Consider the following 55,558-nt stretch of genomic DNA (forward strand, 5'->3'; position numbering starts at 1 on the left):
CAGCGCCCACTCGTTGCTCAGGGCGATCTCACCCTGGAGCTGAAAGTCCATGATGCCGTCACCGACCTTGAAACCGCGCCAGATGTATTCCGAACGGTAACCGGTGACCGCCTCGATTCCGAGGGGGATTTCCCGCTCGACCTCGGCTCCGGCCGGGAGCAGGGCGGCGAAAAGAAAAAGGGGAACGGCGCGCATCATGGGCGGATGCTGCCGTTCCCCTTTGGAGAGGTCAATGCCCGGCTCGGTTAGTTCGCGGCGGGTTTCGCTTCCGTCACATCGTTGGTGCCGATGCCGTCGTCGCGCAGCTTGTTCGCGCGGTGGCGGCCCCACCAGAGGACGAACGGGGAGGCGACGAAGATCGAAGAGTAGGTGCCGATGATGATGCCGACCAGGATCACCAGCGAGAAGTCGCGCAGCGAGGCGCCGCCCAGGATCGCGAGCGACAGCACCGATACGAGCGTGGCCGTGGAGGTCAGGATCGTGCGGGACAGGGTCGAGTTGATCGCCTCATTCATGATTTCCTCCAGCGAGTGGCCGGTGAAGTTCACCGAGCGCATGTTCTCACGGATGCGGTCGAAGATGATGATGGTGTCGTTGATCGAGTAACCGGCGATGGTCAGGATCGCGCCCACGTGGATCAGCGAGAGCTCGCGGCCGAGAAGCACCACCGCGCCCGCGGATACGATGCAGTCATGGAGAATGGCGACGAACGCGCCGACGGCGAAGGAGAACTCGAAGCGGATGGCCACGTAGATGAAGATGCCGAGCAGCCCGAGTCCCAGCGCGAGGCCGGAGGTTTTCAGGAAGCCGCTGCCGACAAGGGCGGACACTTCCTCATGGCTGGCGTCGATCTTGTAGGTTTCCTTGCCGTCCTTCGTCACCTTTTCGGAAAGCACCGGGTAGTGCTCGCGGAGCTTGGCGATCACGACATCGGTATCCCGGCTGTCGCAGCGGACGGTGAGCAGGTGGCCGCTGGTCGGGTTCTGCTCGTCCTGGACGTAGGCGGTCTTGTGCAGATTCAGCGAGGCATCCGCGAGAACCTTCTCGGCGTCCAGGTTGGAGATCGCATCCGCTCCGGTCAGGAACTGGATGCGGGTGCCGCCGGTGAAGTCGATGCCGAAGGCACGCTCCTGCTTCCAGAAAAAGGCACCGATACTCACCAGGGTGAGAACGATCGAGACGGAGACGCATGCGACACGTTTGCCGAGGAAGTCGAAGTGCTTCGACTTGATCAGGTTGAGGAAGGACAGCTTCTTGAGGACGCCGAGATCCACACCCCAGCGGAAGAGGACGCGGGTGGCGAGGATGGCGGAGAACATCGAGCACAGGAGGCCGATGGTCAGCGTCACCGCGAAGCCCTTCACCGTGCTGCTGGCCAGCCAGAAGAGGATGATGGCGGTGATGAGCGAGGTGACGTTCGCGTCGAGAATGGCGCTGAAGGCCTTGTCATACGCGGCGGAGATGGCGGTCTTGAGGGACTTGCCGTGATCCAGTTCCTCGCGCAGGCGCTCGTTGATGAGCACGTTCGCGTCCACCGCCACACCGATGGTGAGCACCATGCCGGCGATGCCGGGCAGGGAGAAGGTGAAGCCGCATATCGCCATCACGCCGAAGAGCATGATCGTGTTCAGGATCAGGCCGAGGATCGCCACGATGCCGGCCACGCGGTAGTAGGCCAGCACGAAAAGGAACGTCAGCGTGAGGCCGAGCACACCGGACCAAACGCCCTGCTTCACGATGGCGGCACCGAGCAGCGGGGAGACGGAGCGCTCTTCCTCCACCTTGAGGCCGTTTTCCAGCGGGTTCATCAGGGCGTTGGCGAGCTCCTGGGCTTCACCCGGGCGGTCCACACCGCTGATGACGAAGTTCTTGCTGAGCGGCACATGCTGCACCACCGGAGCGCTGATCACCTCGTTGTCGAGCACGATGGCAATGCGGTCCACGTTGATCTGCATGTGCTCGGTCAGGGCGATCATTTTCTCGGCACCCTTGCCGTTGAGTTCGATGTCCACGGCACCCATCTGCTGGGTGGAGGGATTGGCGCGGGAAACGTCCGTGCCACTCAGGGCCACGCGGCGGCTCAGGAGGATCGGGGTGGTGATGGCATTGCCGTCCGCATCATGGTGCTTTTCGGTGAACACCTTGTAGCCTGGTGGCGAGAGTTCGGTGCCGGCCTGGATGGCGGCGGCGAGCTGCATGGTGTTCGGGTGGACCTGGCGGAGCTCGAGGTGGGCCACGCGCTCAAGCGTTTCACGGATCTTCTTCGCCTCTTCCGGACTCACGCCCGGCATCTGCACGAGGATCTTGTCATCACCCTGGGCGGCGATCAGCGGCTCGGAGGTGCCCCCGCTGTTCAGACGCTGCTCGATCACCTTGATCGCCTGATCCACCTCGCGCTTGGTGACGGCTTCCTTCTTGCCGGATTCATCCTCGCGCTGTTGGACGCGCAGGGTGAAGGCGGAGCCGCCGACGATGTCGATGCCACCCTTGAGGCGTTCCTTGAGCGGAAACACCGAGGCCAGACAGACCGTGGTGACACCGAGCAGCAGCGCGCTGCCGACGTTGCGCTTGCGGCGCTCGATCTCCGTGAAGAAGTACCAGACGAACAGAACCAGCAGAATCAGGCCGAGGATGAAGATGGTGTGGGCATCCTCGAAGAAGGCGGCGGCGAGCATGGATGGAAACATGGCGGATGGACGCGGAAGGAAAATCTTAGGGGGAAGGCTGACGCTTACTTCTTGTCAGTATCCTTCGGGAAAATGCGGGCGACGGCCTGCTTGTCGAACTCGACCATGGTGCCCTCGGCGACCTTGAGCACGACCGTCTGCTCCTTCACGGAGTGGACGATGGCGTAGATCCCGGCGGTGGTGACCACCTTGGCACCCGGCTGGAGCGAGGCGATCCGGGCTTGCTGCTCCTTGCGCTGCTGCTGCTGGGGGCGGATCAGCAGGAAATACATCATCACCAGGATGACGACAGGCATGATCCAAGCGCTACCGAGAGGATTCTGGCCGGAGGCTGGTGCGTCGGCGGCGAGGAACGAAACAAATGCGGTCAGAAGGGTCATGTCGGATCAGTCTGGGTGTAGCGGCGGATGAAAGAGTCTTTGAAAGCGAGGAAGTTCCCCGCCGCGATGGCTTGGCGGGCTCCCGCCACAAGGCGGAGGTAGAAATGCAGATTGTGGTAGGAAAGCAACCTCAAAGCCAGTATTTCCCCGGCCCGGAACAGGTGCCGGAGATAGGCCCGGGAGAAGGGGGCGACGTGGGGCGGGGAGGTTTCGCACAGCGGGCGCTCGTCCCGCTCATGGACCTTGTTCTTGATCTGGATCGGCCCGTCGAGGGTGAAGGCCATGCCGTGGCGGGCCACCCGGGTGGGCATCACGCAGTCGAACATGTCCACCCCGCGGGCGATCATTTCCAGAATCTGCGGGGGGGTGCCGAGTCCCATGGCGTAGCGCGGCTTGTCATGTGGCAGGAAGGGCACGGCGTTCTCGATCGCGCGGAACATTTCCTCCTCCGGCTCGCCGACCGAAACCCCGCCGACCGCGTAGCCATCGAAGCCGATGTCCACCAGCTCCCGGGCGGATTGCTCGCGCAGATCCGCGTAGATCGAGCCCTGGACGATGCCGAAGTGGCGCTGCACCCCGTCGCCGGAGCGCGGCTGGTGCTTTTCCGTCCACGCCTTGCAGCGGCGGGCCCAGCGGGTGGTCAGGGCCAGCGATTTGGCGGCGTAGTCCTTGTCGCAGGGGTAGGGCGGGCACTCGTCGAACAACATCGCGATGTCCGAGCCCAGCGAGGCTTGGATCTCCATGGATAGCTCGGGTGTGAGCAGCATTTTCGATCCATCCAGGTGATTGTTGAAGCGGACCCCTTCCTCGGTGATTTTCCGCAGCTTGGCCAGGGACCAGACTTGGAAGCCTCCGGAGTCCGTCAGGATCGGCTTGTCCCAGGTGGTGAATTTGTGGAGCCCGCCGAAATCCCGGACCAGTTCGTGGCCGGGACGCAGCCACAGGTGATAGGTGTTTCCCAGGATGATCTGGGCACCGAGCTCCTCCACCTCCCGCGGATGCAGCGTTTTCACGCTGCCCTGGGTGCCCACCGGCATGAAAATGGGGGTTTCCACCGTGCCGTGGGCGAGATCCATCCGGCCTAGACGGGCGGAGGATTGGGAATCGGTGGCGAGGACGGAAAACATGCGCGGGGGCGCTGATTACCATGGGATCGCGAACTTCCAAGCCCAACTTGCCCCGCCAAGTGGCGGAATTATTGCCCGCGGGGCGATGTTAGGGGTTGGCCGGAGGCACGGGAGATGCTCAGAATCCGGGCGATGGCGCACTGGCACTACGGTGAAAACGGACAGCATTTCGGTCCCGTCGATGAAAATGGGATCCGGCAGGCCATAGCCGCCGGGGCCGTCCAGCCGCATACGCTCGTCTGGCGCGAGGGCATGCCGGACTGGCTGCCGCTTTCCCAGGTGTCGGAATTGGTTGGGCCGGTGCCGGTGGCGGTTCCCTATCCGCAGGCTCCTTATGGTGCCGTGCCCTATGTGCCGTCATCTGGTCTGGCCATCGCCAGCATGGTCTGCGGAATCGTGAGCCTGTTTCTGTGCTACTTTGCGATCCTGGGAGCCATCCCGGCGGTAATCTGCGGCCATCTGGCACTCACCCGGATCAAGGAATCGCCCATTCCCATGGGCGGGCGCGGCATGGCCATCGCTGGCCTCGTGCTCGGCTACACCTGGATCGGCCTCACCATCGTTGCCGCCATCGCCATCTCTTTCGCAGTCTCAACTCATCCTTAGCATCCATCATCCCATGCAATGGTATTACTCGAAAAACGGTTCCCAGCTCGGTCCGATCAGCACCGAGGACATCAAGGCGAAGCTTGCCTCCAGTGAGATCGCGGCCACCGATCTGGTGTGGAAGGAAGGCATGGCCGACTGGGTCCCCGCCGGACAGGTCGGTGAATTGCGGTCTTCGGTCGCGACTCCCGCCGCCGCTCCTTCGTTGGAGACCCCCACGGCGTCCCCGGCTCCGGTGACTCCGGTCACGCCTTATTCCCCGCCTGCCGCCGCTCCGGGGCAAGCGATCCAGCCGTCCGCCGGTGGAGAGATTCCGAACTATCTCTGGCAGTCGATCGTGGTCACCATCCTGTGCTGCTGGCCCCTCGGCATCCCCGCCATCGTCTTCGCGGCGAAGGTGGACGGCTTGAAGGCCCGTGGGGACATCGCCGGAGCGCTGGCCGCCTCCAAGAATGCGAAAACCTGGACCTGGGTGTGCTTCGGCAGCGGCTTGGTGGTCATCGCCCTGTATGTGATCCTCGTGGTTGTCGGCGGAATCGCCGGTGCTGCCAATCAGTGAAGATCCGCTGGTTTCTTCTGATTGCGGTTGCCGTCACGCTGATGGCGGCAGCCGTTCTCTTGTACCGCACGGGACCCGCTGGTTGGCCGGGATGCCTGTTTCATCAATGGACGGGCTTCCATTGTCCGGGATGCGGGATGACCCGTGCCACCTTCGCCCTGTTGCACGGGGATATCCTGAAGGCTTTCCGCTACAATCCTCTCGGCGTGGTGCTTTTCCCGATCGCCCTCATCGGGGTGCTGCTTCAGGCGATCGGCTGGGCGAACAACCGGCCGCCGCCGATCCGCTGGAGTGCAGGATCACGCGGGGCCTTTTGGATTGCGGTGCTGGTCATCGCCTTCTGGATTCTCCGCAACCTCCCATGGTGGCCGTTCACGCTGTTGGCCCCGCCGGTATAGCGGGTGGTGGGTGCTATCTCTTCACCAGCCGCTCGACGTACTTGGCGAGCAGGTCCGCTTCCAGGTTCACGCGCTGTCCTGCTGCTGCGGTATGCAGGTGGGTATGGGCGTAGGTGTGCGGGGTGATCCAGAAGACCGCGCTGGTTTCCTTCAGCTCGGCGATGGTCAAGGAAATACCGTCGATACACGCGGAGCCCTTGTCGATGCACAGCCGGTGGATCTCCGGCGGCAGGGCCACCTCGAACCGGTGATCCTGCCCGTGCGGTTCCAGCGCCACGATGGTGCCGGTGGCATCCACATGGCCTTGCACGAAATGGCCGCCGAAGCGTGCGGTGGCGAGCATGGCCCGTTCCAGATTCACTTCGGATCCGGTGCCCAGATCGCCCAGCGAGGTGACTTTCAGCGTTTGCATCAGCACGTCGAACACCGTGCCTTCCGGAAGCAGTTCCGCCACGGTCAGGCAGCAGCCGTTGATCGCCACGGAATCCCCGAGGGCGAGTTCGGCTTGGAAAGGAATGGAGACGATCAGGCGGGCTTGGTCGCCGCGCGACTCAAGGGAGACGACAGTGCCGGTGGATTCAACGAGGCCGGTGAACATGGGGAGGTTTGTCAGTGGGAAGTATTCAGTGTTCGGGAAGAACCACCGCGGGCGGGTTCTCCGAAGCGTGCGCGCTTTTGTCAGGAATGAGCATGAAGCACATGGCGACGATGATGGTGGGAACCAGCGCGGCGGCGAGAAGCTTGAGCGGAGAGACGCCATCTCCGAAGTAGCGGGCGAGGAGAGCCTGGCCCGCCGGGTTCGGCGCATTGGCGATCACCGTGAGGCCGCCGCCGGTCACCGCTCCGGCGAGCACGGCGTATTTCAAGGCCGGCGTCAGTCCCTCCACCTGGCTGGCGAGGAAAGTGATCGCGGCATTGTCATTGAAGGAAGTCAGGATCGTGGAGCCCGCGAACAGCGGCCACTCGCCAAGGCTGGAGATGATCGGCTGCAACCACCACCCCTGCAGGCCGCCGTGGATCACCAACCCCCCGAGGAAGAAGCCGACGAGGATCGGGCCTTTCAGTGAAATGGGATTCTGGTGGTGCTGGGTGGCCTTGCTGAAGGCGATGAAGAACAGGAAGCCGCCGATGAACATGGGCGGATAGTGGGCAAAGACCACCGTCGCCAGCATGAACAACAGGTGGGTGATCGTGACGAACAGCGGCACCGGGGTGTTGCGCTGGGTCCAGTCGGAGATGCCATCGCCATCCGTGTCCGGCACCTGGGCGGCCATGGCTTTCAGATCATTCCGGAAAAAGGCGAAGTAGGCGGCCGTCGAGAGCAGGATCGCGACCACCGCCTTGTCACCGTAGTGCGTCAGCATGTGGGCCGTGGAGAGGTTCCATTTCTGTGCGACCATCAGCACTGGTGGCGCGGCGAAGTTCGTGAGCACGCCACCGACCGAAATATTCACGAACAGCAGCCCCAGCGTGCCGTAGGCGAACAGCGGACGAGGCTTCAACCGGTAGAACTTCCGGCCCAGCAGCATCGCGGCGATGGTCATCGCGCCGGGTTCGGTGATGAAGGAACCCAGGATCGGCGCGATGACCAGAATCGAGAGCCACCAGGCGGCGGGCGTTTCTTTTCCCAAGCGGGCGAACAACCGCAGGCAGCTCTCCGCAAAGCGCAGCACCGGCCGGGTGGAAGCCAGAGCCATGATGATCACCACGAAGAGCGGCTCGGTGAAATTCACCCCCATCATGTAGCCGGTCACGGCGGCGGCCCCTTTCATCCATGTCATCGCCGCCAGCAGGACCAGCACCCAGATACCGAAGATCGCCTCCACCTCGCCGAGGAAATGCAGCACGGTGCCCTTGAAGGAGACGCGCTTCAGATGATCGGGATCATCCTTCACCTTTTCATCGTGATCGTGCTGGACGCGGTGGGCGTATTTCGTGATCGGGACGGCGAGAAAGGTGTGCAGGATCGCCAGCACGAAAATGACGGTGGCCACCACCAGGAAGGGTTCCTCGTGGGCGCGAAAGGCGATCCGTTCGCCGATGCCCGTCAGACCCCGGGCGGCTTCTTGTGCCGGGAAAGCCTCCGCTTTCACCAGAAACGCGGGCTTTTCAGCCTCTGCGGCCAGAGCCGGAGCCGTGGACAGGGCGAGAGCGGGGATCAGTCGTGGCAGCAACCGCATGCCCGGATATAACCCCCTCCCGGATGGCCGGGCAAGGGCAACCGGCCCGTGACTCCGTGACGCGACTTGGAGCTTGGAAGACGCCACTTCCATTGCACACTTCCCCGCATGATCTCCTGGTTGCGGGTATCCCTCGTGCTGCTGCTGTTCCTTCCCTCCTGTGCCCGGCTCAATTCGGCGATCCGGTCGAGATCGAAGCCGAAGGAAAAGGAGGAGCATCCTTTCGGTCCGACGATGATCCCTCCGTCCATGCGGGGCGGCGGAACTCCGGTCGCGGCGGGCGGAAACGTCGCGCCACCGAGTCTCTCACAGATCACGCCCCAGTCTGAGATCCTCTGGACCGACCCGGACAATCCGGACAAGGGCATCCCGGAACTCAACGATCTGATGGCCGGCCCCAAGCATGGGCTGTGGGAGGAGGATGAGGGCATCGCTCGCCGCCAGGCCGTGCGCGAGGGCAAGCCGCTGCTCATCTGGTTTACGGATTCGGCACACAGCCCCGGCTGCAAGCAGCTCACCGCGCAGCTTTTTGACAAGAAGGAGTTCGAGAGCTGGGCGAAGGAGAAATTCGTGCGCCTGCGCGTGGACTTTTATCCGCGTGTGAAGGACCCCAACATGTCCATGGACGATGCGGCGGACAAGGAGGCGCGCAACCGCAACCGGGCCACGGAGATGAACAAGCGCTACAAGGTGCTCGGCTATCCGACCCTGCTGGTCCTCTCCAACAGTGGTGATGTGGTCGGCCGCTACAAGGGTTTCAAGAACGGCGATGGAGATTATACCTGGGGCCTGCTGAAACAAGGTGAAAGCCTCGCCGGGAAGTCCTCCCAGGAATGGCGTGCCGGGTTGATGAAGAAGGGCTACCGCGAGTGGCAGGATCGTAGCGGCAACAAGGTGTTTGCCAAGCTGGTGTCCTACAACAAGGGAACCCTCATTTTCGTGGAACCGGACGGCCGGCGCTCGAAAACCGTGGAAACCCGCCTGTCCGACGCGGACCGGGACTGGATCAAGCAGCAGAAGGCCCTGCGCGGCATCGAGTAGGCGCTCCCGCACTCGTCGCTTGCCAGCGGGGGCTTCCCGGTGGAATCTCCGCGGCTCCCGTCCCAAGCAGTTTTATGGAAAATGTCATTATCATCGGCACCGGATGCGCCGGCTACACCGCCGCCATCTACACCGCGCGTGCGAATCTGAATCCGCTCCTCCTCTCCGGCACCCAGCCTGGCGGCCAGCTCACCACCACCACCGAGGTGGAGAATTTCCCCGGCTTCCCGGAAGGCATCCAGGGCCCGGAGCTGATGATGAAAATGCAGCAGCAGGCCGAAAAATTCGGGGCGCGCATGGCCTGGGCCACGGTGGAATCCGTCGAGCGCCGTGCCGATGGAACCTTCCAACTGAACTGCGGTTCCGAGACTTTCGAAACGAAGACGATCATCGTCGCCACCGGCGCCGCGCCGCGCCACCTCGGCCTGCCGAATGAGAAGACTCTCATCGGCCACGGTCTGACCTCTTGCGCCACCTGCGACGGTGCCTTCTATCGTGACGTGCCGGTGGCCGTGATTGGCGGCGGTGACAGCGCGGCCGAGGAAGCCACCTTCCTCACCCGCTTCGCCAGCAAGGTCTATCTGATCCACCGCCGCGAAGAGCTGCGTGCTTCCAAGATCATGGTCGAGCGCGCCCTGGCCAATCCGAAGATCGAGCCGGTCTGGAATTCCACCGTCACCGAGTATCTCACCGATGAAGCGGGCGAGGTCCGCGCGGTGACGCTCAAGAACCTCGTCGATGGCGGAGAGAGCGAGCTGGAAGTGAAGTGCGTCTTCGTCGCCATCGGCCACGTGCCGAACAGCGCGTTCCTCGGCGATCTCGTGGACAAGGATGAGAACGGCTACATCCTCCAGGTGGGCGGCAAGACCGAGACCAAGACGCCGGGCCTCTTCGCCGCTGGTGACGTGGCGGACCACTACTACCGCCAGGCCATTACCGCCGCCGGCCAAGGTTGCGCCGCCGCTCTCGAAGCTGAGCGTTACTTGGCCGACCACGAAGGCTGAAACGTCTGCCAGTGATTTGCGAAAAACCCGCGCCGGATACCGGCGCGGGTTTTTGGTTTCAGGATGACAGCGAGGTGGTTGTCACGGGTTGAACTGGAAGGTCACAATGATCGACGCGTGGTCGCTTGGCCAGGTGTTGTCACGAGTGGCGGTGATGGAGTCACCATAGACATAGCCGCTGTGTTCGACCGGAGTGGTGAACATCTGCGCGGCCACCGGAGTCACACCCGTACCTTTGTGGAGGACGAAGTCGATGCGGTCCTGCGGTTCGTTCGGGCTGCTGTAGATGGGCGACCAGGTGATGAACGGATTGGTGACCGGATTCGGATAGAGCTGGCGCACCGAGTCGGTCATCCCCGCATTGGCAAGTGCCTTGGTGACCGGCCATTCCACGACCTTGCCATAGTGGGCGGAGGAGTTCGCGGTCGTCCAGTCGAGGTGCGAGGGACAGTTGAAGTCGCCGGTCAGGAAGACTGGCGTGGTATTCGCGGCGGAGAGATAGCTGGAGATGCCGGAGATGATGGCCGCGATCTGCTCGTCGCGCTGCGATCTCAGTTCTTCAGTCAGCACGCTGGCATTGGTGGAGCCTGCGAGCTTTGCCGCATAGGGGCCATAGTAGAGGTAGTCGAGGTGGGTGTTGACGAGCACGACTTCGCGCAGCGGGGAGGTGCAGATCCGGATGCGGACTCCCTTGGCCACGCCGACGGTGAAGGTGTTGACGATGGGATAGCGGCTGGCGATGCCGGAATCTCCGGCGCCGGTGGGGCTGTAGTACCAGCCGAGCTGGTTCGCGATGGTCTGGACCTGGTAGGCGTTTGAGCCGCTGGCATTGTCCACGGTTTCCTGGGTGCCGATGATGTCGGCTCCGGAGAGGATCACGGAATCGAGCCCCTTGTTCTGACCGTCATTCATTTGTCCCCAGCCGTGGAAGAGGTTGTAGGACATCACCTTGATCTGGGATACCTGCTCCTGGCCGGTTGCGAATACCGGAATAGTGAGAGTGGCATTGGTCGAATTCCCCAACATATCGACCGCTTTTACCACGAAGGTGTTCGTGCCGCTGTCGCTGGCGGACGGAGTGCCGGTGAGCTCGCCGGTGGAGGATACCGAAAGCCAGGCCGGACCGGAGACCTTGGCAAAGGTAAGAGCGTCACCCTGATCCGGATCATACGCGTAGGCCCCGATACGGCCGGTGTAAGCCTGGGCCTGCACCGCATGACGCAGGGAGAAAGGGGACACCAGCCACACCGGGGGAGTCGGGCCACCGACCGAAGTCACGCTGAAAGCCTTGGGACCGGCGAGAACGGTATAGCCGTTGTTCGCCAGGAACCATGCCTTGTAGTTGCCGGGTGGAAGACCGGCCGCGTTGGGGAAAGTGACCGATCCGTTTTTCAAGTTCCCACCCGGTGTCTGGGTGCCGTTGGTATAGAGCCACGCCAGATACGTGCCGGTGGACGGGGTCGTGACGGTGGATGGGAAGATGCCGATCCAATCGTTGTTGTTTCCAGGACCGCCGGAGAAGGTAGCGACGATCGGCGTATTGGCCGGGTAACTGGATTGGTTCAGGGTCAGGGTTTTCGGAGCCGCCCATGTGGCACCTGTTAGGGCAAGGATGCAGCCCGTGATGAATGTTAGGGTTTTTATCATGGCTCCTTAGCGGAACCCGGAACACGTGTGCAGGGCAATGGGCATAATCGTCCTTTCGGGGGCATAATCGTCATCAGAAAATGCTGTCTCACACCCGTAGGAAGATCTTCCGGCGGTAGAGGAAATACAGCACCGCCCACTCCAGCAACAGGGCGCCGCTGGCAATCACCACGAGCTTGCCATCGCCACACGCATTCGCCAGCCGTCCAAACAGGACGGTGGAGGGTTGGTCGAAATCGACGAGCCGCGTGAGCAGATAGATCGTGAGCGCGTTCATGCCGATCACCCGCAGTGGCAGCGTCCATTTCTGGAACTTCGCCACATCGATCACCGCGAAGAACAGCGCGAACACCATGAGCGCGATTCCGATGGCTAGCAGATCGAAGGTTGGCGTCCACAGCGCCTTGATCGGCGGGTAGCCGGAGTGCCAGCACAGCCATCCCGCTCCCGTCACCGCGGCACCCGCGGCGAACACGAAACCCGCCGTGCGCCAGGTGGTGACATCCGGTTTCCTCAGCACCGAACCCAGCACCGATCCTGCAAGCGTGAGCGTGGTGGCGGAGAAGATGCACAGCAGTCCTTCCGGATCGAAGGTCTTGCCGTGAAGGCGGCCGGGCACCAGCAGCCGGTCCAGCCACGCATTGATCGCACCGGTCTTGGTGAGCTCACTCGCTCCAATGCCGGGAACCGGAACGAGCAACTGCAGGACGGTGACGATGCCAAGGATCGCCGCGATGCACGCGAGCCTGCCCTTCATGCCGCGCACCAGCAGGTTCAGCGTGGCCGCGGCGCCCCACGCCAGACCGATCTGGCCGAGCACGCTGGGCAGCCGGGGCGGCCCGGGCTGATCGGAAAGCAGGCCGTTGTAGATCATGCCCAGCAACACCAGCACCAGCGAACGGATCACAATCTTTCCGGCGAGCCTTCGCTTCGAATCCCCGCGGACAAGACGGGACTCGAACGAGAACGGAATGGCCACACCGGATAGGAACATGAACAGCGGGAAGATCAGGTCGTAGGCGCGCAGGCCCTCCCATGACACGTGCGAGAGCTGCGTGGCCCATGCATGCAGCCACGGCGTCTTGTGCCACTTCGCCAACTGATGGACGATGGTTTCCGCCCCGATGATCCAGAGCATGTCGAAGCCGCGCAGGGCATCGAGCGAGAGCAGCCGCGGCGGCTTGGTGTCGGTGGGCACGTCGGTCATTCGAGGATGATCACTAGACGATAGAAGCAGAGCGGAGCTTGCGTGGGAAAGGGGATTTCCTTCCAGTTGCCATCCGCATCACCCTGCCATGCGGGAGTCCAGTGGGAAAGATCGGTGGAGGATTCCAGACGATATCGGCGATGCAGGGCGGCATAGCCCGTGCCGGTAGCGATGCGGGTGAGGAACTTCACCGTGCGAGCGGTGCCGTCCACCGCGAGGGCCGGTGGATTTGCAACGTCAGGGTCGGTGCCGGAAATGTATTCTATTAGGGAGTCGACCCCGTCTCGATCCATATCCGAGTCCGGCGGGATCGTCCCGGCCAGCGGAGCGTGCGATTCTTCCCAGTCGTCCGGCAGGCCGTTCTCATCGAGATCCAGGTTGAGGTTTTCGAGGAAGTCGCGTTTCGCCCAGCCGTTGTAGGTGATGCCATTCACGGTGAACGACGGGGCGATGGTGTCCGGACCGACCTTGCTGGCATACAGTCCCCACAACTCGGATGGGTGCGCATCCCAGCCACTCTGCACCTCACCGGTCAGGTAGGCGGTGGAGACATCCGGCTTGTTCTGGGTGACGTGGAAATCGAGGCCCAGGTTCGTGACCTGCCGTGGAGTCAGGCCTCCTAGAGCCGGGAATGCGGTTTCCCAGTGGTCGTGGAAAAGCCGGTTCTGCGACCACTCGTGGACATAGAGCTTTTTCACCTGCCATGGCGGCAGTCCCTCGAGATCCGTCGCGGCATCCGCTGCGAGCGTGTAAGCATCAATCACCGAGAGCGAGGTGGCGATGTGGTTCTGGTGGCCGTATTCACCGGTGGTGCCATGGGTCACGACGATCTCCGGCCGGTAGCGCCGGATGACGGTGGCCACGAAGCGCGCCGCTTTGACCCTTCCTTCGGCAACGCCAACGCCATCGACCACACCATCCGCCCACACGTCCCACGTGTCATTGAGCGTGGAAGTCGGCTTGTCACGGAAACGCCCGAAGATCGGTTGGAAGCGTTCGCCATAGGTCCACAGCGCGTTGCGGAGTTCCGCTTCGCGGACCGGCGGGGAGAGCGAGTTGTCACCGCTGGTCATGCTCAGTGCCACCACCGGCAGTTGCTTGACCTGGGTGTAGTAGGGATAGGTTCCTCCGAAGAAAATGCCCTCGTCATCCGGGTGGGCGTTCACCACCAGCATCGCGGCCTTTGACGGACGGGGTAGCCAGGCTTTTCCAGATTCGTTCGCGCGCGGGTTGCTGCCGAGCCGGTATTCCTCGCTGTTAGGTAGACCGTCATGATCGGGATCACCGTTCGGCCCGTTGTCCGGATTCAGCGATCCTTGGTCGGTGGCGTCCAGTCCGTAGGCTTCCTCCCATTGGTCGGGCAGACCGTCGTGATCCGCATCCACGGCTGGATTCACGGTGGGAGTTGCAGTGATGAGCGTGCCTTTGTCCGAGGTGCCGGTGATGGGGACGATGGTCACGCCGTTCTGAAAACCCAGGGTGCCGCCTGCTGCGGTGATCGTCGCACCGCTGGCGAAGCTGGAGAAGGTGGCGGCACTTTTGACCGTACCGCCACTGTCCTCGATCCAAAGCTGTCCGCGCGGAGAAAGCGTGACCGCAATGCCATTGAGCCGGCGTGTCGAAAGTCCGGACAGCACCTCCATCCGGCCGTTGATGATCTCGATGGAAGGAGACGGCCCTTCGCCATGGACATAGCCGCATTGGAGTTTCACGCCTCCATCGATCCGCAACGTTCCTCCGCTGTTGGTGGAGGCTTGGCCGATGCGGATGGAATCGCTGGTACTCAGCCGCGCGCACCAGGCACCGGGCATGTCCGGCGTGCCGGTGGTGAAGGTGAGCGTGGCGTGCTTGCCATCACCGGTGCCGATGAAAAAACGGTTGTAGGCTCCCGTGCTGGTCTGGGTGCCGATCAGGATGGCCGATTGGTCCAGGTTCCACACCGATGAGAGTCCGCCATTGAAGGCAAAGTCTCCGGGTGCCCGGGAAACGCCGTCCGGAAACAAATACGGTGTCGAGTTGGCCGGGACCGTTGCGGAGGTTTTCCACGCCGAAGGCCCGGTGAAGCCCAGATTCTCATACTGGGCCGCCATGGCGATGCCTCCGGCCGCGAGGGCGGCGCACAGGACAATGGCCGGACGGGGGGATACCATGATTCATACCAGTTCCACAAATCCGCCAAAGCTGACCGGATGTCAGGCGGATTTTCCCAATATTCAGCCCCGTTCACGAAAAAGGCCCGGGGGTGAACCCCGGGCCTTTCGAGAAAACAGCATGTCCGACCGCTCAGATCTCGGCAGCAGCCGGAGCCTTGTCCTTCGAACGCAGCTTGAGATTGAGCAGTTCGACCGCCAGCGAGAACGCCATCGAGAAGTAGATGTAGCCCTTTGGAATGTGGAAGTGCAGGCCTTCCGCGATCAGTGCGGTGCCGATCAGGATCAGGAAGGACAGTGCGAGCATTTTGACCGACGGGTGCTTCGAGACGAAATTGCTGACCGAGCTGGAGGCCAGCATCATCACGGCGATGGAGATTACCACGGCGGTCATCATCAGCGACACGCGGGTTGGGTCGTTCACCATGCCCACGGCGGTGATCACCGAGTCCAGCGAGAACACGATGTCGATGATCGCGATCTGCACCAGCATCGCCCCGAAGCTGGCCGCGGCCTTCTTGGTGACGCCGTGTTCTTCCTCACCGTCCAGCTTGTGATGGATCTCCTTCGTGGACTTGTAGATCAGGAAGCCGCCACCGACGAGCAGGATGAGATCCTTGAAGGAAATGCCGAGACGCCCGGAATGTTCCGCGGCAGCCGGCATCATGTCCCACAGGCTCGGGTGGACGTTGAAGTGGAAGAACGGCTCCTTCAGGCCCATGATCCAGGTGATCGAGAGCAGCAGGAGCAGCCGCGCGACCATGGCGAGACCGAGGCCGAGCAGGCGGCCTTTTTTCCGCTGATCTTCCGGCAGGCGGTCCACCAGGATCGAGATGAAAACGATGTTGTCGATGCCGAGGACGATCTCGAGCAAACTGAGGGTCAGCAAGGCTCCCCACGCCTGGGGATCGGAGAACCAGTGGAAATCGAGAAGGGAGGCGATCATCATGCTTGGGAGGCGAAGTTCAGGGCACGTTGTTTCATTTGGGTGGCCATCAGATTGAGCGCGTTCGCGCGGGTGGGCGCGAGGTGTTCCTTCAGGCCGGTCTGGTCCACGAACGAGAGGTCCGCGGTGAGAATTGCGTCGGGCGTCTCGTCATCGAGCACCCGCACGAACAGCGCGATCATGCCCTTGGTGATGACGGAGTCGGAATCGGCGAGGTAGCGCACCTTGCCGTTTTCGAATGTCGCATCGAGCCACACCTGTGATTGGCAGCCCTTGATCAGGTGCTCCGAATTGCGGGATTCCTCCGGCATCGGCGTCATCTTCCGGCCGAGGCCGATGACGTATTCGTAGCGCTCGGTCCAGTCCTGGAAGAGGCCGAGTTCGTCGAGGAGTTCCTGTTGCTTGGCGGCGATGCTCATTGCGCGCGGGCTTTTTCCCCCGCACGTCGGATTTCCGCAACCCCGCAGTTCCTCATGTGGCGGAGGCCACGGCCTGCAGGCGGCGGCCGGTCATGAAGGCCAGGGCGGGCAGAACCACCGTATTTACAAGGACCGGGTGGGCCCAGAGCGTGTTCCCGGCGGGCACGAGGGCCATGGCGATTGGAAACGCCGCGATCCATTCCACCAGTGGAATCCCGGCCAGAAAGCCGGAAACCGTGACCTGCACCGAGTGGCGGCGGACCAGCAGCGGGATGGTCCAGGCGAGAAACGGAACCGCTCCCGCCAGCGTGAAAATGGGATCACGCGGCAGCCAGAAACCGCCGATGAAAACCAGAGGCATGAAGATCAGGATGCGCGCGATCTGCCTCGGGAGCGCGGGTGGATTCGGAACACTCTCATAGCGGGCATTCAGGGAAAGCCCGACGATGTAGCAGAACAATCCGGCGGCATGCAGGGCGATGATGCCCACCGCGCGCAGTGTCAATGCGTGTGCGTCATGCATCACGAATGCGCGATCATCATGGGCGAGTAACTGCCGCGCCATTGCAAAGGTATCGAGATGGCCGTCCTTCATCACCACCGAGAGGAATCCCAACACTGGCAGCAGCGCGCGGCAAAGCCCCATCGGGATCACCGGCCACACTGCTTTCTTGTGCCAGCGGGTGTAGATCACGATCAGCACCGCGATCGCTCCGGCGGCCACCGCGCACGGCCAGCCCATGAGGAACGCGAAGATCACACCGAGACCGATGAAACGGATCGCCCGCAACTGGTACGAGAGCGGCGTGAAGAGGCCGCTGGGCAGGGCGCGTTCCGGGCGGTGCTTCGCATCCCACTCACGGTCATGCCAGTCATTGAAGAAATTCCCGCCGATGTAGAGCAGCACGCCGGAAAGGGCGAGGACCGCTCCCTTCAGCAACAGCCCCCGCGTATCCTGTGCGCCGCACACCCACGCGCCCAGCGCGATGCCGAGCCAGACATTGGAAATCACGCTCGGCACGTTCGCGATCCGCGCGGTGGCCAGCCAGCCATGGAGTTTCGGATTCATTTCTTCAAGTAACCTCTAACTTCCAACCTATAACCGACGGCTTCTAACACTCCCCCAGCACCCACCGGTATTCTGCGGCGATCTGTTCCACCACCGGGCGATGCAGGTTCTGGGGCAATACGCCCCAGGTGTAGGTCTCGATTTCGTAGTGCGTGCAGGCATCCGGATGATCGCGACGCCATGCGAGCACATCGCGGACCTGCTGGCGGGTCGAGCGCAGCGGTGGGGCGGGTTCTGCATCGAGCGGGATGTGGAAATGAACGCGCCATTCCTCGGCCGTGGCACCCTCCGTTTGCAACGCGGCGAGGCCGTCCGGCAGATCAACAAAGCGCCGGATGCCGCCATCCGGTTGACGGGCCAACACCTGGTGGAAATAGATCGGCTCATCGAAGGCGGCCAATGCCCGCACGGCTTCCGGATCGCGGGGATCCAGCGCGATGGCGGACGAGAGATGGATTTTGGAAATCCGCAGCCCGGCGGCGATCAGCGCATCCAGCGAAGTCCGGGCATCCTCGTATTGCAACGCGAAGTGGCAGGCATCATAGTTGATCCCGAGCCGCCTCAGCAGTCGCGTGGGGTCCGGCGAAACAGCCTTCATGCGCTCGAAGAACCGCAGCGTTTCCGCCGTGTTTTCGAAATGCCCCAATGGCTCCGGCTCCAGCCCGAGATGGAAATCGCGGCCGGTTTTCTCCGAAAGCTCGTCAAGAAACAGGGCCAGCTCCTCCAGGTGCGCGAAGATCGGAATTTCCTCCGCATGGAAGGTCTTGTGCGAGCCGGGCAGGGTGGACACGGAGCCATCCACACCCTCCGGCAGGATCGCCGCGAGGATGGTGAAGAGGTCCTTGGTGTAGTCGAGCCGCTCGCGCGTGGCCCAGTCCGGCTGGAACACCTTTTCCTTCACCCGAGTGGTGTGGAAGTCGCCGTAGGGGAAACCATTGATCGTGAACACATAGGCATTCTCCGATTCCAGCCAGCGCTTGAATTCCTCCAGCGTGGTGCCTTCCAGCAGTTCCTTCGCCGCGCGGGCGGCCAGACGCAGGCCGATGGCGTAGGGTTCGCTCCTCGAGCCGACCGAATCCCGCACCGCCATCGTATGCGTGGAGATCGCCGTGAACGTGTCCGCCCAGCTCTCCGCCGGATGGATGTTGGTGCAGTAGGCCAGATGCCCGGAGCCGAAACGCATGCCACAGGGTGGGGAAGGATTTCCCACCGGGCAAGCGCGGGAATGCCAGTGGATTTACCCGTCCTTGCGCTCGGACTGGGCTTCGGCGATGTCCGCCAGAATCCGGATCAGATACCGCACGCCGAGTGCGCCCAGGCAGCCGACACTTGCGGTGCCGAGAGCCGACCAGGCGACGGGCCAGAAGGGCACCAACGGCAGCGCCATGGCCGTGTAGAGCTGATATAGGGCGGTACCGAGGGTGACCAGAATCACGCAACGGGAGAGTCCGTCGATCCACATCCGCTCCGTGGCGTAGCGGGACGGCTTGGACGGCGCGATATCGATTTTGGGAAACAAGGCGATTAGCGGTACCCAGCCTGATTGGTGTCCGACGTTTTCCGGCCTCACTCCCCGGTCAGCCAATGCCAGATAGTTCTTGCGGTCGATTTCCCGCGGAAGCTGGCGCTCGATTTCCTCCCGGCTGAAGGGACCGCGGATGTCGCCGGACTCGGACTGGCGGATGTAGAATTTCATGGGGCGGGCTGATGGAGTCGATAAAGGAAAGGCCTGTCAATGGAACGGTCATGATAACGGTCCTGCCCGGCCATCCGCACTTGCCTCGGTGATTTCTTTGTGTAAGCGTGATACAGGGCAGAAAGCCCTTTACGGTCATGAAAGAGCTCCTGGATGCCTGGCGGTCGGTGGATCGCAACAAAATCGCGGTGCTTCTCAGCGTGATCCCCGGTCTGGGACACCTCTACAAGCATCACTACCTGGATGGTCTGGCGATTCTCGTCGCTGGCAATGCCATGATGGTTTTCGTCGCCCTCTGGCTGGCGATCGCCACGGTCGGTCTGTCGCTGATCCTTGTTCCGGCGATCTGGATGGCAGGGGTGGCCTACTCCGCCTACTACGCGGAGGACAAACACGGCACCCACCCCTACCTGCACGTCTGGGAGATGAAGCTCTCCCAGTTTTTCCATCGACGGTGAGGTGCGTCAGTCTCCGAAGATATTGCCGAGACCGCCGAGCACCGATCCCTCGCCCTTGCCTGACGCATACATTCCGGTGATGCGCTGGGCGAGGCGGGCGAAGGGCATGCTCTGGAGCCAGACCGTGCCATGACCCTGGAGGGTGGCGAGGAACAAGCCCTCGCCGCCGAACACCATCGACTTCAGGTTGCCGGCGCGCTGGATGTCATACTGGATGCCGCTGGTGAAGGCGACCAGGCAGCCGGTGTCCACGAACAGGCGCTCGCCCTTGAGTTCCTTTCGGATCACGGTGCCACCGGCATGGACGAAGGCCATGCCATCACCCTGCAAACGCTGGAGGATGAAGCCCTCGCCACCGAAGAGGCCCGCACCGAGCTTCTTGTTGAACGCGATGCCTACCTGCGTACCGAGTGCCGCGCAGAGAAAGGCGTCCTTTTCGCACAGCAGTTCACCCCCGACGCTGGAGAGATCCACCGGCACGACCGTTCCCGGATAGGGGGCGGCGAAAGTGACCTTCTTCTTGCCCGCGCCGCGGTTGGTGAAGTGGGTCATGAAGATGGATTCACCGGTGAGCGCGCGTTTGCCCACGGCCATCAGTTTGCCCATGAAGCCGCTGTCCGGCGTGGAGCCGTCGCCCATCTTGGTTTCGAAGGCGATGCCGTCCTCCATGTAGTTCATGGCCCCGGCTTCCGCGATGACCGTTTCACTCGGATCGAGTTCGATTTCCACCATCTGGATGGATTCACCGTGGATCTCGTAATCGATCTCATGGGAACGCTTGCCCCGGGCTGAGGTGGCTCCTGGTGGCAGCGGCGGGGGCGCGGCGGCGGTTTTGAAGAGATCGGGCAGGACCTTGGCTGCTGGTTCCCAACCCGCCATACCCTCCGTCCACACCACGGTGGAGGCGGTGATGGTGCCGGATTCGATCAGTTCGTTGAGATTTTCCTCCGAAGTGGAGGCGGTGCTGCCGGAGGCGGAGTGGTAGTGCCACGTTTTCATGATCGCGTCATGCTAGACGGATCACGCGGTCAGGCAATTAGGAGAATGCGGCGAAAATGGAATCGGCTTAAGAGCGCAAGGAGCAGGGACATTCTTGTCCCGTCTCTGAAACTGCCAGAAAATGAAAAACGGGACAGGAATGTCCCTGCTCCTTGATCATCCCAGCGGGAAATCCGTCACCTGCTCCAGCTTGATCCCGTAGAGCTGGGCGATCAGCGGGGCATCCGAGGCGTGGTAAACCTCGCGGTAGTAGATCTCCTTGATGCCGTAGGCGCAGAGGGTCTGCATGCAGGCGGTGCAGGGCATGGTGGTGGTGGCCACGATCTTCGCTTCGCCACGGCGGAACAGGCTGCACAGGTTGATTTCCGCGTGCAGCATGAACTTCTGCCGCGCCTCGCGGTCGTCCCAGAATCCGGGTGGAGCCTCGAATCCGGGAGCCAGACCATTGTAGGCGGTGCCGATCACCCGGTTGTCGAAATCGAGCGCGGCGGCCCCGACCTTCCGGTAGGGGTCTTCCGAGCGCAGGCTGGCCACATGGGCCAGCGCCATGGCGTATTGCGGGATCGACAGGCGGGACACGCCCCGAGGCATAGCGGCGCGCGCCGATTCCGGAAATGGAAATTTGCCAGATCGCCCGCCACCGCTTTTCCTCCCGGCGTGGACCGCACCCGCTCCGGAGTTTTCGCCGCGCTCATCGCGTTTTTCCTGTGGGGCGTGCTGCCGGTGTTCTGGAAGCATCTGGCGTTTCTGCCGCCGGTTTCTATCGTCGCCCAGCGGACATTGTGGTCGCTGGTGCTGTTGTTTCCTCTAGTCGCTTTTTCCAAGCAGCGCGGGGAGTTTTTCAACGGCCTGCGGCAACCCCGTGCCTATGGCTGGCATGCCCTGTCCGGACTGATGCTGTCATCGAACTGGCTGCTCTATGTGTGGGCGACCCTCCACAACCACGTCATCGAAGTGGCGCTCGGCTATTATTTGAATCCGTTCCTGAACATGCTGTTCGGCACTCTGTGGTTCGGCGAACGGCACAACCGCTGGCAGCTTTCCGCCATCGGACTGGCGCTGGTGGGGCTGTGTTTCCAGATCCCGGCGGTGAACGGCTTCCCGTGGATCACGCTGGTGATCGCGCTCACCTTCGCGCTCTACGCGGTGGTGCGGAAGGTCGCGCCGCTCGGTTCGCTCAGCGGGCTCACCTTGGAAACATTGCTGTTGGCTCCAGTCGCGCTTGGTTGGCTGTTGTGGCATTCGCCGTCGCTGCCGGAAGCGTTCGGTGGCACCTGGCCGAATGCCTGGCTGGTGATTTCCTCGGGTGCCGCCACCGCCACGCCGTTGTTTTTCTTCGGCTACGCCACGCGGACCATCCGGCTGACCACGCTGGGCGTACTCCAGTTCCTCGCGCCCACGCTTCAGTTTCTCATCGGCTGGCAGGTGTATCATGAGCCGATGTCGCCTCTGCGCCTGACCTCGTTCAGCTTCGTCTGGCTGGCCATCGCGGTGTATGCACTCGATGCGTGGCGGGGTGCTATGGCCCGGCCTGTGCAGGCAGCGCCTGAACCTTGAAGTTCCGGATCAGGAGATGGCTTTTCACCGTGCGGAAAGCAAACCATCCGCGTTTCAGCGGCTGCGGGTCCGTGAATGTGAAGATCCTCTTTCCATCCCGCCAGAATTCCGCGACCTGCTCCCGGGCGACCAAGCGCAGATGATAGGTGGCATTCGGTGAAAGCAGATACTGCGCATCCCGTAGATCGTGCTCCGGCAGCAACGGTCGCTCGGCGGAGCCATCGTAGCGGCGGAAGCGGGTGGTCGTGTTGTTGTTCCCACCCATGCCTACGTAGTAGGTGAGCAGGGAATTGTATTCCGGGAATTTCCCGCTGCGGCGGTGGCCTTCGGAAAACGGCGGCTCGTTCAAAGGCTCCCGTGAATCCCGGGCCATCCAGAAGACATTGATGTCAGAGACTCGGTCGGTGGGTCCGCCTTTGGACACCACGGTCACGTCGAAGGCGATGTCCACGGGAGATTCCAATGGTTGGCGAAACCAAACCGTACAGCCGCCTTCATCCACGATCTCCAAGGCATCTCCGTTGATGGAAACCTGGCCGCCGGGCATTTGTTCGACCGCCCACTGGGACAGGTTGATCACCTGAGGAGGGATCTTCGTTTCCTTGCCTTGGCATTGGAGGTGGGTCACCACCAAGGCAAGGATGATGCTAGGCCGGTTCATTTCGTCTCGGACGATTTTGGCGTGGCAACGATCAAGGTGTACTGCTGCGGCTTCAATGCAATGAGCAGCAGGAGAAACGCGAGAACGATGAGCACCACGAAGCCGGAAAGGCCGGTCCAGTAGTGATTCCAGAAGTCAGTATCCCTTTCGAGACGAGCCACAACCACTGCCCAAGCGGCTGGTATCACCAGCAGCGAGAGGCCCCAATGGCGAACAAACAGGGCGTTTGGGTTCCAGATGATCGGCTCGTCTGGATATCCGGCGGATTTGAGCATCACCGCCGTGAGTCCGATTCCCGCGAAGATCACGAAAATCTGCAGCAGAACGATGCGGGTGGAAGGACGAGCCGGATTCATACAAGAAGGGATCGATGTCTGCTACGCAGCTCCACCATCCAAGGTCTGCAATGGCTGAACGTGCCAAATCACCGGTTCCAGTGCTGTCCAGCCCAAGAACCAAGCGAGGCCGGCAATAGTCAGCACGCCCGTCGCGATGGTCCAGCGAGTGGTCCACGGGCCATGGCCTTTCGCTTCGAAGCGTGTGGTGCAGAGCGCCCAGGCGGCGGGGATTGCCAGCAGCAGCCACCCCGCCTTCCGGACAGCCACTGAACAGACATTCCAATCTTCCTGAGCGGAGGGATAGTTATGGATTCTGAGCGCGACGGTGGTCGAGCAGATCCCGATGCAGATCACCAGAATTTGGACCATGACGATCCGGGTGGTGGGCAGTGCTGCCGTCATGGGCAGGTCTATTAGCATCGAGCCCCGGGGGAGGCCATCTTGAAGTGGCGGAGAGGACTCGTATGATTCCTCCACGTTCGGTGCGGCAAGCATGCTCCGCATTCCATTTCAAGACGCTTCCGCACGCATCTGTTCCTGCACCTCGTCCATCGGCTTGGAAGCATCGATCACGCGCACGAACGGCTCGTCCTTGAGCGAGAGAAAAATGCCGCGGCAGCGTTCGAGATCCTCGCGCTTCTCAAACTCGTTCGTCTCATCGCCACGCCCGCCGATTCTGGCGAGCGCGGTATCGGTATCCAGATCGAGGATGAAGAGAATGTCCGGCACCGGTGCGAAGGCTTCGTTGCGGTCACGGATCTCCTGCGGGTCGAATCCGATCGCTCCCTGATACGCCATGTTGGAGAAATAGTAGCGGTCGAGGATCACCACTTTTCCCGCGGCCAACGAAGGCGCGATGACCTGCGCGACATGCTCCTCGCGGTCGGCGACAAACAACGCGAGCTCTTCCTCCGGTGCGAGGCGGCCGCCTGTGAAGCTCTCCCGCAGCTTCATGCCGTGCGGGCCGCGCGTCGGCTCGAAATCGAGCACGACTTCACGGCCTTGTTCGCGGAACCATTCCGCCAACAACCGGGCTTGGGTCGATTTTCCGGTGCCGTCGATGCCTTCGATGACGATGAACATGGCTTCAGATCGCGGAGGCGCAGTAACGGGCGAAGAGGTGGGACAGATGCGCGTCCGGCGATGGCGGCGCGCCGGTGGCTTTCTCGATCAGCACGGCGGGATCGTAGGTGCCGCCGTGGGCGTGGATGTTCGTGCGGAGCCAGGCAAGCAGCGGCTTGTATTCCGCCTTTGCCAGACCGGCAGCAACCGTCGGATCAGCCGAGGCGGTGGCGAAGAGCTGGGCGGCGTTGATGTTGCCGAGCGTGTAGGTGGAGAAGTAGCCGAGCCCGCCCATCGACCAATGGATGTCCTGCAGGCAACCATGGCGATCGTCCGGCGGCGTTATGCCGAAGGATTTCTCGAAGCTCTCGTTCCAAGCCGCGGGGATGTCTTTCACTGCCAGCTCGCCGTTCATCATGCGGCGTTCCAGATCGAAGCGCAGCAGGATATGCAGGTCGTAGGTGGCCTCGTCCGCCTCCACGCGGATGTAGGATTTTTCCGCGCGGCGGATCGCTGCGAGGAAATCGTCGATGGTGAGTGAGCCGAGTTGCGGGAAGCATTCGACCGCGAAGGGAAACCAGCGTTCCCAGAAGGCTTGCGAGCGGCCGACATGGTTCTCCCACAGCCGCGATTGCGACTCATGGATGCCCAGCGAGACGGCATCTCCGGACGGCAGTCCGAAGTCATCCTGCGGCAGGCCCTGTTCATAAAGCCCGTGACCAGCTTCATGCATCACGCCGAAGAGCGAGGAGGTAAAGTCCTCTGTGTCGTAGCGCGTGGTCAGACGGATATCGCGCGGGCCGAGCGTGGTGCAGAATGGGTGCGTGGTGGTATCGATTCGACCGGCGTTGAACTCGAAGCTGAGCGATTTGGCGACCACGGCATTGAAACGCTTCTGCGCTTCGATGGGATAAGGTCCGGCTGGCAGACGGGCATTGCGCGCCTCGGAATTCGCCACCGCGAGATTGCCGATGTTGATGAGCTGCGGGCGCAGCGTATCGAAGAGGGCGGAAATTTTCGCCGCGGTACTGCCGCGCTCGTAGGTGTCCAGCAGCGCGTCGTAGGGTTCCGACTCGTAGCCCCACAGCTCCGCTTTCTCACGGGCGATGGCGAGCAGCGTTTCCAAATGCGGCGCGAAGGCAGCGAAGTCGGAATTTTCACGGGCGGAGGCCCACGCATGTTTGCCGAGCGAGGTCGCTTCGGACTCGCGCGCGACAAGTTCAACCGGCAGTTTCGTCGAGCGGTCGAACTGGCGGCGCATCTCGCGCAGGTTCGCGGTCAGCGTCACATCGCCGCCTTTATCGGCGGCTTCCCCTTCCTCAAGAGCTGCCTTCCATTCGTCGGAGGTCGAGAGCAGGTGGGCTTTCGCCGTGAGCCAGGAAAGCTGGGCGGCGCGGTAGGGATGGGCGGCGTCCGGCAGGTGGGTCTCCTGATCCCAACCGAGCGTGGCCGCGGTGGAATGGATGAGCGCGCGTTCGCGGGCGAGATCGAAAAGTTTCACGCCGGAGCATTCACGCAAAGCAGCGGAGGCGCAAAGGAAGAAGTTAGAGAAAGCAGAGCCGGGAGGCTTTCGCGTTTTCACCCGACCCGCTCCTCCGGATCACTTCGCAGAAGCCTTCACGTAGATCTCTGCCGGGGCGGTTTCGAAATACTTGAATAGCGCCGGGCAGAGCCAGCCTTCGATTCCGCCCTCCGGCCATGCGTACCAGTTGCCTCCCATCTCCGGACGGTTCCAGACGAAGCGCGCCTCATAGCCCGGGAACGGTTGGGCGGAAAACACGAGTCGGAATCCTTCCGCTGCGTTCGGAATGGATTGCGTGAGCATATCGATGATCGTATCCGCACCGCTGACAAACGGCTCCTGACGCAATCCAACGGCAGGATCATCGAAGACCCACATGCCTTCGAATTTATAAGGAGCGATGACGAGGAGGGAGTTCATGCCTCCCAATGGATCTTGCGATGGGTGTCCAGCCAAGGACGAAAGCTTGTGCTCCTCCATCCTGCTCACCAGCCGTAGTGGTAGTATCCCACCAGCAACGGGGTCTTCTTTTCCAAGGCCTCCCGGATACGGCGGTCCTGTTCTTCGGTGACGGAGATTTCGAGGCGGAAGGTTTTTTCCTCCTCCTTGGTTTCCATCTTCTTCAGGGCGGCACCTTTCACGAGGGGAGTGAGTGCTTTCGGCGGCTTTTCGCCGGACACCGTGAGAACATCGAGAGTCATGGCCTCTTTGGTGGAGTTCCAGCGTCGTGTCGCCTCTTCGATGTCGTTGACGAAATGGAAGCTCTCTGCCGGGATGACGTAGGTTTTGAGAGTTTTCGGCGGCTCCTGCTTCGGCATTTCAGCGCGGGACGGCAGAATGCTGAGCCACAAGACCACGACGGAAAGGAGCAGGCATTTCATCCCGCCAACATAGACATTTTCGCCTGATTGTCCGTCAAATGTCGGTAAAAGATCCAGCCCTTGGGCGGAGATCGTTCAATCCAACAGATTCCCGTAGTACTTCCGCGCGAGCGACAACGACAGCCCGAGGATCTCGTAGCTGTGCGCCTTCTTCAGCGCCTCGTCCGACATCGCGGCGCACTCGGCATGGCTGAGGGAACGCACGGCCTGGCCGACGCGCGGGACCTGATGCGGGCCGACGGAAAGCTCCTCCACTCCGAGACCGATCAGGAGCGGGGTGAGGCGGATGTCACCGGCCATTTCACCGCAGACCCCGGTCCAGATGCCGTGGTCGTTGCCCGCGTCGATGGTCTTCTTGATGAGACGGATGACGGCGGGATGGGTGGGACGGTAGAGGTCCGCCACATGCGGATTCACGCGGTCCACCGCGACGGTGTACTGGATGAGGTCGTTGGTACCGATCGAGAAGAAGTCGACTTCCGGTGCGAGCAGGTCGGCGCAGACGGCGGCGCTGGGCACCTCGATCATCACGCCCACCGGCAGGTCGGGGTTGAAGGGGATGCTGGCCTTGTCGAACTCATCCATGCACTCGCGCAGGATGGTGCGGGCGCGTTTCACTTCGGAGAGGCCGGAGACGAGCGGGAACATCACGGCGATTTTGCCGTGGGCGCTGGCGCGCAGGATCGCGCGGAGCTGGTCCTTGAACATCGCGGGACGCGAGAGCGAGACGCGGATGCCGCGCCAGCCGAGGAACGGGTTCGGCTCCGGGTCGGTCAGTGGTTCCACCGGCAGCTTGTCGCCACCGGCGTCCAGCGTGCGGACGATCACGGTGTGCGGGGAGAGTTCCTTCGCCAGCTTGGTGTAAACGTCCGCCTGCTGGGTTTCATCCGGCATTTCCTCGCCGTTGAGCAGCAGGAATTCGGTGCGGTAGAGGCCGATGCCCTTCGCGCCGCTGCGTTTCACCAGCGGGAGTTCATCGATCAGTTCGACGTTGGCGGAGAGGGTGATCGCGCGGCCGTCGGTGGTGTCGGTGGCCGCACCCTTCATCGCTTCCAGCGCGCTGCGGACCTTGGCCTTTTCCGCGCTGAGTGCTTCGTAGCGGGCCAGCGTTTCGGCGGATGGATGCAGGATCAGCTTGCCGGCGTAACCATCGAGAATGCCGGGCGTGAGTGTCTGGAGATCGATGACCGTGCCGTCGAGACCAAGCACGGCAGGAATGCCAAGCGCGCGGGCGAGAATGGCGGTGTGCGAGTTCACGCTGCCCAGCTCCGCGGCAAAGCCGAGGATATGGCGGCGGTTCATCGCGGCCGTATCGGACGGCGTGAAATCGTAGGCGATCAGGATGTGCTGGCCATCCGAGGGCGCGACGTGGCGGACCTCGCTCTCCTCGGCCTTGAAGTTCCGCAGCACGCGCTGGCAGACATCCTCGATGTCCGCGGTCCTTTCGCGCAGATACGGGTCCGGGATGCGGCGCATGGCTTCCAGAAAGTTCTGCATCACCGCATAGAAGGCATACTCCGCATTCTGGCAGCGTTCCGCGATGGCATCGCTCACGCGGTCCACCACCGCACGATCCTCCAGGAGCATCTGGTGGGCTTCGAAGATGTCGCTCTCCTTGCCGCCGGAAAGGGATTCCAGCCGCTGCTGGAGTTCGGCGAGCTGGCGTTTGGTTACGTCCAGCGCTTCATGGAAACGCTCCTGCTCGCGCGGGATGTCGGACTCCAGGATCTCATAGACCTCCGGTGCGGAGAAACCGCGGGCCATGACATGCAGTGGACCGATGGCGATCCCCGGCGACGCGGGAATCCCCTGATAGATGACTTCCGGTTCAACTGCGATCTCTGCCATGTTTCGGACGGATCATGAGGCGGTCCGGGGAGGCGTGAAAGAAGAATTCGTAGGGCTGCCGATGTCTTTGGAGATCAGTCGAAGGCGGCATTTCCGGGCAATAGCGGGCATCTCTCCTCGGGAGAATGCCGCCGGTGGTGGAAACCGGTTGCCGGAGCGCTTTTCCGCTGGTTCGCTGGCGGCACGGATTCTGCCTCTCCTTTGTTCATGAATGCACCCGTTTCTTCCGCCCGACCTGTGGTTCTGATCGCTTCCTGCAAGGTCGAGCTCGACGGTTTTCCCACATACACCATTCGGGGCAATTACGTCGATGCCCTCACGCTTGTCGGCTGCCAGACCTTGATCGTGCCGGAGGCGGCGGGTGGCGATTTTTCGGCGCTGCTGGCGGTGGCGGACGGGATCCTTTTCAACGGTTCCCCCTCCAACGTCCATCCGTCCCACTACGGCGAGGAGGTCCACGATCCCTCGCTGCCGCAGGATACCGACCGGGATGCGTGGACGCTGCCGCTGATCCGGCTGGCGCTGGAGCGGGGGATTCCCGTTTTCGGCATCTGCCGCGGCTATCAGGAGATCAATGTCGCGCTCGGCGGCAGTCTGCATCAGGCGGTACATGAGGCGCCGGGCCTGTCTGATCATCGGCCGGACGACCGGGAGAATCTGGAGAAACGCTATGCACTTGCCCATCCCGTGGCGATCACGGCGGGTGGTGTGCTGGAGGGCATCTTCGGGGAGCCCGAGATCGAGGTGAATTCCGTACATGGCCAGGGAGTGAATCGCCTCGCGCCCTCGTTGCGTGCGGAGGCCCACGCACCGGATGGTCTGGTGGAGGCTTTCACCTGTCCCACGGCCAAGGGTTTCAATCTCGCCGTCCAGTGGCATCCGGAGTGGCGGCCACAGGATCGTCCGCATTCACTGAAGGTGCTCCAAGCCTTCGGAGATGCTTGCAAACGCTTCCAGCAGAACCGCGTCCGCACTGCGGTCCCGGATGCGGCCTCTCCGGCATGAACCCGGATTCCTCCCAATCCCGCCTGTGGCGTGGGCTTGGCCTTGGCATGCTGGCCGCGGCGTTTTTCTCCGTCAGCTTTGTGCTGAGCCGCCAGATGGCGGAGGCCAACGGGCACTGGGCGTGGACGGCATCGCTGCGGTTTCTGATGATGCTGCCGATGCTGCTGGGCATCCTGGTGGTCCGTGGCAGATGGTCCGATCTGTGGCAGGCATGGAAGGCCGCGCCGCTGGGCTGGATCGTGTGGGGAACGGTCGGCTGCGGTCTCTTCTATGTACCGCTGGTGGCGGCGTGTGCGATTTCCCCGGCATGGGTGGTGGCCGGATCGTGGCCGGTGGCGATCGTGATTGGCATCGTAATTGCGCCCTGGCTGTACGATGACCATCGGAGACATATTCCGCGCCGCGCGCTGGGATATAGCTCGTTGATTGTGATCGGCGTGATGTTGTTGCAAGTAGGACAGGCCCGGGAGGTCGCACTGGGTCCGGTGCTGGTGGGATTGATGCTCGTGTTGGTGAGCGCCACCGCCCATCCGATCGGGAACCGCATGAGCATGCAGCTCATGGAAAAACAACAGCTCCGGCCGGATGCCGTGATCCGCCTCACGGCTCTGACCATCGGCAGCCTGCCCGCATGGCTGGCCTTGTGTGCGTGGGGTTGGTTTCAGGCGGGATGGCCGCCTGCGGCGCAGTGGAGTGGCTCATTGATCGTGGCCGCGTGCGGCGTCATCGCCACGCCGATGTTTTATGCGGCCACCCAATCGGTCAGCCGCGAGCCCGAGGCTCTTGCGGCGGTAGAGGCGACCCAGGCAGCGGAAATCTTGTTCACTCTGCTGTTTGAAGCCATTCTCATCGGCATCCACCCACCAGATGTGTTCGGCATTGTGGGGCTGGCCGTCATCATCGGCGGCATCCTGATGCACGCGGCCCCACGTCGCTCTCTGCGTACGTAGTTCCTCCTTCAGGAGGGTGGTGAGGATTTTGGGATCACGATAACGGCTGCCAGACCGATGCAGCCACGATGAGACCCCGCAGGTATGGGAGCCTGCAAGATGGATACGAAGTTTCAGAGGCCCTCCTGAAGGAGAAGCTACGTGCGAAGGATCAATCCTCCTCGAACTTGCGCGTGATCAGATCGCCGATCGCATCAAGTGCTTCATCGGCATCCGGACCTTCGGCGGTCACGGCGATCACCGAGCCATGACCGGCGGCCAGCATCATCAGGCCCATGATGCTCTTGCCATCCACTTCCTCGCCATCCTTCTCCACGCGGATTTCCGATTGGAACCGGTTCGAGGTTTTCACGAATTGGGCCGCAGGCCGGGCGTGGATGCCCAGCTTGTTGATGATGGTGAAGTCTTTGCGAGCCATGGAGGGTGGGACGCCGGGAGCGGCGACGGGCGGAGTGTAGGGAGCGGTTTCGGGAGACTCCAAGGTAAAAATGAAGACCCGGGGCAGAGGAAATACGCAGCCGGGGAGGCGGGGCTCAGAACCCGCCTGCCATGTGGTTGAGCAGCTTCTGGTTGAACTCGTCCGCCATGTTGTAGCCCAGGCGGCGGAGCTGCTGGTCCAGGGCGGCGATGGTCACCATGCGGGCGGTGTCGCGGCCCGGAGCCACCGGGATTTCCACGTGTGGGATGTGCTGGCCGAGGATTTCGAAGGTCTTCGTCTGGAGTCCCAGACGGTCCACCTCGTTGAGATCGGCGTGGGGCTTGAGCGTTACGACCAGATCAAGGCGCTTGTCCGGGCGGATCGAGGCGAGGCCGTAGAGGTTGGCCGCATTGATGATGCCGATGCCGCGGATTTCCATGTAGCCGCGGGAAAGGTCCGGGGCCGTGGCGATCAGCTCGCCGCCTACCAGCTTCAGCCGCACCATGTCATCCGCCACCAGCGCGGCTCCGCGTTCCAGCAGGCCGACGGCGGTTTCGCTTTTGCCCGAGCCGCTCTTGCCCACGATCATCACGCCGATGCCACGCATGTCCACCATGCAGCCGTGCATGGTCACGCTGGGGCCGAAGTCGTGTTCCAGCCGGATCGTGGCGGCATTCAGGAACTTCATGGTCACCTGCGAGGTGCCGAAGACGGGAATGTGGTGCTCCTTCGCCACCGCCATCAGGTCGTCACCCAGCGTAGCGCCGCGGGCCACCACGATGCACGGGATGTCCCGGTCGCAGATCCGGCGGAAGCGGTCGGCACGCATCGGGTCCGGCAGCTTCTTCAAATAGGCCAGCTCGGAATTGCCGAAGACCTGGATCCGCTTCCGTGCGAAGTAGGAAAAGAACCCCGCCAGCGCCAAACCCGGGCGGTTGATCGCCGGCTCGCTGATCAGGCGGTCGAAGCCGTGGCTCTCGCCGTGCAGCGACAGGCCGAGCACCTCGGCATGGCGTTCGAAAAACTCGCCGACCGTGATCGACGCGATGGTTTTGACACGCGGGGTGGACATTGGAGGCATTCGGAGGCGGCGGCGCACGAGATGCAAGTTCCTAATTATCGAAGGCCGAAGGTCGGACTTTCGACTTTAAGACCTTGGACTTTCATACTCTTGTCCTCCCATGCGCCACTGGCTGATCAAGTCCGAGCCCGACGTGTTTTCCATCGACCACCTCGCCAAGGTGAAACGCGAGCCGTGGAGCGGCGTGCGGAACTATCAGGCGCGGAATTCGATGTGGAAGGACATGAAGCCCGGCGATCTCGCGCTCTTCTATCACTCCAATGCGGTGCCGCCAGGCGTGGCCGGTGTGGCCCGCGTGGTCGGGGACGCCTACCCGGACCCAACTCAGTTTGATGAGGCCAGCGAGTATTTCGATCCGAAGGCGACGAAGGAGAACCCACGCTGGTGGCTGCGGGATTTCGAGTTCGTGGAAAAGTTTCCGATGTACATTCCGCTCCAGGAAATGAAGGAAGACGATGCGCTCCAAGGCATGGTGATTCTCCAGAAAGGCACCCGCCTTTCCATCACCCCGGTTGAGGCCGCCCACTATAAAAGGGTCTGCAAACTTGGCGGCGGGAAGGGGAAGTAGTAGCGCAGGTTTTCAACGTGCGGGTGGGAAGAGCCCGGTGGCCCGGCATTCGAGGCGGCGATCTTTGCGAGCCGTTCCCGATCCGTTCACGCCATTGCCGGACTTACTTCGCCATGCCCGGCCGCAAGTTGGAAACTTGCTCTACATCGCCTCCATGATTTTTTCCAACTGCCGCCGGTGCAGCGCCTGGTGGAACGCGTTCAGTACGACCCACCGCCGCGAATCGAGCGGGCCGAACCAAGGGTGCGGAAATTTTGGTTCGTCCGGAAACGCCAGTCCGGCCACCTCCTCCGCGTAGCCGTCCAACAGCTTAGCGAAGTCATCCAGGATTTCCGGTCCGGAATCCCCCTTCGGTTTCACCGCCGCCGTACTGACCGCCCGCCTCGGAACGATTCCGGCGGAGAGCATCTTCGCCGCGCCGAGCATCCCCGGTCCGGTCATCAGCAGATGCTCCACCACCATCAGCGGCGACCACTCCCGCGAGCTGTCTTCCATCCCTCGCAGCCGCGCGATCCTCACCTGGCTCCGCTGTTGCTCCGGCTCCAGCCCGCGGATCCGTTCCACGATCCACCTCCCATCGGCGATGAATTTTTCCACCGCTTCCGCGGTTGTCGTCCGACGCGCGAACCTCGGAAAGATCACATGCCTCGCCAGCCATCCCTCGACGGGCGGCAGCCCGGCTCCCGGCGCGTCCAGCGGTCGGTTTTTTTCGCTCATTTTCGCGGATTCTTGATGTGAACAACCGGTTGATAATCGGTTAATAAATCTGTTGATAACATGCGGGCAACCGGTGGATGCCAAGGTGGATATCTGGTTAACAACCCGTGGATAATATCGTGAATACTTTCTGGAAAACCTGTGGGTGACTGGTGAGCAAGCGTGTGAAGAATCTGTGGGAAAGCGGTTAGTATCCTGTTAGGAATTCTGTTGAAAACCGGCGCGGAAGACCGCGGCAAGTTGTTGGTAACTTGGGAATGGCTGTGGATGACTCCCGGGGCCAAGCGCTTGAAATCTTCATTTCAAAGGAGCGCGCAAAGTCTCCAGATAACCTTCCAAGGCTTTCAGCATGAGGCGGAAGATGCCGATATCACGGGCGGTTTTACCTTGGGTAGCGGTCCCTGCCATGCTGGCGACGAAGAAAACGGCCTCGGCGGCCGGGGCGATCGAGGCATGCACGATTCCAGCGCGTTGACCACGCTCCAAAGCTTTTGAAATCGCCTCGCGCCATGCTGCATAAAGCGAGTCCAATTTTCCACGTAGGACGTCATCCAAAGGGGCCATTTCGGTGGCCAGATTGGCGATGGGGCAGCCATGAAAAAGGAAGCCGCCAGGACCTTCCTTTTCGATCCTGGCCACGTGTCCTCGGATCAGATCGCGGAGAGTGGTGACCGGATCGGAGGTCTCACGCAACGGCTGGAACCATCGCTCCTCTAGAGCCGGGAAAAATCGCTCGTCCACCAGGGCAACGGCCAGTGCGGCTTTGTCCGGGAAGTGATGGAAGAGGGCTCCCTTGGTCAGATCGGCACGTTCCACGATCTGGTTGAGGCTGCCGCCTTGGAAACCGTTGCGATAAAACTCGTCATAGGAGGCCTGCAAAACGGCACTGCGGGTGGCCGAGGGATCATGCGGGCGGCGGCTCATGAACAGAACATGCCGACCGGTTGGTATGTTTCAAGAAGGAAAAGTGGATGGACTGGGAAAAGGGGGAGCGGAGGGAGAAAATTCTTTTGAGTAACTCCGCCGGGAGCTTTTGGTACGCAGGTCCTCCTTCAGGCCAATGCCGTTGAGGTGTAGAAGGTAAGCGATTCACTCGCCATGCAATAGGATCCGGGTCTTCGTCCCCCTCGGGATCAAGAATTTCACGCACTATCCTCAAAGGCATTGGCCTGAAGGAGGGTACGTCAGACATCGCATTCATCGGGGGCATCCCGGTCCCCAAGGCTCTTCCCGGGCTGCATGCGTCCCGCAGCCGACACCGTAGGGTGCGTCCATCGTCTTCCCGAAACTACGTGGCAAGAGGGCTACGCTGCGGCGTAGCGGCTGGCGTGGCCATGAATCCGCCGGCCCAGCTTGGCCAGGGACGCGTCTTCATATTGCTCCTCCTCCATGGCGGCGCACAGCAGCTCGGCGGCGTCATCGTAGCCGAGCACGCGGGCACCGTTGATGGCCTTGGCGAGCCGTTCGATTTCCTGATGCACGCCACGGCGGACGGTGCGGAGGAGCTCGATGTCATCGGACGGCTTCCATTCCGCAACGAGGCGTCCCATGGCGGCGCAGGTCACATTGCCGGGAGTTTCATCGAGTTCGCCGAGGATCGTTTCCAACATGGTGGCGTGCGCCTTGGCGCGGACGCGGTGATGGAGCAGGAAGTTCCGGACCTCCTCGCGCTCGGCCGTGCGGGCCATGGCAGGAAGCGCCTTGGCAAGCTGGACCTCCAGGCTGTGGAGGTTCTTCAACTGCTCGATCCAGAGATCCGTGAGGCGTTCTGTCATGGCCATGGCGTGCGCTTGTTGGAGGTTGATCTTGTGAAAAGGGCAGCCCACTCGGCTGCCCGGATTTTCGTGAATCCATCGCATGCCGCGTGCCAAACCGGCGGATGCTTCCACATCCCCGGGAGAATCAACAGCACCTCCTTTGTAACCACATCGCAGGGCCGTTTTCCTGCCTGTGGAAAGCGAGGTGAAGGATTGCATCACGTGTGTGCGGCTTGCGTTTTGCCCACGTCGGAGTGCATTGCGGCACTAGGGAAAATGCATGGTCCAACAGCTCGTCGGATAGACACTTTGAAATGTTGGATGCAACGGAAGTGAGCCGTGCAAAAGTTCTCCCCCTCGCCACCTCTTGCTTCGGAATTCCGAAGCAAATTGCAATTTGCCAACAACGCACCCGGAGGAATCCGCGGATCTAACAGACGGACCTTCCGACGAACAAAAAAGAGCACCGGAAATCCGGTGCTCCAAGCTCTTGAAATCAGCCGTTCTGATCTTCGCAAGCGGCTTTATTTGAAAAGGATGGGGATGATGAGGATGGCCAGGATGTTGACCACCTTGATCATGGGGTTTACGGCCGGGCCGGCGGTGTCCTTGTAGGGGTCGCCCACGGTGTCTCCGGTGACGGCGGCCTTGTGGGTGTCGCTGCCTTTGCCGCCGTGATTGCCGTCCTCGACGTATTTCTTGGCGTTGTCCCAGGCACCGCCCGCGGAGGTCATGGAGATGCCCACGAACAGGCCGGTGACGATGGTGCCGACCAGCATGCCGCCGAGGGCTTCCTTGCCGAGGCTGGGAATGGCGGCGACGGCGACCACGAAGACGAGAGGCAGCAGCGCGGGAAGAACCATCTGGCGCAGGGCTGCTTTGGTCACGATGTCCACGCACTGGCCGTATTCCGGTGTCTCGGTGCCATTCAGGATACCCGGCTTGAGGCCGAGTTGGCGGCGGACCTCATGGACCACCGCACCGGCTGCACTGCCCACGGCATCCATGGCGAAGGCGGTGAAAAGGAACGGCAGCATGCCGCCGATGAAGAGGCCGATCATGATCTTCGGATTGGTGAGATCGAAATGGAAGACCTGGCCGGGAAGGTGGGCCTTCAATTCCTCCACGTAGGAGCCGAAGAGCACCATGGCGGCGAGACCGGCGGAGGCGATGGCGTAGCCCTTGGTGACGGCTTTCATGGTGTTGCCCACGGCGTCGAGTTCATCAGTCACCTTGCGAACCGCCGGGTCCAGTCCGCTCATCACGGCGATGCCGCCAGCGTTGTCGGTGATGGGGCCGAAAGCATCGAGCGAGATGACGATGCCGGAGAGGCTGAGCATCGAAACCACCGCGATGGCGATTCCGTAGAGCCCCGCCCATTCGTGGCTGCACCAGATGCTGCCGCAAATGAGTAGCACGGGGAGCACGGTGGCGTGATTGCCCACGGCGAGTCCGGCGATGACATTGGTGCCGTGGCCGGTTTCGGAGGCGGCGGCGATGCGGCGCACGGGACCGAATTCCGTGGAGGTGTAGTAGTTCGTGATCCACACCGAGGCGAAGGTGAGGACGATGCCGGTGAGGATGCAGCCGTAGAGGGCGTTCGCCGTGACGGTTGCCCCCGTGACAGTAAGGCCATCGGGGAACATCGCACGGGTGGCGGGATAGAGCAGCAGCGCGGAGAACAGACCGCTGATTCCCACGCCACCGAGCAGGGCGCGCGTCGCGCTTTGCTTGAAGAGATTCACGTAGAGCACTCCAAGCACCGCGCCGAGGATGGAGATCCCGCAAACGACGAAAGGATAGGACAGCGCCGCCATGCTTTCCGGGCTGACCAGATGGCCCACCAGCACGCCGCCGATGAGTGAGACGGCGTAGGTTTCGAACACGTCCGCGGCCATGCCCGCGCAGTCGCCGACATTGTCACCCACGTTGTCCGCCACCGTCGCCGGATTGCGCGGATCGTCTTCCTGAAGGTTCTGCTCCACCTTGCCGACGAGGTCGGCTCCTACGTCCGCAGCCTTCGTGTAGATACCGCCGCCGAGACGGGCGAAGACGCTGACGAGGGAACTGCCGAGCGCCAGACCGATGAGCGAATCGATGGCGGTCTTCGGATTGCCGGATACCTTCAGCACGGTGAGGTAGAAGCCGCCGACCGAGAGCAGGCCGAGCGCGACCACCAGCAGACCGGTGACGGCACCACCGCTGAAGGCGACCTTGAGGGCCGGGTGCGAACCTACCGAGGCGGCCTGTGCGGTGCGGACGTTCGCGCGTACGGCGATGGTCATGCCGATGTAGCCTGCGATGAGCGAACAGCCCGCGCCGACGACGAAGCCGCCCGCGGTGGTCCAATCACGCAGCAGACCGATGACGATGAACATCACCACGGCGATCATGCTGACGGCACCGAGCTGACGATTGAGATAGGCTTTCGCGCCCGCCTGGATCGCACCGGCGATCGAGCGCATGGCTTCATTGCCATCCGATGCCTTCAAAATCGAGCGGATCAGGACCACCGCCGCGCCCAGTCCGAGCGCTCCAAAAGCCAGTGAGAGAGGGATTCCATTACGGATGAGCAGATCGGACATGCGATGAAGTCAGGGTGGGAATTCGGTTATCCCCCTAACGTGGGCGATGGGGGTGTGGAGACAAGATCAAAGCGTTTCCCGCGCACGATCTTTCGCCGCGAAATCCATTGACTCCGGAACCCCTATTTCCCGGCGAGTTTCCCCAACAACCGGACCGCATCCAGCGTGCGATCATTGAATGCAAAGCCGCAGCTCAGACGGAAGCAGTTGCGCAATCCTCCGGAGGCTGAAAACACCGGCCCGGGCACCAGGCTGATCCGTTGCTCCATCGCCTTCACCGCGAAATGTTCGGCATCGAAGCCGACCGGCATTTCGATCCACAGCACGAAGCCACCCTGGGGTTGGTTCACTCGGCAGGTATCCGGAAAGGCTTCGATCACCGCCTGGCGCATGCGCGCGCATTGCACGGCATATAGCTGGCGGATGCGGCGCAGATGGCGGTCGTAGCCGCCTGCCTCGAGGAACTCCGCCACCATCAGTTCGGAGAGCGTGGCATTCCACGGGCATTGGATGTTCTTCAGGCGCTTGATCTCCGCGAAATGCGGACCCGGCACGACCCAGCCAACCCGCAGGCCCGGCGCGAGGGTCTTGGAGATGGCACCGATATGGATCACACGACCGCCGTAGAGAGAGATGGAGGAATTGCGCACACCTTCATGGCTGAGTTCACCATAGACGTCGTCCTCGATGATGGTGAAACCGTGCTGCCCGGAGAGCCGGGCGAGGCGTTCTTTTGCTGCCGGGGGCATCACTCCGCCGATGGGATTGTGGAAATCCGGCTGGACCACGCAGGCGGCGACGCGGTGTTTCCTCAAGGCGGACTCAAAGGCGTCCACCAGCAATCCCTCGCGCGGACTGACGGGGATCTCGATCGCCCGCAGGCCGAGATCGCGGAGCAGATGGAGGATGCCGAAATAGGTGGGCGTTTCCACGGCCACCAGATCGCCGCGCCTGGTGGTCGCGCGGAGTGCCAGCAGCAAGGCCTCGGTGGCGCCATGGGTGGTGATGATTTCATCGGGGGAGGCTTTGATGCCGGCACCGAGCAGGCGTTTGGAAACCGCCACGCGCAGTTCGCGGCGGCCGGGTGGCAGGGTGTAGCGCAGGGCCGCACCGCCATGCTTGCGGAAGATCGCATTCGAGATCGAGGCGAGCTTGGCCCTGGGGATCATCGAATCATCCGGAGCTGCGGCGGCGAAGGGAATGACGGCGGGGTCCGCCACGGTATCCATGAGGGCCTCGAACAGGGAGGCACCGCCGATGTGGACGGGCTTTTTGGCGTGTGTGGCGATGGTGGGGAGGCGGGCCGCAGGAAGGGAAGGAGCCTTCACATAGTAGCCGGACCGCGGGCGTGCCTCGATCAGGCCGGTGTCCTCAAGCCGCCGGTAGGCTTCGATGACGGTGGAAATGCTCACCCGGTGTTCGCGGCTGCTTTGGCGGACGGATGGCATTCGGTCGCCTGCGGTGAAGGTGCCGCCGCGGATCAACTCCGCCAGGCGATTGGCCAGGGTTTCGTAACGGGTGTGTTCCATTCGACCGGCACAACGATCGCTTGCTCGAACTGTACCGCAATACAATTTGTTTCGCTGTATCTGTAATGATCGCCAGGAAGAGGCCAGAATGACTCCGTCAACCGACACACGTCATGATTGTCCTGCTGAAAACCGCCATCGTGCTCTTCTTGTTCGCCTGGACCTTTCTCGGTGGCTGGCTGGTGGTCCGCTACAACGTCCTCTTCGGCCCGCACCGCGATGATCCGGCGGAAACGCCCGGGGCGCGTTCCTTCGGCGTGGCTCACATCGGAGCCGTTTGGATCGGCACCTTCTCATTGGCCATTTACTTCCTCTGCCGCTGAGCGAAGTTGATGGGAATGGGGGTGGAATCCGTCAATGCGGATCCACCGGGCACCCGGGACGCTCCGGGGGGAGATCATTCCCGGCTGCCACGTACCGCGGGATTCCGCTCCCACTCAACGCCTCAATTTGAGAAGCCGTTCGCCCGCCGCATGGAGGGTGTCTTCGTTCTTCGCGAAGTGGAAGCGGATGAGGTGGTTCACCGGCTCGCGGAAGAAGCTGGAACCCGCGACTCCGGCGACTCCGATTTCCTTGATCAGCCATTCCGAGGCTTCGCTGTCATGGGCGAAGCCGAGTGAGGAAATATCCACCAGCGTGAAGTACGCACCATGCGGTTCGGTGAAAGGCAGTCCGGTTTGCCGCAGGTAGCCGAGGAAGACATCCCGCTTCCGAGTGTAGAGATCGCGCAGGCCGGCATAGTAGCTGTCCGGCAGTTCGAGTCCGGCCACTGCGGCTTCCTGCAGCGGGGCGGCCGCACCCACGGTGAGGAAGTCATGCACCTTCCGTGCCTGGGCGATCACCTCCGGAGCCGCATGGACGTAGCCGAGCCGCCAGCCGGTAATGGAGTAGGTTTTCGAAAGAGAATTGCAGGTGAGCGTTCGTGATGCGGCACCGGGAAGCGCGGAGAAATAGACGTGCTCGTGTGGCGCGAAGACGATGTGTTCGTATGGCTCGTCCGTGATGACGAACGTATCATGCTCTTCAGCGAAGCGCAGGATGGTCACCAGTTCGTCGCGGGTGAAGACCTTGCCGGTGGGATTCGAGGGATTGCACACGACGATCGCCTTCGGCTTGAGCGCGAAGGCGCGTGCGAGTTCGTCTTCATCGAAATGAAAGTCCGGCAGGCGCAGTGGAACGTAGATGGGTTCCGCGCCGCAGAGGATCGCATCCGCTGCGTAGTTCTCGTAGAAGGGCGAGAAGACGATGACGCGGTCGCCCGGATTGCACGCGGTCATCATCGCGACCATCATCGCCTCGGTGCTGCCGCAGGTGACCACGAGGTGTTGGTCCGGATCGACCTGAAGACCGGTGAAACGTGAAATCTTGCGTGCGAGCGCGTCACGGAAGCGTGGCGCGCCCCAGGTCATCGCATACTGGTGATGAGGGCCGCGTGTGGCTTTTTCCAATCCGGCGAGCAGAGGCTCCGGCGGATCGAAATCCGGAAAGCCCTGCGACAGATTGATTGCCCCATGTTGGTTGGCCAGCCGGGTGGTGCCACGGATGACGGACTCGGTGAAGATGTTGAGGCGGTTCGCGGTGGCAGGCATCGGATTGGCCGAACCGTAGGGAACAAGCCCGGACCTTGTCCAGCGGGTGCGGAAAACGGAAGAGGCGCCCGGATCAGGCGCCTCTTCGGAATTCGTGCCTTGTAGGGGTGAGTTACGGCGAGCTCACCTTCGCGCGAATGAAGCCCTTCGGCGCGGAAGCCACGGTCGGGGTCAGGCGGAAGGTGTGATAGGTCCAGCCGCTGTCGAGCAGGGGCAGACCGAGGCTGGCTTGGATCGCCGTGGCATCCGGTCCGGTGACTTCGGTGACCGCGATGGCGAAGGTGCTCAGCGTGTCGCTGCCCTCGACCACATAGGTCACGGTGTCCGCGGTGGCGGTCATGGTCGTTCCGGATGGACTGAAGCTGGCGGTGGAACGTGCCGGCAGGGTGAGCGTCATCACCTGGTCGGCTCCGATGGTGGCGATCTTGGAGGCGATCTTGCCGCTGGAGACTCCGGACAGGGGATTGTCATTGAAGGCGAACTCGCCGAGGTTGTTCAGACCATCACCGTCCGGGTTGTCGGCTTTGCCATTGTTACCGCCGGTGAGGCCTGCGGTGGTCGCCCAGGAGGAATAGGCGTCCGAGGGGACAAGTTCGATCTGCTTGGCTCCGGCGTTGTAGTTCAGGGCGTATCCCGGGGGCAGGCCGGTGACCGTGCCAAAGGTGCCGGTGAGCGTGCCGGTGTAGCTGGCGATGACGAGTGTGCCGCTGGGGCTGGAGGAGGTGATGGCCAGCGTGCCGCCGGTGAGATCGAGATTGCCGGTGACGGCGATCTTGTCCGCTGTCGCGCCATTGACTTCGCAGGCATAGGTGCCGGTGAGGATGAGGGCTCCGGTATTGAGGGTGCCCACGCTGTTGCCCGGAGCGATGGTGCCGCCGCTGGCGATCGTCACCGCACCGCTGGCGGTGCCGGAGCCTCCCAGTTTCGCGGCGCTGTTCACGGTGACGGCACCGGTGCCGGTGGCGGAACCGCTGCTGTTGTTCGCGAGCAACGTTCCGGCACTCACGGTGGTGGTGCCGGTATAGGTGTTTCCCTGTGTGAGATCCATCGTGCCCGCACCGAGCTTGTTGATTCCGCCGACCGCGCCACCGGTGGAGCCGGGACCGGCGAGAGTCATGGTGACGGAGAGGTCGGTGGTGCTGCTGCCGGTTACATCCGCCACGTCGAAGTTCTGCACGCCTTGCAGGTGGAGGCCCGTGGTGGAGCTGCCGCTCATCACGGAGGGACTCATGTTGCCGCCGGTATTGGCCACCGTGACGGTGGCGGCTCCGGTGGTGGTGTTTGCCAGCAGGTAGTCGAATGAGGCGAGGGTCCGGTTGATCGTCCAGGTCGAACCATTCTTCAGGGTGACATTGCCCAGCCGCGACTCCCCGGAATCGCAGAGGAAATTGCCGCCATCGGCGGTGATCACGCGGGCGTTGTCCATTGCCGAGCCGTGGCCGGTCAGGAAGACATTGGTGGACGCCAGCCGGAAGGTGGCTCCCGTGCCGATATTGAAGGCGGAGGAGCTGCGTACGGAGCCGGTACCGGTGACGGAAAGCGTGCCACCATTCACCGTGGTGGTGCCGCTGTAGGTATTCGTTCCCGAAATGCTCATGCCTCCCGCATTGATCTTCACCAGCGAACCCACTCCGGACAGCACTCCGGAAATGGTGACGCTGCGGGCGGTGATTCCATCGACGGAATCGAGAGTGTTGAAGGTCGTCCCGGGTGTGGTGCTGGTCAGTGCCGCGGCGGCGGAGCCGGTCCAGTTGGCGAAGGCACCGATATTGGCCGCGCCGAAGCTGACGGTTTTCGTTCCGGTGCCGCCGCTGCCCATGCCGCCGAGGCCGAGGTTCAAGGTGCCGCCGGTGAGGCTGAGGGTGTTCGCTCCGTTGTGGTTGCCGTTGCTCTGGGTATTGCCCAGGCGCAGGCCGCGGAAGTTGGCGGTGCCGTTCGAGATGTTCAGCACGCCCGCGCCATCCCAGCCGAGCACCGCATCGACACCGGTCACATTCAGGATGCCGCCGGAAAGATTGTAGGTACTGGTCTCCGTGCCCCAGTGGCCGATGCGGATGGTGTCTGAAGTGGTGGTATTGATGTTCACCGTGCCGCCCGTCTGGTTGAAGAGACTGTTGCGGCCGGCCGCTGCCTCACCCATGTAGAAGGTCCCGGCCACATTGAGAATGCCCGTGCCGGAGACGGTGGTGGTGCCATTGAGACCCGCCGATCCCGCGCTGATGCTGCCGCCGCTGAGATTGAGCGCGGCGTCATTCCCGGAGGCACCGATGGCGATGCCGGTGCCGGTGGCGCTCAGGGTGATGTTGTTGGTGATGGTGGTAGAACCAGCGGACTGGGTGTAGGTGCCGCCGATGTTGGAGATGGTGGATCCCGCGGCGCTTTGCACCAGTGTCAGCGATGCTGCGGTCACGGTGCCGCCGTTGTTGATGAAGGTGCTGCCCTGCGAGGTGCTGGGGTTGTTGACGCTGCTGGAGCCGGTGACGGTGATGGCTCCGGTGATGGCAGTGGAGCTGCCGGTGTTCTGGGTATAGGCCCCGCCACGGGAGGCGGTGACAGCACTGGTTCCGGCACCGAGAGTCATGGAGGCGGCATTGATGGTGCCGGGTGTGGTGCCTGCGACGTTTCCATTCGTCACCGGAGTCTGTGTCGCGGTGCTGCCACCATTGAGGGTGAAGGCTCCGGGCGTGGTGATGGTGCCGAAGTTGGTCAGCGTGGAGTTGCCCCCGTTGGCCACGGTCACGGAACTGGTACCGATGATGCTGGCGCCGCTGTTGATTTGGAAAGCGGCGGCGGCCGTGCCGACGGTGGTGGTGCCGGTATAGGTGTTTGCGGCACCGAAGATGGAGGTTCCGGAGGAGGCGCTGGCCAGATTGCCCGCGCCACTGATGGGGCTGTTGAGCGTGAGGCTGAAATAGCCGGAGTCCAGCGAAAGGGTGGTGTTCGCTGCGACGCTGAAGGTGTTTGTCAGAGTCCGTGCGCCGCCGCCGTTGGCGGTGGCCAGGGTGGTGCTGCGATTGACGACGACGCCCGCGGTGCCAAGTGCGGAATTATTGGTCGACGCGCGCACGATTCCGCCGCTGAAGGTGAAGCCACCGGAGAAGGTGTTGGTGCCCGCGAGGATCAGTTCCCCGCCTCCCAATTTCTCCACGCTGATGGTCCCGCTGCCATTGTTGGTGATGGTCGAATTCACCGTGACGATGCCTGCCACGACGTTGAACTCCAGACTGCCTGCCGTGTCCGCCGCGCCGCCTGCGGTGAGCGTGCCGGAATTCGCCGCGGTGCCGAAGGTGATGCCACCGGAGCCGGTGCCGGACAGCACCGCGCCCTGCTGGGCGAGGCGCAGGGTATTGCCCGCCATCGAGATCGTGGCCAGACCGGCCTCAGTGCGGGTGATCGAATTGACATCCACGGTGCCCGCATCCGTTGTTACGTTGCCTGCCGTAGTGGTGGTGATGCGGACCTGGTTGGATCCGTTCGCGATGTTGCCGGTGACGGTGGGCACATCCGTATAGGTGACCGCGATGATCTCACCCAGGCCGTTGGTGGTGGCGAGCGCGGTGTTGTTCACCGTGAGCCAGGGGCCGAGGTTGCCACCGACGGGGCTGTTGGTGGTGGTGGCAATGGAGTCCGCGCTGAGATTCAAGGTGGAGCCCACGCCGCGGGTGATCGCGCCGAGGCCGAGCTTCACCCCGCCGGAAATGCGGGTGATGGTGGCTGCCGTTCCCGCGTTCAAGGAGGTGGCTCCCACGGAATCCGTGATCGTGCCGCCGGTGAGCGTGATGGTGGAGGTGCCCCGGAAATTCAGTGTGCCGGTGTCTCCCAGCTTGTTGGTGTCATTGGTGGCGAAATTCAGCGCGAGGGTGGCGGCAGAGATGCTGCCATTGACGATGGTGCCCCCGGAGTAGGAGTTGGTGCCGGAGAGTGTGAGACTGGTGGTCGAATTCGAACCGCCGACGTCGAGCGTGCGCGCGCCTCCGGTTTCCACGATGTTGCCGCTGATGGTGCCGGTGGAACCGTGGGTGGTGATGCGCGCGTCATTGGCGAGGGTGACGATGCCGCTGAGCGTGGTGGCGTTCTGGAGGCGGATGGCTCCGAAGTTTCCTCCCGGCTCGCCCCAGCCATTGCCCTGGATGGTCAGGTTGTTGGTGAAGGGGCCTGCCACCGTGAAATAGAGCTGGCCGAAGCCGGTATTCACCAGCGAGGCGGAGCCAACGTCATTGACGTTGTCCACGATCAACCGGGCGTTGTTGGCATTGAAGGTACCGCTGAAGCCGGTATTCACACCACCGAGGCTGTAGGAGGAAGCGGTGGTCGGAGAGCCATCGTTGATGCCGGTGAAGAGGGCGGTGCCGGAGCTCTTGAAGACGGCGGCGGCTCCCGGCGTGAGTGCATTGCCGGAAAACTCCAGCGTGCCGGAGCTGATGGTGGTGTCACCGGTGTAGGTATTGGTGCCGCTGAGGGTGAGCGTGCCGGCTCCCGCCTTGGTCAAACCGGCCGTGCCTGCGATGATCGCCGAGATGATGGCGGATTCACCGGAATTGGTCACGGTCACCGTGGGAGTGGTGCCAGCCAGGGTCAGGATGTTCGGTGATGTTCCCGCAATGGTGTAGCCGCTGACGTTGAAGGTGAGCCCGTTGGCGGTGATCGGAGCGCCGAGGGTCACGGTGCCAACAGAGCCGCCGAAAATGGCAGTGTCGTTGTTCGCGTTGACCCACGCGAGGTTGTTCGCCCCGGCGTCGAGGGTCCAGTTGCCGTTGGTGACATCCCAGGTGCCGGCACCTCCGGTGATGGCGGAATCACCGGGCCCGACAGTTCCCGGCGCGATGTCCCAGGTCACGTTCGCCGCGGATGCGGTGCCTGAGAAAAAGATGAGGGCGGAGGCCGTGGAGACAAAGAGGGTACGGCACACGAGCCGTGCGAATTTGGGTTTCATGGGTTTTTGGGGAGACGTTGCAACAGAAGCACCGGAGGTATTTCGCGTGAAAAGGACCCCGGGTTCTAAATTTATACCACGTTCACCCTTAGAGGGCTACTTCTGAGTTTCCACTTGGGTGCAATTGTTTTCGAACGGGCGACAAACCGGGGAACGAAGGGTTTTTTCCAAGTATCCATTGTGCCGTGTGTCGTGATGGAAGACCCTGTATCCGCCATGAAATTCCGTGTCCTGTTGCTGCTCCTGTTGGCCGTCCGTTCAGCTTCCGCCATGTTCATGCCTCCGAAGCTGGTTCCCATGGAGACCTTGGAGAAAAACGCCTCCGCCTACACCGCGGCTCATCCTGCCGAGGCGAACGGTTGGTATGTCTCCGCCCGCATCCACTATCTGGCGTTTGTCAGCAAGTCCGCGGCGCTCGCGACTGTGGGGAGCGGCCAGGACGAGAACGGCCTGCCGTTGCTCTATCGCGGTTACGGAACGAAGATCGATCGCACCATCGAGATGCAGCGGGAAGCGCAGCTGCGTGCTCTCAAGAAGATGGGATTGGATGAGGTGCCGATGGATGACCGGCACTCCACCTATCTGGAAGCTTACGATGCGGCGGTGGCGGAAATGCGGGCCGCGAATTGGACTCCTCCTGTTCCCGCGCCGGAGGAACTGCTGCGCCACGTGCGGCAGGCGCTCGCGGATTTTGACAAGGCATTGTCACTCGCACCGGACAACGCGCTGTATCAACTCGGCAAGGCATCGCTGCTCCAGCAATACGCGGATGAGCAGCCGGCGTTGGAGAAGGCCGGGCTCAAGGATCTGCCGGCGGTGGAACCAGTGGATGGCAGGGCGGCTGCGTTCTACAAGGCCTTCGTGCTGGCGAAGACCAAGGACGCTGCGTCGAAAAGCCTGCCGCTGCTTGGGATTTCCGATCTGGTCAGCCACGAGGCGGGCGAGGCTTATCTGAAGCTGTTGCCGGGTGGTGACAAGGTGGAGGAAGTGCGCGTCCACCTGGACAAGCTGAACGCGCTGCCGATGGGGCCGATCACGCCCATCGTGTTTTCGATGGATCGGGAGGTATCTTCAATCGGCGCGTTGCTTGAGCCGGGGCTGAAGGTGACCTTCGATCTGGCGGGCTTCGGTCGTGCGGATGCCTGGCCGTGGGTGAAGCCCGGCACCTCATTGCTGGTATGGGATCCCGCGGGTGAAGCAAACATCCGTGATGGCAAGCAGCTCTTCGGCACGTACACGTGGGGTATCTTCTGGGAGAATGGATTCCGCGCGCTGGCCATGCTGGATGACAATCATGATGGCGTGCTCAGCGGCCGGGAGCTCGAAGGACTTGCGGCGTGGAACGATACGGATGGCGACGGCGTGTCCTCAAAGAAGGAAGTCGTTCCGCTTTCCAATCTTCATATCCGTTCCATCGCCACTCATGAAAACGGATCCGAAGGCATTCATCCATGGAACCTGGAAGGCCTCGGTTTGGAAGATGGCACCACCCGGCCGCTGTGGGACTGGACGACGAACGGAGTGAGTCCGGAGCGCTGATAAACAAAGCGGGTGACCGCAACTAGCGACCGCCCGCGGGAAGTCGTCTTCAGTTCAGCCCGCGCGACCGATCAAGTGTGCTCCCTGAGACGGACGGGAGGCGAAGATCTGCGGATCGAGACCGGTTTCCGCGAGATAACGGTCGCGCATCACGGTGGCGATTTCCTTGGCCTTGTCCGACTCGCAGAGGGTGACGGTGGAACCACCGAAGCCACCGCCGGTCATGCGTGCGCCGATGACGCCACCGCTGCGTCCGATCCGGCGGGCGATGTCCACCATCAGGTCGAGTTCCTTGCAGGAGACTTCGAAGTCATCGCGCAGCGAGTCGTGGCTGGCAGCCATGAGCGGGCCGAGGGCTTCGAAATCATTGCGGGACAGAGCCTCCGCGGCGAGACGGGTGCGTGCGATTTCGCTCACGACGTGGCGGGCGCGGCGGTTCACCGGATCACCGAGACGATCCCAAGCGGCTTCCACATCGACCGAGGTGACATCGCGCCATGAGGCCTTGCCGAGGATCGCGAGGCCGTCCTCGGTGTTCTTGCGCCGTGATGCGTAGCCGCCGTCCGAAAGCTGGTGATGGACGGTGGTATTGGCGATGACGACCGTGAGGTCGGGATTTTCAAAGGGGACGAGTTCGGGCTCGCCGGTTTTGCAGTCGATCATGACCAGGCGGTTGGTCTTGCCGAACGCGGAAGCGAACTGATCCATGATGCCGCAGGGCACATGGGCGAAGTCATGCTCCGCCTTTTGGCAGAGCAGCGCCTTCTCGCGGGTGTCCAGCACGGTGTCCAAAAGACCTTCCAGCAGGGTGGCGGTGGCGCATTCAAGGGCTGCGGAGGACGAGAGACCGGCACCTCCGGGAACGGATGAGACGATGTAGGCATCGAAGCCCGGGATGTGGTGGCCGCGCTGCTGGAAGCCCTGCACGACGCCGCGCAGGTAGTTCGCCCACTGCGGCTCGCCTTCCACCTGGGGCTGGTCCACTGCGAAGGTGGCGATTCCGCCGCCATGGGACGAGGCGATGCGCGCATTGCCGGTGCCATTGAGGGCGGCGGCAATGACGATGTAGCGGTCGATGGCGAAAGGCAGAACGAAGCCGTCGCAGTAGTCAATGTGCTCGCCGATCAGATTGACGCGGCCTGGAGCGGCGGCGGTCACGGAAGGTTCGATGCCGAAGCTGCGGTGCAGTCCGGCGGCGGCATCGGCCACGAGGTCGGCGAGGGGTTCGTTCAGTTGGAGCATGAGCGGGACGAGCAATAGCGGGCGGGAAGGCCGGTAGGAATGGCAAATTGCAGCCGGGCGGGAAATCAGTCGTCGGATGCAGGATTGGATTTTACGGGAGGCGCGGGTGTTCCCGGAGGGTGGGGAGGAATGGGCGGGGCTCCCGGGGCAGACCCGGGATCGGCAGCTTATCCGGTGAGCCAGGAATCCGCCGGGGCAGGGCGGGCGGCGCAGCACTATGAGTGGTGCCGAGCATGAAACTCCAGTGGTAGGGCTTTTCCGTGGTGAGGCGGGCTTGGGCTGCCGACTCGCGGGGCACGTCATCCACGCCACCTACTCCCATCTGACGATGGTCGAAATGGAGGGTGATCCGGTCCGGGCGGGACAGATCGGATAGCCGATGGGCGGCCTCATATTCAGCGGGTGAGCCAAGCATGGCGGACACCTCGAGCAATGAATCTCCGGTGGCGTCGATCCGCAGGCCATTGCCTCCCGCGGGATTTTCAAAGGTGCTCCAGCGCACATTGGTGCGGTTCCCGGATTCCTGTGGCACCGGGTAGCGATGGACAAGGGCCGGGATCTGGCCCGTGTGGACGGTCGTCCAGGCGCCGTCCTGACGATCGGCATAGTTGTCGTGAGGTCCTTTGCCATACCAGGTCCAGTTGCCGGTTCCGGCGGGAATCGAACAGGTGAAGCCGATGCGGGGAATTTCCGGTTGGGATGGGTCTGGTCTGAAATCGGCGTCAGCGAGAAGTTCGCCGGTGCCGGTGAAACGCCATGTCACCTTGGCCGAGGACTTCCCGGCGGGAATGTCCAGTTCGGTTACGATCACCACGTCGTTGCCGTCCTGCTTGACCTCGGATTGGCGGATCCTGGCATTTGCCCCGGCATCCCGCCAAACGGCGGATTTTCTGTCCACGCCGAGTACCTTGTCGGTCTGGGTGGGCACGCGCCAGAAATCCAAGCGCAACGGCGAGAGGAGGATTTCGGAGCCGCCGCGTTTCAGCGATGTGATCTGGCCCGTGATCTTGTCGAGGACGGCGGTCGTGTCCCCTGCGGTCACGCGGACGAGGGGAGCGGTGGCCGGGCCATCGGGGGAGAATGCAGCCTTTGCGCCGGCTTGCGGTGGAGCGGCAGGCGGGCGTTTGCCCCACGGCAGCACGATTTCATCCCAGGCCGCTGGCATTCCTGCGGGATACCATGCGGTGTCCGCCTTCAGGTCGTAGCGGAAACGCAGGATGTATTCTCCGGAAGGATCGGGAGTGACGTTGGTAGCGATGGTGAGCTCACGGGACTCCTGTGGAGCGAGATTGAGAAAGGAAAGCTCACCCTGTCCGACATCCTTGCCGTCCTTCAGCAACTTCCAGCTCCCTTTCAAGTCGGAGGTCATGGTGAAGAAACGGTCGCTCGAAAGGCGGATCTTCACGTTCGAGCCGCTGCCGTCCACCAAGGCGGTTCGGATGTCCTGGAAGTCTTTCTTGATTTCCTCGAAGACCGGCGTGGTTGTCTGGTTGGCTGAGATCACCCCGCTGGCGCAGGCGGTTCCGGCATTCGGTTGGTCTCCGGAATCCCCGCCGAAAACCATCGTCATCCGGGGAGGACCGGGCTTGGCGGTGGTGGCTGCCTGTTTTTGGAGAAGGATCTCATCGCGCCAGTCCTCGATGAATGTGCCTTGGAACCGATCGGAGGTCACCGATCCGGTGAAGCCACCCATGCTGTTTCCAAGGGCGCGGCTGTGGAGAAGCGGGATGGTCGAACCGGCTGCGAGAGTGGGGCGGCTTGGATCGTTCTGGCGCAGCCAGGCGGAGAGGGCGCCGCCGCCATCCTTTGCTGCCGGAGCCTCAGGCAGCCAGGCGATCACGGAAGGGTGGTTCTTGTCGCGCTCCATCAGGTTTTTCACCCGTTCAAGGCGAGCTTCTTTCCAATCGGCGGAGAGTTGGAGCGAGTCGTCACCCATGCCGGAGGAGTCGAGATTCGGCTCGTCGATCACATGAAATCCGAGTTCATCGCAGAGATCGAGGAACGCGGGTGAGGCGGGCGCATGCTTGAAGCGGATGGCATTGAGGTTCGCCTGCTTCATCATGAGAAGCTCGGCCCGCAAGTCCTCCACGGACATGACGTGCCCGGTCCGCGGATTGTGATCGTGGCGGACCACGCCTTTGAGACGTACCGGCTGGCCGTTGTGAAGGAGCTTGCCATCCTTGATCTCGTCCCGCCGGAAACCGGTCTTGCCGCTGAAGCATGCGAACGGCTTTCCGGCTTCATCCGCGAGTGTGATCACATAGCGGTAAAGCGTGGGTTTTTCCGCGGACCAACCTTGGATGGAGAGATCCGTGGCAGCGAGGGGGATGGAGATCTCCGCTCCTGACGTGAGATCGTAGGTCCCTTCCTTGAAGGTGATTTGCGTTTCCGCCGCATCGAGCAACTCCAGCATGATCCGGCCCTTCATGGGAGACGCCTCGTGGTTCTTCAGCGTGGCCTTCAGGTCCAATGCTCCCTTCCCATCCGCGGTGAAGTCCGCCTTGAGGAAGTGGTTGGTCAGTTCAATCTGTGGAGCGGAAACCAGATAGACGTCCCGGTAGATGCCACTGAGTTTCCATGTGTCCTGGGACTCGAGATAGCTGCCGTCCGAATACTGGTGGACCTGCACCGCCACCGCGTTTTCGCCGGGTTTCACCAGCGGAGTGATGTCGAAGCGTGCGGTAGTACGGGAGTCCTCGGAGTAGCCGGCCTTTTCGCCATTGATCCAAAGATCGAAGGCGGAATCCACGCCCTCGAAGGCGATGACCGTGCGGCGGCCCTGCCAGTCGGCGGGGAGATTGAACGTGCGGAGATAGCTGCCCACCGGATGGCGGCTTTCCGCAGGATGGTTGGTGTAGTTCGCAGGAGGCTCGTCCGTCACCTTCGGCGGGTTCTTCGCGAACGGATAGGTGTTTCCGGAGTAGAGTGGGATGCCGTTGCCCTGGAGCTGCCAGTTCGAGGGAACCGGAATGTCCTTCCATGCGGTGGTATCGAATCCGGGCTTCTCGAAGCCAGCCGGTGTACCGTTCTGGCTGCCGCTGTAGTGGAATTTCCAGGGGCCGTTCAGCGATTGGCACCACGGGGATTCCAAACGTGCCTTGGCAAGCGCCGTGGCACGATCCGGATAAGGCATCGTGGTGGCCTGTGCGGGCAGCCGGTTGCGCTGGAAGACCGCCGGGTTCTCCCAATCGGGAGCCGCGGCATGCAGCAACGGCGGGAGAGCAAGGGCGAGCAGGAGTGAACGATGCATGTGAGGGGAAGACTACCGGGATTCGGCCCGATGAGTAGAGGGATTTGATGTCATGAAACGAAAATGCCCCGCCGGCACGCGCCGGGCGGGGCATGGAAAAAGCGTCGTGGCGGTTCAGGCCTGTTTTCCGCGTTTGGCGAAAAACAGCATCACCAATCCGAAAACCAGGAGCACGATGCCCCATTCCAGGTTGACGTTGAGGTTCAGCGATTTGGAATACATCGCGTCACCCTTGGTGAAGAACCCGTAGAGGGACAGGAGCAGGCCGTAGATGGTGAATACCAGGCCGATGGGAAGGCGGAGATCCATGAGAGTGAGGGTCGGAGGTTTACCAGAACAACCAGTTGAGAACGATAACGGCGATCATGACCAGAGTACCGAGGACGGCCGGGCGCGCCAGCCAGGAATCCTTGGAGTAGTCGTGCTTTTCGGTGAGGGAATAGACCAGCCCGCGCAGCTCCTCGTCGTTTTTGTTCCGCTGGGTCGCGAGGGACAGCACGGCATTGACGATGAAGGTCACGCTGAAGGCCACGATGGCCACCCAGAAGCCCTGGGACATTTCCTTCGGGAACTCGATCAGCGGCTTGATCCAGCCGCCCTTCACGCCAGCCGGATTCCCGGTGGCGAAGCAGAGGCCGTGGAAGACGACCGCGGAGGTGGTGCCGACCACGAGGCCCCAGAACGAGCCGGTATTGTTCGAGCGGCGGGTGAACATGCCCAGCAGGAAGGTCGCGAACAGCGGGGCATTCACGAAGCCGAACACCAGCTGGAGGATCGACATGATGTTGTTGTACTTCGCGGCGACGAACGCACAGCCGATGGCGAGGACGATGCCCACGACGGTGGCGAGCTTGCCCATCCGGAGCAGGTCGGCATCGGTTTTACCCTTGCCGAAGTTGTGCTGGTAGATGTCGTAGGTCCACACGGTGTTGAACGCCGTGACGTTGGCGGCCATCCCGGACATGAACGAGGCCATCAGCGCGGTGAGCGCCAGGCCGAGCAGGCCGTTCGGGAAGTAGTGGAAGATCATGGACGGCAGCACCTGGTTGTAGTTGGCCACGCCGTCCTTCAGGGGGATCGAGTAGCCGCCGGCGACGTGGTCGCTGGTGAGACCGTAGGCGATCATGCCGGGCAGGATGACGATCGCCGGGAAGAGCATCTTCGGGATCGCGCCGATGATCGGCGTGCGGCGAGCGGCGCCCATCGAGTTCGCGGCGAGCGCGCGCTGGACCTCGGCGAAGTTGGTACACCAGTAACCGAAGGAGAGGACGAAACCGAGGCCGAAGAGAATGCCATACCACGGCACGCCGAGTGGATTTTCGGTGCCCCCGGTCTGCGCCCACGAATGCATGCGGCCTGCTTCGGCGGGGCCGTGGGCGGCGATCTTCGCGACCAGGCCTTCCCAACCGCCGACATCCTTCAAGGCGATGTAGGCCAGTGGCGCGATACCGAAGACGATCATGAAGAACTGAAGCACTTCGTTGTAGATGGCGGAGCTGAGGCCGCCCTTCAACACGTAGGCGAGAACGATGGCGGAGGTCACCACCAGCGAGAGCGTGTAGTTCCAACCGAGCAGGGCGTGGAGCAGATCGGCCAGCGCGTGCATCGAGATCCCGGAGGAAAAGATCGTCATGAACGCGAACGAGATCGAATTGAAGGTCCGGGTGCGCTCGTCATAGCGCATCTTCAGATACTCCGGCACCGAACGCGCCTTGGAGCCGTAATACATCGGCATCATGAAGATACCGAGGAAGACCATCGCGGGAATCGCCCCCACCCAGTAGAAGTGGGAGGTCATGATGCCATATTCCGCACCGGAAGCGGCCATGCCGATCAACTCCTGGGCGCCGAGGTTCGCCGAAATGAATGCCAGACCGGTGACCCAGCCCGGAATCGAACGACCGGAGAGGAAGAAGTCCTCCGCGCTCTTTGTTTGGCGCTTGAGGGCGAATCCGATCCCGATCACGAACAGCAGGTAGATCGCCAGGATACTGTAGTCGATGAAGTGGAGGCCGGCTCCCTGCGCGCTCGCAAAGCTGGCCACCACGCTCCCGGCGGTGGTCAGGCTTTCAATTGGATAAAGCAACATGCTGGGAAAGCTGCGGATTCCCCCTGTTGGAGTCAAGAATGCCGTTCATTCCCTCACCCGAATGGGGTGATTGGGATTCATGGAGTTGGAGGTATTCCGGGAACTATTTCGCCAAACTCGAAAGTCCTTTTCGTTGACCCTGAATCACCATGAGGCCGCAGGTGTCGCAAAAATACCCGTGCAAAGTTTCTACCGCATCCAGCAGGGCGTGGGGTCTCCACTGGTTGGATTTGAAACAGAGGGCACGGGGCCGCAGGCTCGCGGCGAAGCGCCCGCCTCCCTCATAACCAATGTAGAAGCCACCGCTCTCCATCTCCGCGTCGCATTTCGGGCATTTCATTCTCCCATGGTGGCTGCGGCCGCTCCTCCAAACAAGGCGGCTGATTCCATCACGGCCGGTGGGCGATCACGCCTTGCGGTCCGGCAGGGCGCTCAGGCTCTTCCACGCGCGGGAGACGAGTGTCAGATAGACTGCGGTGCAGAAGATATTGATCACCCAACCCGCGACGTACTGGACCTTCGGACTGAAATGAGCCAGCTCGCAGACTAGGTTCGAGACCAGAAGGATGAGGAAGCAGGCGGCGATCATGGCCAATGCGGCGATGAGCGGATAGAAGGTGGGCTTCTTGAGATCACACCCCTTCTGCCGTGCCTTCCGACGGAACATCACGGTGGCGAAAATGGCGAAGAAGATGACGAACATGGCAAGGGGCGCGTGACGTTACTCGACTCCGAAACGATGCACCATCACGTGGCGGTAGGTTTCGCCGGGATGGAGGATGCTGTTCGGGAAGGCGGGTTGGTTCGGTGCATCCGGGAAGTTCTGCGTCTCCAGGCACAGGCCGGTGCGGTAGTTCGGCAGGAAATTACCCGCGTAGAACTGGATGCCGGGTTGATCGGTGAGGACTTCCATCACCCGTCCGGTGCCGGAGTGGCTGAGGCGGGCGGCCGGGCGCAGGGTGCCGGGCTCGCCGTCCACCACCCAGCAATGGTCGTAGCCTCCGGCGAAGTGGAGGGGCTCGAAGTCCGCGCCGATGCGCTCGCCGATCCGATGCGGGGTTTTGAAATCCATCGGGGTGCCATCCACGGGAGCTTTTTCGCCGGTTGGGATCAGACCGGAATCGGTCGGCAGGTATGTGTTCGCATTTAGCGCCAGCAGGTGATTCGTGATCGGCGCGGAGAGGTCGCCGCCCAGGTTCCAATAGGTATGGTGCACCATGTTGAGCGGGGTGGGGGCATCGGAGGTGGCCTCGGCCTCCCAGACCAGCTCGTTGTCCTCGGTGAGGCTGTAGGTGACGCGGGCGGTGAGGTTGCCGGGATAGCCTTCCTCGCCATCCGGCGAGTGATAGGTGAAGGTTACGGAGCGACCGTCCGCGGAGGGCCGGGCATCCCACAGACGTTTGTTGAAGCCCACGTTTCCGCCATGGAGATGGCAGGGAATGTCGCCGGGGGTGTTGTTGGTGGCGAGGGTGTATTCCTTTCCTTCCAGCGTGAACCTGCCATCGCGGATGCGGTTGCCGAAACGGCCGACGGTGGCCCCCAGATAGCAATCGTCCTTCACCCAGCCGTCCAGCGTGTCGAAGCCGAGGGTGACCGGGGCGATGTTTCCCTCGCGGTCCGGAGTCTCCACGGACACCAAGGTCGCACCGAAGTCGGTGACTGTGGCGCGCAGTCCGTGCGAGTTCGCGAGGGTGAAGAGGCCGGCTTCGCGGCCATCAGGGAGGGTGCCGTAGGATTCCACGCGGCGGAGAATCGGGTGGCTCCGAGTGGGGTGCCAAGTGAAACCCGCCACGATCGGGCTGATTTGGGTGTAGAATTCCGTCATGCTTTGCCGAAACCTTCCGGATCGGGAGGGAATCCCGCG

52 protein-coding genes and 1 pseudogene (1 of these 53 only partly in view) are annotated in these 55,558 nt (G+C 62.4%); 12 read left to right on the top strand and 41 right to left on the bottom strand.

Translation table 11 applies throughout. The features are described from left to right. The 4 genes in view from KBB96_RS00640 to tgt are tightly spaced (at most 56 nt apart) and all read right to left on the bottom strand, a layout consistent with a single transcriptional unit that may run on beyond the window. A protein-coding gene (locus KBB96_RS00640) for a hypothetical protein (RefSeq protein ID WP_211631558.1) crosses the window boundary here: on the bottom strand, positions 1-198 show its 5' portion. The gene continues 495 nt to the left of window position 1, outside the view; only the first 198 of its 693 coding nucleotides appear in the window; the start codon lies at positions 196-198; its stop codon lies beyond the left edge, outside the window. A 47-nt stretch (positions 199-245) separates the two neighbouring features. Continuing rightward, positions 246-2,675, bottom strand: a complete 2,430-nt coding sequence (gene secD, locus KBB96_RS00645; RefSeq protein ID WP_211631559.1) for a protein translocase subunit SecD — start codon at positions 2,673-2,675, stop codon at positions 246-248. Between the two features lie 56 nt (positions 2,676-2,731). Beyond that, the gene (yajC, locus tag KBB96_RS00650; RefSeq protein WP_211631560.1) at positions 2,732-3,067 is read right to left on the bottom strand and encodes a preprotein translocase subunit YajC; all 336 of its coding nucleotides are present in this window, start codon (positions 3,065-3,067) and stop codon (positions 2,732-2,734) included. Continuing rightward, the gene (gene tgt / locus KBB96_RS00655; protein ID WP_211631561.1) at positions 3,064-4,194 is read right to left on the bottom strand and encodes a tRNA guanosine(34) transglycosylase Tgt; all 1,131 of its coding nucleotides are present in this window, start codon (positions 4,192-4,194) and stop codon (positions 3,064-3,066) included. The genes yajC and tgt overlap by 4 nt, the downstream gene beginning before the upstream one ends. Before the next feature lie 132 nt (positions 4,195-4,326). On the opposite strand from tgt, the gene KBB96_RS00660 reads away from it, so the two are divergent. Genes KBB96_RS00660 through KBB96_RS00670 form a run of 3 tightly spaced genes read left to right on the top strand, consistent with a single transcriptional unit; the run spans position 4,327 to position 5,757 of the window. After that, positions 4,327-4,800 (top strand): DUF4190 domain-containing protein, encoded by a 474-nt coding sequence (locus KBB96_RS00660; protein ID WP_211631562.1) that lies wholly within the window; start codon positions 4,327-4,329, stop codon positions 4,798-4,800. Positions 4,801-4,813: 13 nt separating this feature from the next. Continuing rightward, the gene (locus KBB96_RS00665; protein WP_211631563.1) at positions 4,814-5,359 is read left to right on the top strand and encodes a CD225/dispanin family protein; all 546 of its coding nucleotides are present in this window, start codon (positions 4,814-4,816) and stop codon (positions 5,357-5,359) included. Between the two features lie 41 nt (positions 5,360-5,400). Then, positions 5,401-5,757, top strand: a complete 357-nt coding sequence (locus tag KBB96_RS00670) for a DUF2752 domain-containing protein (protein WP_226373724.1) — start codon at positions 5,401-5,403, stop codon at positions 5,755-5,757. 13 nt (positions 5,758-5,770) lie between these two features. On the opposite strand, the gene KBB96_RS00675 is transcribed toward KBB96_RS00670, so the two are convergent. Further along, on the bottom strand, positions 5,771-6,355 hold the full coding sequence (locus tag KBB96_RS00675) for a riboflavin synthase (protein ID WP_211631565.1): 585 nt from the start codon (positions 6,353-6,355) through the stop codon (positions 5,771-5,773). A gap of 25 nt (positions 6,356-6,380) precedes the next feature. After that, positions 6,381-7,937 (bottom strand): putative Na+/H+ antiporter, encoded by a 1,557-nt coding sequence (locus KBB96_RS00680; protein ID WP_211631566.1) that lies wholly within the window; start codon positions 7,935-7,937, stop codon positions 6,381-6,383. Positions 7,938-8,045: 108 nt separating this feature from the next. Between KBB96_RS00680 and KBB96_RS00685 the strand changes: the two genes are divergently transcribed. Then, entirely contained in the window at positions 8,046-8,978 is a 933-nt protein-coding gene (locus KBB96_RS00685; RefSeq protein ID WP_211631567.1) for a thioredoxin family protein, read from the top strand. A 74-nt stretch (positions 8,979-9,052) separates the two neighbouring features. Next, positions 9,053-9,982, top strand: coding sequence for a thioredoxin-disulfide reductase (trxB, locus tag KBB96_RS00690; RefSeq protein WP_211631568.1), 930 nt, complete (start codon positions 9,053-9,055; stop codon positions 9,980-9,982). Positions 9,983-10,063: 81 nt separating this feature from the next. Here the strand turns inward: trxB and KBB96_RS00695 are convergent, their stop codons facing one another. The 8 genes from KBB96_RS00695 to KBB96_RS00730 form a co-directional block, all read right to left on the bottom strand. Further along, positions 10,064-11,629: an endonuclease/exonuclease/phosphatase family protein gene (locus KBB96_RS00695; RefSeq protein WP_211631569.1), complete on the bottom strand. Its 1,566-nt coding sequence runs from the start codon at positions 11,627-11,629 to the stop codon at positions 10,064-10,066. Positions 11,630-11,717: 88 nt separating this feature from the next. Then, positions 11,718-12,836, bottom strand: coding sequence for an acyltransferase family protein (locus tag KBB96_RS00700; RefSeq protein ID WP_211631570.1), 1,119 nt, complete (start codon positions 12,834-12,836; stop codon positions 11,718-11,720). Next, positions 12,833-14,986, bottom strand: a complete 2,154-nt coding sequence (locus tag KBB96_RS00705) for a PIG-L family deacetylase (protein ID WP_211631571.1) — start codon at positions 14,984-14,986, stop codon at positions 12,833-12,835. The genes KBB96_RS00700 and KBB96_RS00705 overlap by 4 nt, the downstream gene beginning before the upstream one ends. Positions 14,987-15,119: 133 nt before the next feature. After that, positions 15,120-15,935, bottom strand: a complete 816-nt coding sequence (locus tag KBB96_RS00710) for a TerC family protein (RefSeq protein WP_211631572.1) — start codon at positions 15,933-15,935, stop codon at positions 15,120-15,122. Next, positions 15,932-16,351: a SufE family protein gene (locus KBB96_RS00715; protein WP_211631573.1), complete on the bottom strand. Its 420-nt coding sequence runs from the start codon at positions 16,349-16,351 to the stop codon at positions 15,932-15,934. Before KBB96_RS00715 ends, KBB96_RS00710 begins: the two co-directional genes overlap by 4 nt. Before the next feature lie 52 nt (positions 16,352-16,403). Then, on the bottom strand, positions 16,404-17,420 hold the full coding sequence (locus tag KBB96_RS00720; RefSeq protein WP_211631574.1) for a UbiA family prenyltransferase: 1,017 nt from the start codon (positions 17,418-17,420) through the stop codon (positions 16,404-16,406). Positions 17,421-17,463: 43 nt separating this feature from the next. Further along, positions 17,464-18,603, bottom strand: a complete 1,140-nt coding sequence (gene eboE / locus KBB96_RS00725; protein WP_211631575.1) for a metabolite traffic protein EboE — start codon at positions 18,601-18,603, stop codon at positions 17,464-17,466. 54 nt (positions 18,604-18,657) lie between these two features. Next, positions 18,658-19,116, bottom strand: coding sequence for a hypothetical protein (locus KBB96_RS00730; protein ID WP_211631576.1), 459 nt, complete (start codon positions 19,114-19,116; stop codon positions 18,658-18,660). Between the two features lie 137 nt (positions 19,117-19,253). On the opposite strand from KBB96_RS00730, the gene KBB96_RS00735 reads away from it, so the two are divergent. Next, on the top strand, positions 19,254-19,574 hold the full coding sequence (locus tag KBB96_RS00735; protein WP_211631577.1) for a hypothetical protein: 321 nt from the start codon (positions 19,254-19,256) through the stop codon (positions 19,572-19,574). A gap of 6 nt (positions 19,575-19,580) precedes the next feature. Here the strand turns inward: KBB96_RS00735 and KBB96_RS00740 are convergent, their stop codons facing one another. From KBB96_RS00740 to KBB96_RS00745, 3 genes and pseudogenes are all read right to left on the bottom strand, one after another. After that, positions 19,581-20,384: a TIGR00266 family protein gene (locus tag KBB96_RS00740; RefSeq protein WP_264177002.1), complete on the bottom strand. Its 804-nt coding sequence runs from the start codon at positions 20,382-20,384 to the stop codon at positions 19,581-19,583. Between the two features lie 51 nt (positions 20,385-20,435). Beyond that, a pseudogene (locus KBB96_RS21130) lies at positions 20,436-20,573 on the bottom strand (GYF domain-containing protein); the annotation flags it as partial. 156 nt (positions 20,574-20,729) lie between these two features. Next, the gene (locus KBB96_RS00745) at positions 20,730-21,152 is read right to left on the bottom strand and encodes a deoxycytidylate deaminase (RefSeq protein WP_226373606.1); all 423 of its coding nucleotides are present in this window, start codon (positions 21,150-21,152) and stop codon (positions 20,730-20,732) included. Between the two features lie 78 nt (positions 21,153-21,230). Here KBB96_RS00745 and rarD point away from each other — a divergent pair, with 78 nt between their 5' ends. Next, on the top strand, positions 21,231-22,130 hold the full coding sequence (rarD, locus tag KBB96_RS00750; RefSeq protein ID WP_211631580.1) for an EamA family transporter RarD: 900 nt from the start codon (positions 21,231-21,233) through the stop codon (positions 22,128-22,130). On the opposite strand, the gene KBB96_RS00755 is transcribed toward rarD, so the two are convergent. The 8 genes from KBB96_RS00755 to ptsP all read right to left on the bottom strand — a co-directional run bounded on the left by KBB96_RS00755 (position 22,093) and on the right by ptsP (position 28,442). Further along, positions 22,093-22,791, bottom strand: a complete 699-nt coding sequence (locus tag KBB96_RS00755; protein WP_211631581.1) for a DUF6250 domain-containing protein — start codon at positions 22,789-22,791, stop codon at positions 22,093-22,095. The genes rarD and KBB96_RS00755 overlap by 38 nt on opposite strands. Then, on the bottom strand, positions 22,788-23,147 hold the full coding sequence (locus KBB96_RS00760) for a hypothetical protein (RefSeq protein ID WP_211631582.1): 360 nt from the start codon (positions 23,145-23,147) through the stop codon (positions 22,788-22,790). The genes KBB96_RS00755 and KBB96_RS00760 overlap by 4 nt, the downstream gene beginning before the upstream one ends. Before the next feature lie 21 nt (positions 23,148-23,168). Next, positions 23,169-23,531, bottom strand: coding sequence for a hypothetical protein (locus tag KBB96_RS00765; RefSeq protein ID WP_211631583.1), 363 nt, complete (start codon positions 23,529-23,531; stop codon positions 23,169-23,171). Between the two features lie 108 nt (positions 23,532-23,639). Next, positions 23,640-24,212, bottom strand: coding sequence for a dTMP kinase (gene tmk, locus KBB96_RS00770; protein WP_211631584.1), 573 nt, complete (start codon positions 24,210-24,212; stop codon positions 23,640-23,642). Positions 24,213-24,216: 4 nt separating this feature from the next. Then, positions 24,217-25,692, bottom strand: a complete 1,476-nt coding sequence (locus tag KBB96_RS00775) for a carboxypeptidase M32 (protein ID WP_226373607.1) — start codon at positions 25,690-25,692, stop codon at positions 24,217-24,219. 99 nt (positions 25,693-25,791) lie between these two features. After that, a complete protein-coding gene (locus tag KBB96_RS00780) occupies positions 25,792-26,133 on the bottom strand; it encodes a DUF6717 family protein (protein ID WP_211631586.1) in 342 nt (113 codons plus the stop codon). A 65-nt stretch (positions 26,134-26,198) separates the two neighbouring features. After that, positions 26,199-26,594: a hypothetical protein gene (locus KBB96_RS00785; protein ID WP_211631587.1), complete on the bottom strand. Its 396-nt coding sequence runs from the start codon at positions 26,592-26,594 to the stop codon at positions 26,199-26,201. Positions 26,595-26,669: 75 nt separating this feature from the next. Continuing rightward, complete coding sequence (gene ptsP / locus KBB96_RS00790; RefSeq protein ID WP_211631588.1) at positions 26,670-28,442, bottom strand: phosphoenolpyruvate--protein phosphotransferase; 1,773 nt, start codon at positions 28,440-28,442, stop codon at positions 26,670-26,672. Positions 28,443-28,649: 207 nt separating this feature from the next. Between ptsP and KBB96_RS00795 the strand changes: the two genes are divergently transcribed. Both KBB96_RS00795 and KBB96_RS00800 read left to right on the top strand, forming a co-directional pair. Next, complete coding sequence (locus KBB96_RS00795) at positions 28,650-29,447, top strand: gamma-glutamyl-gamma-aminobutyrate hydrolase family protein (RefSeq protein WP_211631589.1); 798 nt, start codon at positions 28,650-28,652, stop codon at positions 29,445-29,447. Beyond that, positions 29,444-30,397 carry a multidrug resistance efflux transporter family protein gene (locus tag KBB96_RS00800; RefSeq protein WP_211631590.1) on the top strand — a complete coding sequence of 318 codons (954 nt, stop codon included), beginning with the start codon at positions 29,444-29,446 and terminating at the stop codon, positions 30,395-30,397. The genes KBB96_RS00795 and KBB96_RS00800 overlap by 4 nt, the downstream gene beginning before the upstream one ends. A gap of 151 nt (positions 30,398-30,548) precedes the next feature. Here the strand turns inward: KBB96_RS00800 and KBB96_RS00805 are convergent, their stop codons facing one another. Both KBB96_RS00805 and hprK read right to left on the bottom strand, forming a co-directional pair. Further along, positions 30,549-30,815, bottom strand: coding sequence for an HPr family phosphocarrier protein (locus tag KBB96_RS00805; protein WP_211631591.1), 267 nt, complete (start codon positions 30,813-30,815; stop codon positions 30,549-30,551). 115 nt (positions 30,816-30,930) lie between these two features. Continuing rightward, positions 30,931-31,887, bottom strand: a complete 957-nt coding sequence (gene hprK / locus KBB96_RS00810) for an HPr(Ser) kinase/phosphatase (protein WP_226373608.1) — start codon at positions 31,885-31,887, stop codon at positions 30,931-30,933. A 109-nt stretch (positions 31,888-31,996) separates the two neighbouring features. On the opposite strand from hprK, the gene KBB96_RS00815 reads away from it, so the two are divergent. Next, positions 31,997-32,464, top strand: a complete 468-nt coding sequence (locus KBB96_RS00815) for an EVE domain-containing protein (RefSeq protein WP_211631593.1) — start codon at positions 31,997-31,999, stop codon at positions 32,462-32,464. A 141-nt stretch (positions 32,465-32,605) separates the two neighbouring features. On the opposite strand, the gene KBB96_RS00820 is transcribed toward KBB96_RS00815, so the two are convergent. The 5 genes from KBB96_RS00820 to KBB96_RS00840 all read right to left on the bottom strand — a co-directional run bounded on the left by KBB96_RS00820 (position 32,606) and on the right by KBB96_RS00840 (position 39,052). Next, positions 32,606-33,265, bottom strand: a complete 660-nt coding sequence (locus tag KBB96_RS00820) for a DinB family protein (protein WP_211631594.1) — start codon at positions 33,263-33,265, stop codon at positions 32,606-32,608. 213 nt (positions 33,266-33,478) lie between these two features. After that, on the bottom strand, positions 33,479-34,105 hold the full coding sequence (locus KBB96_RS00825; protein WP_211631595.1) for a TetR/AcrR family transcriptional regulator: 627 nt from the start codon (positions 34,103-34,105) through the stop codon (positions 33,479-33,481). Between the two features lie 380 nt (positions 34,106-34,485). Beyond that, complete coding sequence (locus tag KBB96_RS00830) at positions 34,486-34,956, bottom strand: DUF892 family protein (protein WP_211631596.1); 471 nt, start codon at positions 34,954-34,956, stop codon at positions 34,486-34,488. A gap of 506 nt (positions 34,957-35,462) precedes the next feature. Next, a complete protein-coding gene (locus KBB96_RS00835; RefSeq protein WP_211631597.1) occupies positions 35,463-37,523 on the bottom strand; it encodes a sodium-translocating pyrophosphatase in 2,061 nt (686 codons plus the stop codon). A gap of 122 nt (positions 37,524-37,645) precedes the next feature. Continuing rightward, entirely contained in the window at positions 37,646-39,052 is a 1,407-nt protein-coding gene (locus tag KBB96_RS00840; protein ID WP_211631598.1) for an aminotransferase-like domain-containing protein, read from the bottom strand. 113 nt (positions 39,053-39,165) lie between these two features. Here KBB96_RS00840 and KBB96_RS00845 point away from each other — a divergent pair, with 113 nt between their 5' ends. Then, on the top strand, positions 39,166-39,375 hold the full coding sequence (locus KBB96_RS00845; protein WP_211631599.1) for a hypothetical protein: 210 nt from the start codon (positions 39,166-39,168) through the stop codon (positions 39,373-39,375). Positions 39,376-39,489: 114 nt separating this feature from the next. On the opposite strand, the gene KBB96_RS00850 is transcribed toward KBB96_RS00845, so the two are convergent. Then, entirely contained in the window at positions 39,490-40,641 is a 1,152-nt protein-coding gene (locus KBB96_RS00850; RefSeq protein ID WP_211631600.1) for a pyridoxal phosphate-dependent aminotransferase, read from the bottom strand. 112 nt (positions 40,642-40,753) lie between these two features. After that, positions 40,754-45,574 carry a beta strand repeat-containing protein gene (locus KBB96_RS00855; RefSeq protein ID WP_211631601.1) on the bottom strand — a complete coding sequence of 1,607 codons (4,821 nt, stop codon included), beginning with the start codon at positions 45,572-45,574 and terminating at the stop codon, positions 40,754-40,756. Positions 45,575-45,790: 216 nt separating this feature from the next. Between KBB96_RS00855 and KBB96_RS00860 the strand changes: the two genes are divergently transcribed. Next, positions 45,791-47,113: a hypothetical protein gene (locus KBB96_RS00860; protein WP_211631602.1), complete on the top strand. Its 1,323-nt coding sequence runs from the start codon at positions 45,791-45,793 to the stop codon at positions 47,111-47,113. A gap of 54 nt (positions 47,114-47,167) precedes the next feature. Here KBB96_RS00860 and galK read toward each other — a convergent pair whose 3' ends face one another. The 7 genes from galK to KBB96_RS00890 all read right to left on the bottom strand — a co-directional run bounded on the left by galK (position 47,168) and on the right by KBB96_RS00890 (position 55,519). After that, entirely contained in the window at positions 47,168-48,355 is a 1,188-nt protein-coding gene (gene galK / locus KBB96_RS00865) for a galactokinase (protein ID WP_211631603.1), read from the bottom strand. 91 nt (positions 48,356-48,446) lie between these two features. Beyond that, on the bottom strand, positions 48,447-51,605 hold the full coding sequence (locus KBB96_RS00870) for a beta-galactosidase small subunit-related protein (protein WP_211631604.1): 3,159 nt from the start codon (positions 51,603-51,605) through the stop codon (positions 48,447-48,449). Positions 51,606-51,719: 114 nt separating this feature from the next. Continuing rightward, a complete protein-coding gene (locus KBB96_RS00875) occupies positions 51,720-51,914 on the bottom strand; it encodes a hypothetical protein (RefSeq protein WP_211631605.1) in 195 nt (64 codons plus the stop codon). 19 nt (positions 51,915-51,933) lie between these two features. Further along, positions 51,934-53,694, bottom strand: coding sequence for a sodium:solute symporter family protein (locus KBB96_RS00880; protein WP_211631606.1), 1,761 nt, complete (start codon positions 53,692-53,694; stop codon positions 51,934-51,936). Positions 53,695-53,797: 103 nt separating this feature from the next. Continuing rightward, a complete protein-coding gene (locus KBB96_RS21285; RefSeq protein WP_226373609.1) occupies positions 53,798-54,034 on the bottom strand; it encodes a PF20097 family protein in 237 nt (78 codons plus the stop codon). Positions 54,035-54,100: 66 nt separating this feature from the next. Next, complete coding sequence (locus tag KBB96_RS00885; protein WP_211631607.1) at positions 54,101-54,397, bottom strand: hypothetical protein; 297 nt, start codon at positions 54,395-54,397, stop codon at positions 54,101-54,103. Positions 54,398-54,415: 18 nt separating this feature from the next. Next, complete coding sequence (locus tag KBB96_RS00890; RefSeq protein WP_211631608.1) at positions 54,416-55,519, bottom strand: aldose epimerase family protein; 1,104 nt, start codon at positions 55,517-55,519, stop codon at positions 54,416-54,418. Between the last annotated feature and the right edge of the window lie 39 nt (positions 55,520-55,558).

The organism is Luteolibacter ambystomatis (assembly GCF_018137965.1).
GTDB lineage: Bacteria > Verrucomicrobiota > Verrucomicrobiia > Verrucomicrobiales > Akkermansiaceae > Luteolibacter > Luteolibacter ambystomatis.

What these genes read in the sequence shown, in the direction of transcription:
- KBB96_RS00715 (WP_211631573.1), bottom strand. Translation starts at nt 16,351, where the DNA reads ATGAGCATCGCCGCCAAGCAACAGGAACTCCTCGACGAACTCGGCCTC.
- KBB96_RS00885 (WP_211631607.1), bottom strand. Translation starts at nt 54,397, where the DNA reads ATGTTCGTCATCTTCTTCGCCATTTTCGCCACCGTGATGTTCCGTCGG.
- KBB96_RS00685 (WP_211631567.1), top strand. Translation starts at nt 8,046, where the DNA reads ATGATCTCCTGGTTGCGGGTATCCCTCGTGCTGCTGCTGTTCCTTCCC.
- KBB96_RS00670 (WP_226373724.1), top strand. Translation starts at nt 5,401, where the DNA reads ATGGCGGCAGCCGTTCTCTTGTACCGCACGGGACCCGCTGGTTGGCCG.
- KBB96_RS00710 (WP_211631572.1), bottom strand. Translation starts at nt 15,935, where the DNA reads ATGATGATCGCCTCCCTTCTCGATTTCCACTGGTTCTCCGATCCCCAG.
- KBB96_RS00785 (WP_211631587.1), bottom strand. Translation starts at nt 26,594, where the DNA reads ATGAAATGCCTGCTCCTTTCCGTCGTGGTCTTGTGGCTCAGCATTCTG.
- KBB96_RS00845 (WP_211631599.1), top strand. Translation starts at nt 39,166, where the DNA reads ATGATTGTCCTGCTGAAAACCGCCATCGTGCTCTTCTTGTTCGCCTGG.
- KBB96_RS00850 (WP_211631600.1), bottom strand. Translation starts at nt 40,641, where the DNA reads ATGCCTGCCACCGCGAACCGCCTCAACATCTTCACCGAGTCCGTCATC.
- KBB96_RS00860 (WP_211631602.1), top strand. Translation starts at nt 45,791, where the DNA reads ATGAAATTCCGTGTCCTGTTGCTGCTCCTGTTGGCCGTCCGTTCAGCT.
- eboE (WP_211631575.1), bottom strand. Translation starts at nt 18,603, where the DNA reads ATGCGTTTCGGCTCCGGGCATCTGGCCTACTGCACCAACATCCATCCG.
- KBB96_RS00720 (WP_211631574.1), bottom strand. Translation starts at nt 17,420, where the DNA reads ATGAATCCGAAACTCCATGGCTGGCTGGCCACCGCGCGGATCGCGAAC.
- KBB96_RS00730 (WP_211631576.1), bottom strand. Translation starts at nt 19,116, where the DNA reads ATGAAATTCTACATCCGCCAGTCCGAGTCCGGCGACATCCGCGGTCCC.
- KBB96_RS00700 (WP_211631570.1), bottom strand. Translation starts at nt 12,836, where the DNA reads ATGACCGACGTGCCCACCGACACCAAGCCGCCGCGGCTGCTCTCGCTC.
- yajC (WP_211631560.1), bottom strand. Translation starts at nt 3,067, where the DNA reads ATGACCCTTCTGACCGCATTTGTTTCGTTCCTCGCCGCCGACGCACCA.
- KBB96_RS00755 (WP_211631581.1), bottom strand. Translation starts at nt 22,791, where the DNA reads ATGAACCGGCCTAGCATCATCCTTGCCTTGGTGGTGACCCACCTCCAA.
- secD (WP_211631559.1), bottom strand. Translation starts at nt 2,675, where the DNA reads ATGCTCGCCGCCGCCTTCTTCGAGGATGCCCACACCATCTTCATCCTC.
- KBB96_RS00695 (WP_211631569.1), bottom strand. Translation starts at nt 11,629, where the DNA reads ATGATAAAAACCCTAACATTCATCACGGGCTGCATCCTTGCCCTAACA.
- KBB96_RS00805 (WP_211631591.1), bottom strand. Translation starts at nt 30,815, where the DNA reads ATGGCTCGCAAAGACTTCACCATCATCAACAAGCTGGGCATCCACGCC.
- KBB96_RS00875 (WP_211631605.1), bottom strand. Translation starts at nt 51,914, where the DNA reads ATGGATCTCCGCCTTCCCATCGGCCTGGTATTCACCATCTACGGCCTG.
- hprK (WP_226373608.1), bottom strand. Translation starts at nt 31,887, where the DNA reads ATGTCCACCCCGCGTGTCAAAACCATCGCGTCGATCACGGTCGGCGAG.
- tmk (WP_211631584.1), bottom strand. Translation starts at nt 24,212, where the DNA reads ATGTTCATCGTCATCGAAGGCATCGACGGCACCGGAAAATCGACCCAA.
- KBB96_RS00825 (WP_211631595.1), bottom strand. Translation starts at nt 34,105, where the DNA reads ATGAGCCGCCGCCCGCATGATCCCTCGGCCACCCGCAGTGCCGTTTTG.
- KBB96_RS00680 (WP_211631566.1), bottom strand. Translation starts at nt 7,937, where the DNA reads ATGCGGTTGCTGCCACGACTGATCCCCGCTCTCGCCCTGTCCACGGCT.
- KBB96_RS00815 (WP_211631593.1), top strand. Translation starts at nt 31,997, where the DNA reads ATGCGCCACTGGCTGATCAAGTCCGAGCCCGACGTGTTTTCCATCGAC.
- KBB96_RS21285 (WP_226373609.1), bottom strand. Translation starts at nt 54,034, where the DNA reads ATGAAATGCCCGAAATGCGACGCGGAGATGGAGAGCGGTGGCTTCTAC.
- KBB96_RS00795 (WP_211631589.1), top strand. Translation starts at nt 28,650, where the DNA reads ATGAATGCACCCGTTTCTTCCGCCCGACCTGTGGTTCTGATCGCTTCC.
- KBB96_RS00780 (WP_211631586.1), bottom strand. Translation starts at nt 26,133, where the DNA reads ATGAACTCCCTCCTCGTCATCGCTCCTTATAAATTCGAAGGCATGTGG.
- KBB96_RS00880 (WP_211631606.1), bottom strand. Translation starts at nt 53,694, where the DNA reads ATGTTGCTTTATCCAATTGAAAGCCTGACCACCGCCGGGAGCGTGGTG.
- KBB96_RS00760 (WP_211631582.1), bottom strand. Translation starts at nt 23,147, where the DNA reads ATGAATCCGGCTCGTCCTTCCACCCGCATCGTTCTGCTGCAGATTTTC.
- KBB96_RS00855 (WP_211631601.1), bottom strand. Translation starts at nt 45,574, where the DNA reads ATGAAACCCAAATTCGCACGGCTCGTGTGCCGTACCCTCTTTGTCTCC.
- KBB96_RS00660 (WP_211631562.1), top strand. Translation starts at nt 4,327, where the DNA reads ATGGCGCACTGGCACTACGGTGAAAACGGACAGCATTTCGGTCCCGTC.
- KBB96_RS00675 (WP_211631565.1), bottom strand. Translation starts at nt 6,355, where the DNA reads ATGTTCACCGGCCTCGTTGAATCCACCGGCACTGTCGTCTCCCTTGAG.
- KBB96_RS00835 (WP_211631597.1), bottom strand. Translation starts at nt 37,523, where the DNA reads ATGTCCGATCTGCTCATCCGTAATGGAATCCCTCTCTCACTGGCTTTT.
- KBB96_RS00665 (WP_211631563.1), top strand. Translation starts at nt 4,814, where the DNA reads ATGCAATGGTATTACTCGAAAAACGGTTCCCAGCTCGGTCCGATCAGC.
- galK (WP_211631603.1), bottom strand. Translation starts at nt 48,355, where the DNA reads ATGCTCCAACTGAACGAACCCCTCGCCGACCTCGTGGCCGATGCCGCC.
- ptsP (WP_211631588.1), bottom strand. Translation starts at nt 28,442, where the DNA reads ATGGCAGAGATCGCAGTTGAACCGGAAGTCATCTATCAGGGGATTCCC.
- KBB96_RS00830 (WP_211631596.1), bottom strand. Translation starts at nt 34,956, where the DNA reads ATGACAGAACGCCTCACGGATCTCTGGATCGAGCAGTTGAAGAACCTC.
- KBB96_RS00800 (WP_211631590.1), top strand. Translation starts at nt 29,444, where the DNA reads ATGAACCCGGATTCCTCCCAATCCCGCCTGTGGCGTGGGCTTGGCCTT.
- KBB96_RS00765 (WP_211631583.1), bottom strand. Translation starts at nt 23,531, where the DNA reads ATGACGGCAGCACTGCCCACCACCCGGATCGTCATGGTCCAAATTCTG.
- KBB96_RS00870 (WP_211631604.1), bottom strand. Translation starts at nt 51,605, where the DNA reads ATGCATCGTTCACTCCTGCTCGCCCTTGCTCTCCCGCCGTTGCTGCAT.
- KBB96_RS00890 (WP_211631608.1), bottom strand. Translation starts at nt 55,519, where the DNA reads ATGACGGAATTCTACACCCAAATCAGCCCGATCGTGGCGGGTTTCACT.
- trxB (WP_211631568.1), top strand. Translation starts at nt 9,053, where the DNA reads ATGGAAAATGTCATTATCATCGGCACCGGATGCGCCGGCTACACCGCC.
- KBB96_RS00705 (WP_211631571.1), bottom strand. Translation starts at nt 14,986, where the DNA reads ATGGTATCCCCCCGTCCGGCCATTGTCCTGTGCGCCGCCCTCGCGGCC.
- tgt (WP_211631561.1), bottom strand. Translation starts at nt 4,194, where the DNA reads ATGTTTTCCGTCCTCGCCACCGATTCCCAATCCTCCGCCCGTCTAGGC.
- KBB96_RS00840 (WP_211631598.1), bottom strand. Translation starts at nt 39,052, where the DNA reads ATGGAACACACCCGTTACGAAACCCTGGCCAATCGCCTGGCGGAGTTG.
- KBB96_RS00735 (WP_211631577.1), top strand. Translation starts at nt 19,254, where the DNA reads ATGAAAGAGCTCCTGGATGCCTGGCGGTCGGTGGATCGCAACAAAATC.